We start from the raw sequence: 57,671 nt of genomic DNA on the forward strand, positions 1-57,671 counted from the left end.
AATCACCATTACCTGCGTTGTTGTTGACGATCACTAAGTCTTTAATACCGAGTTCAATTAAGCCATCGATGAGTTCAGCAGGCTGACCTGCAGTACCAAACCCACCAATCATAATGGTTGAACCGTCTTTAATTTGGAATAAAGCTTCAACTAAAGACTGTGACGATTTATCGATCATCCAACAACTCCCTCTGTACAACATATTTTAATATTTGGGGAATCCACGATTAGCGCAATTTCAATCTGGACGGAGATTGAAATATGCAACTAAATCGCTTGGATTCCGTCACTCCATTCTTGATAAATTAAAAAGCTTGAGCTACCTTGAAAAAAGGTTTTTGTACGATTTACAGATTTTTTGTTCGATGATCGAACAATATCTTGAGTATATTGCTCAAGATTCTAAATCAGCATCAATAATTCAATTTTTAAAATAGCAAGGAAAATGCTGTGTCTACAGAATCAGACTCAAGGAACAGACAACTTCAAAATCCAGATAATAAAAAGTGGATTCGTCATGAAGACTTTATTGCAGGTATCAGCAAAGGACTTGCTATCTTGGATTGTTTTGCAAATGACCGTCACCGTTTAAATGTGACCATGGCTGCAGAAAAAACAGGGTTGACTCGAGCCGCTGCAAGGCGACATTTAATGACTTTAGAATATTTAGGTTATTTAGAGTTTGATGGTCATTACTATTATTTAACACCTAAAATTTTAAAATTTTCAGGTGCATATTTAAGTGGTGCACAGCTGCCTAAAATTGCTCAGCCATTGTTGAATTTACTTACTCAGCAAACCTCTCTCATTTATTCCGTGATGGTATTAGATGGCTACGAAGCTATTACGATTGCACGTAGTGCAGCGCATCAACAGACTGATCGTGTTAATCCTTATGGATTACATTTAGGTAACCGACTACCCGCTCATGCGACATCTGCAGGGAAAATTTTATTAAGTTATTTATCCAAGGAAGCACAACAAGAATGGTTGGAAAAATATCCACTCAAAGCACTCACCAAATATACGTATACCGATAATGAGAAATTTATAAAATTATTAGCAGAAGTTAGAGCTGATGAATATTGTTACTCAGCTGAAGAACATGAGTTAGGCGTACATGCTTTGGCTGTACCTATTCACAATCATCGTGCTGATGTTGTCGCAGCATTGAACATTGTGTCACCGACAGGTAAAACCAGTAAGGAATATTTAATTCAGTATATTCTGCCCTTATTACAGCAAACCTCGATTGAATTTAGACAATTTGTTTAATAAAAAAACACACCAAATTGTGGAACAATTTGGTGTGTGCTAAAAATTAGCCAATGGATTAAGCTTAACTTCGAGGATTAACTCGCTTTTTGGAGTGGTAGTCCAACATAGTTTTCAGCAAGCGTAGTTTGCCCTGCTTCTGAACCAAGAATATAACTTAATTCAGCTTGTTTGATTTTATGCTCGAATTCGGTTTCTGTCTCAAAACGATGTAATAAATGAGTCATCCACCAAGAGAAACGCTCTGCTTTCCATACACGTTTTAAGCAATTTTCAGAATACTGCTCAATCCCCTGCTCAGAACCCGTTTGATAATATTCAATGAGAGCTTGAGAAAGATACGCAATATCAGATGCAGCGAGGTTTAAACCTTTAGCTCCTGTTGGCGGTACAATATGAGCAGCATCACCCGCCAAGAACATTTTACCAAAACGCATTGGCTCAGTGACAAAACTACGTAATGGCGCAATACTCTTCTCAATTGATGGACCAGTCACGAGCTTTTCACGGCTTTCAGGATCTAGACGATTTTTTAACTCTTCCCAAAATTGCTCATCTGACCAATTTTCAACTTTATCCGTTAACGGTACTTGTAGATAATAGCGACTTCTCGTGTTAGAACGCATACTGCATAATGCAAATCCACGATCAGATTGCACATAAATTAGTTCCTCCGCAACAGGAGGTACATCTGCCAATACCCCTAACCAGCCAAATGGATAGACTTTCTCAAAAGTTTTAATTTTGTCTTCTGGCACACTGGCACGGCACACACCATGGTACCCATCACAACCTGCGATAAAATCACATTCAACTTTAACTTGCTGACCATTATGCTCAAAAGTAACACTTGGTTGACCGTAGAAATCATGTACTTGAACGTTAGCTGATTCATAGTATGAAGTGAGTTGAGCCGCTGTGCGAGCCTGCATTAAATCTTTGGTGACTTCAGTTTGGCCATATACCGTAACTTGTTTACCACCCGTCAACTGCGTTAAATCAACACGGTGCTTTTCACCATTGGTTAGAATTTCAATACCCTGATGAGGTAACCCTTTTTCACGGAGTTGCTGATCTACACCAGCTTCAGTCAATAAATCTACTGAAACTTGCTCTAAAATCCCAGCACGGATACGACTGGCAACATATTCAGCACTACGCTGTTCAATTAAAATATGATCAATACCCGCTTTATATAGCAGTTGACCGAGTAATAAACCTGCTGGACCTGAACCAATAATCGCGACTTTGGTTTTTAAAATTTCCATATTGCAAACACCCTCAATTTTTTTCCTTTTGTAAAACCTAATGAAATTCCAACTGAGGTACTAGACTTTAGCCCTAAATACGACCGAATTTAGTGACAAATGACCGATCATCGGACAAGATATCAGAATTAAAGGGTGTAAATCAGAGCAATATCATGCGCAATGAATTGATTTCAAATGCTAAAAATAAAGAAGTAATTCAATATGATGATTATATTGCAGGCCTTGCTAAAGGTTTGAATCTATTAGAGTGCTTTGGTGTTGAACGTCAAAAATTAAATGTCACCCAAATTGCTGAACGTACAGGATTGAGTCGAAGCGCAGCACGACGATATTTAAGAACTTTAAAATTTTTAGGTTATTTAGACACAGATGAACATTTTTATTGGCTCACCTACAAAGTTTTACGCTTTTCAAGTGCTTATCTAAGCTCTGCATATTTGCCAAAAGTCGCTCAACCTATGCTGAATTTACTCAGTATCAAAACTGCACTGAGCTATTCAGTCACGGTACTCGATGAACATGAAGTAGTACCTGTTGCGAAAAGTGTTCCTCAACAGAACGAATCATCTAAAATGAGTCCGTTGGGTATTCATCTAGGTAATCGCCTTCCAGCCTACGCCACCTCAACAGGTAAAATACTACTCTCAAGATTGAGCCATGATGAACTTAATCAATGGCTTGCACAATATCCACTCAAGAGATTAACGCCTTTTACCATCATAGATCATCAAAAGTTTATAAACACTATTGCAACTGTTCAAAAACAGGACTATTGCATTTCTACAGAAGAACATGAATTGGGAATTATTGCTTTAGCTGTCCCTATTCTCAACATGCAAGGTGATACTGTAGCCGCACTCAACTGTATCGGATCCAGCCACAGAATTACAGAAACATATTTAATCCAAAATATTTTGCCCCAGCTTAAACAAGTAGCTCATGATTTGCGCGCTATTTTATAAAATTCGGAAGATTCGAATGAACTTTTAAGATTTTTTTCCTTTCTTTAACTGAGGCGTTCATTTTTTTAATCCCTAGTACTTTAGTATATTTTTCAAGTACTTCTTCGCAAATATGGATCCATTTAATCTAAAATATATCTAAGTTAATATTTTTTTGCTTGAATTTGGATCCAATAATGCTAAATTCATGCACATTGCAGACGTGTTGATTATTTCATCAATACCAGAATATGGACGGGTTCTGACTGCGATGAACACCTTAAACATTACTAGGATGACTTCTGAAGTCTGCCTACGTTTATGACATGTAATCACATGCCACACGTAGTGCTTTTCAATGAGGTCTTATTCCATGGAGAAAGTAAATGGTTCAGAACCCGCGTGAGGAAATGAATAACAAGACCATGAATGGGTTTCAGTGGTTTGTTATCGGTATCTGTATTTTATTAAATGTTATTGATGGCTTTGACGTTCTTGTCATGGCCTTTACTGCTGCATCTGTTTCTGCCGAGTGGGGACTGACTGGCGCTGAACTTGGTGCACTATTGAGTGCTGGCCTATTTGGTATGGGTGCTGGCTCACTATTTCTTGCACCTTGGGCTGACAAAATCGGTCGCCGCCCACTCATCTTACTTTGCCTACTTATCTCTGGAGTAAGTATGGTTGCAGCATCATTTGCTCAGACTGCAATGCAACTTGGCATGATGCGTTTTGTGACTGGTTTAGGCATCGGCGGTATTCTCGCAAGTAGTAATGTTATTGCAAGTGAGTACGCATCTCTGCGTTGGAGAAGTCTCGCAGTCAGCTTACAATGTACAGGTTACGCGATTGGTGCAACCGTTGGTGGGATTATTGCAATTGCGCTTATCAGCAATTTCGGATGGCGTGCAGTCTTCTTAACAGGTGGTTTAGCGACTTTATTCATGTTGGTCGTGTCTTATTTCACCTTACCAGAATCACTTGATTACCTTTTGGTTAAACAGCCAAAAAATGCTCTAGAACGTATTAATGTTTTAGCAAAGAAAATCAATATTACCCCATTACAGCAACTTCCTACGGTCACTATGACCAGCGAACAAGCAAAGAGTGGTTTGGCACGTTTGTTCAGCCCTAAATTGGCACTTCAAACGATTTGTATCTGGTTTAGCTTCTTCTTCGTTATGTTTGGTTTCTACTTCGTCATGAGTTGGACACCAAAAATCTTATCTGCAAATGGGATGACCACTGAACAAGGTGTAACAGCAGGTGTCCTGATTAGTGCTGGCGGTATGTTTGGTGCTGCGCTGTTAGGTCTGATTAGTTCACGTATCCGTATTTACTATGTTCAAGCGGCTTTCCTTGCCTTAACTGCAATCTTGATCTGGTTATTTGTGAACAGTACTGGTTCACTCATGATCGCATTCATTCTTGCTTTATTCCTTGGCATGATGTCAAACGGATGTGTCGCAGGTCTATATGCGATGTCTCCTGCAATCTATGATGCTGATGTTCGTGCGACTGGTGTAGGTTATGCGATTGGTTTTGGTCGTGTAGGCGGTATTTTGTCTCCACTAGTTGCAGGTGCTTTCCTCGACAGTGGTATCTCATCACTTGTACTTTACGGTTATTATGCGTTGGCATTCGTTGCAGCCATTATCATGGTATTAAGCATTTCAAAACTCAAAAATAAAGAAACTGCACAATTGCATTTCCAACAACCAACATCTGCATAATCATTTTTTAAATACTTTAGAGCTAGACAAGACGTCTAGCTCCACTTTTCATATAGGGACAATAATGAGATTTTCTGCAATCTTTTTAGGGGTAATTGCGTCTGGATTTCTATCAACAACGCAAGCAAATTCATTTATAGATGATTCATCAGTCAATCTAACAGCTCGCAATTTTTATTTTGATCGCGCATATACACAAGATGCATCAGGTAAAGATCAGAAAGACTGGGCTCAAGGTTTTATCTTTAAAGCTAATTCAGGCTATACACCAGGTACCTTAGGACTAGGTTTAGACATTATGGCACTGGCAGGTTTTAATCTTTTAGGCAGTGATGCCGATGATTATGCAGCTTCGGGATTACTGCCAAGCAGTCCATCAGGTAAAGCTGATCAGTATGGAGAAATTCGCTGGACGGCAAAAGCGAAAGTGGGCAAATCGACTTTACATGGGGGTACACTCGCACCAATGTTCCCTGTTTTGTTCTCTTCACCAGCTCGTTTATTCCAGCAAAATTATCGAGGTACACATCTTCAAATCAATGAAGTGGATAATTTGAAAATTCATGCCCTGTATGTGGATCGTGTGAATCAACGTGATTCAACAGATTATGAAAAAATTAAAGTTGGCAATCCTAATAATCGATTTAAGACTGCTGCTGAATCATCTGGCTTACACATGCTTGGTGCTGAATATAAATTTAACGATCAAATTAGTGCGCAACTCTTTCATGCCACCCTTCATGATGTTTATCACCAAAATTTCATTGGTGCAAAAAGCAAACATGATATAGGTATTGGGCATTTATTAGGGGATGTACGCCTGTTTGTGAGTGAAGACTCAGGTGAAGCTCGTGCAGGACATATTGAAAATCAACATTTGAGCGGTATTTTTGGGCTTAACCGTAACAATCATACTTTCAGTTTGGGCTATATGCAGTCTTTTGGTGATACAGCTCTTCCGACCTTAGCGGGTTCAGAGCCAGCAGTGTTCTTAGATAGTATGAGTGCTGATTTCACCAACATTAATGAAAAAGTCTATCACGCACGCTATGACTATGACTTTAAAGACACTTCATTGAAAGGTCTAAAGTTTATGACTCGTTATAGTAAAGGCGATGATATTGAAATTCGTAACACCGACAATCAGACGTTTGAACAAGATGCTCTTGATTTCGAGCTCAGCTATCGTGTTCCAACGGGTAAACTCGAAGGTTTAAATATTCGTACACGTTATAGTCGCTACCGTAACGATATCCCACCAGTAGGTATGGCATTTAAGTCGGATGACGAAATGCGTGTCAACATTGATTACACTTGGAAATTTAAATAAAACAAAGTTAAAGGGAGTTCAACGGAACTCCCTTTAACACAAATACCTTTCATCGAACACAGCTCATATTTTAATTTCACATCCATTTCACAAGATTGCCAGTAGATTAAAAAATAAGAATAAATTAGTGGATTGAGATCATGAAACACGTCAAAAAAATTGTGGCTGCGACATTGAGCCTTCCTCTACTCTTTTTATCAGGCTGTGCAAGCATTCCAAGTTACTCTGATGATTATGCTCAAGCAAGATCGACAGTTCAAGGCATCACCATGACGCCTGCCAAAGCTCAAGATATAGGGGTTCGTTTTACCAGTGCATTCAATACTTTAGGTACACCTGAATTCACTAACCGAGCAAGCAATCTGTATGCTGACAGTTTATATATCAATGACACACTTTCACAATTTAGTAAGCGTGAAAATCTAGTCGAACATTTCAAAGGTATGAATAACCGTGTCAGTAATGTTTCAGTCAAATTGCTCAACACATCACATTTTGACGACTCAGCCTATGTGCATTGGCGTATGGCATATGATTTTAAAATCTTCGGCACGACTCGAAGCATGGAATCACATGGAATTAGTGAAATAAAACTCAATGAGCAAGACAAAATTGTGTTCCAGCAAGACTTTTGGGACCCAGCTGATGGCTTATTTCGCTCACTACCATATGCTGGAGGGTTATACGCATGGTTATTACCTTTCAAAAAATCGCAATAATGGCCCTCTCTGCTTTGAATCTATTCTTCTTACCACTCGCGCATGCACAAAGTGTGCGTGAGTGTGGTCAAGGAGACCTCAAAGTCGGACAAAAAAATGTCGGTAAAGCAACTTATTTCGCTCAAAATTGTCAAAGCACTTGGAAGAATCAAGATATTCGCATGGACTTTGCTTATACTCAAAATATTCCAGAATGGGCTTTTAAAAAGGCTGCAACGCACTTTCTCAAACGAAATGTCAAACAAGCCAATACGTTGAAACAGCTTGACCAGATCACACAATTGTATCAACCCGTTCGATCTGGTGATATTTACAGTCTAAGCTATACCCATACGACCCAGACTTTAACTTTGAGTCTAAATCAAAAAATTTTGGGTAAAATTCAATACATGAATGCCAATGATTATTTTAATATTTGGCTGGGTTCGTCTCCATTTAGTGATACTTTAAAAAAGCAATTATTGGACTAATCGTGTCGACATGACTAAACATTTTATTTTAATGGTCGAAGATCATTACGAACTTGCTTCAACATTATGTGAATTTTTAGAAGAGCATAATTTTGTGGTTGATCATGCGCGTAATTTGGATGTGGCACGTCAACTGCTTAAACAACATCCTTATCATATTCTGCTGTTAGATATTAATTTACCTGACGGTACAGGTTATGACCTGTGTAAATGGCTTCGCAACGAACAGGGACTCGACCTCCCAGTACTGATGCTGACTGCTCGTGATACTTTGGATGATAAATTAAAAGGTTTCCGAGCAGGTACAGATGATTATTTAGTGAAACCATTTGATTTCAATGAATTGGTTTATCGTGTTCGTGCACTGATCAAACGCTCATTAGGAGAAGTATCTAACAGCCAAATCAAAATTCACGATCTCACATTAGACCCTGCTTTACAACAAATCACACGTGCAGGTCAAATGATCGAACTGCCACCTATTCAATTCAAACTTTTAAAATTACTTATGCGAAACTCACCTAAAGTGCTCACTAAACAGGAGATCATGCTTGAGTTATGGGGGGATGAAGAACCAGAAAGCGATGCACTCAGAAGCCATATCTATAATTTAAGAAAAATGGTCGATAAGCCGTTTGAACAAAAATTAATACACACCGTTTCAGGGGTAGGTCTAAAGATCGCAGTTGAATAAAACTAGTTACTACTGAATTCACACTTCAGATCAAATTCCCCCAAATACACTATTTTGGAGGCTGATCATTCAAGTAAACGACCACAATCAGTCCTGAACTGAGTGACAAGTCAACTTTTGGATGAGTCATCAAATAGTATTCACGATCAAATAACTCTACTCTCCAGCCAAGTTGTTTACATAATTTTTGAACCAGTTGTAGCCCGATACCATGACCTTTGATATCGAGTTGCAGCTGCTGATTCGTTAACTCTTGCACCTTAGAGTTATTCGGCAAATCAATCCCGATACCATTATCTGCGACCAACACTTTATTTTTTTCAAGAATGACATTAATACTTGTGCCTTGAGAGTAATTCAATGCATTTCTTAAAATATTGCTGAATACCATTTTCGTCATCGATGGATATAAATGACGTTTGACCTCATCAACTTCGATGTTTAAATCGATACTCATTCCTTTAGCCAAACTGACACTATTCAAGTCGCTTACAACATCTTGAAGCAGTTCTGATAAGCGTGTTTTTTCACTTTGTAAATTACTTGTGGTATTTCGAGCAATCGCCAAAAGTGTATCGACCAATAACTGCATATCTTCAATTGTGTTTTGCAATCGAGTAAAGGATTTGTTATCACCATAACGGGCCTGACAAAGTTGTACATTACCCTTCAATATTGTGAGCGGTGTTCGAAGTTCATGACTAACATCGCCAGTAAACTCTCTTTCACGCTGAATGAATTCGCTTAGAACTTGATGATATTTTTCAAGTGCTTGCTTGAGATATTCAGCCTCCAAATTAGAATCTGTTTTAATTTCTTTAAATGGTGATGCTCGATTATTCTGATGTTCCCAATCGATATGTTCGAGTGCATTGGCTAAGCGTGTGATGGGCGAAAAATAGCGGCGTGCACGGCGATTCCACCACCACAGCACACTGTATAGCAAAAATAAGCTGACCATGAGTGGCGCTAAACCAAACAGCCAAATAAGCTTATTAACATTACTTTCACCAAACACTAAAAAAACGTGTTCACCATTGCGTGTCCCATAAACCGTCATCCGGTCTTTACCATCGATATAGTGTCGATGTACACCCGATTGGAGTTTTAAATTACGAAATTCAGAGGGGGCTAACTCGTCATCGGACCAACGATATCCATATAAATTTTTAGTGTCGGGTAAAGCAGCTTCTGGATTACGCTCCATACGCTGCCAGTAATGCTCCATCTCCTGTTCGAGCGCTGTGGTCAGCAATGTTCCTTTAATGACCCAAGCACTGCAACCAATCCCAATCACAATAGACAAGGCAATAAGACCAATTTGTAGCCAATAATAGCGGTTAAACACCTCACCCAAAGGATGATCGCGTTTATCCCTAAATAGCCTCATCATGGACATGTACCCTCTTCACCTTATCGCTAAAATTAGTTTGAACTTCAAACAGCTCGCTTCTTAAACAAATAATGGCCAATCACCCACTCACGACCTTTGTCATAACCAAACAGTTCTGCACAAGCCATGAAAAAGATTCTCCAACGTTGCCACCAGATTTCCGCATCTTGACCATAAGTTTGCTTAAATAGTGGTTTAAGTAAGTCCTTTTTTTGGTCCATATTATTTAACCATGCATTGGCTGTATGTTCATACTGTTGTCCAGACCATTGCCATTGGTTTTCTAACTGTAAATGATCCTGAAAGTGCAGGAAAGTCGAAACAGCAGGCATTAAACCGCCTGTAAAAAAATATTTAGACATCCAGTCATAATCATTTTTAACTTCAAATGGATAGTGAATAAATCGATGGCAGAAAATATGACACCACAATAAACCATCTGCTTTGAGCCATTGGCTAATATTGGCAAATAATCGCTGATAGTTTCGAACATGCTCAAACATTTCAACGGATACAACACGATCAAAAGAGTTTTGCTCCAACTCGAGTTGATTTACATCACAGGTGATGACTGTCAAATTGTTAAATTGCTTTTCTTTGGCTTGTTGTTGAATGTGAAGACGTTGAGTATTGGAGTTTGATACTACCGTAATGTTGGCATTTGGATAATGCTCTGCCATATACAAACTGAGTGATCCCCAACCACAGCCTATTTCTAAGATGTCCTGACCATCTTGTAACTGCGCACGTTCACAGTAGACCTGCAGGGCATTTTCCTCAGCTTGATCTAAACTGGTTTTAGCATCATGGAATAAACTGGCACTGTACTTTAAACGCTTGCCCAACACGGCCTGAAAGAATGCTGTAGGCAATTCATAATGTTGTTCATTTGCCTTGTCTGTATCAATCGCGATTTCACTTTTTTTCAAGTCTCTTAATACATCCATATAACGCTGTGAAGCGAATACAGGGTCAAAACGACCTTCTTGCTCAAGACGTTTTTTGCAAAGTGCTTGGATACCAAGACGAATAACTTGATCTGGAACTTTGCCACTTTCAATGAGTTTTAACGATTGTTGAACGATTGAATCCATGTAATTACCTACTTTTTCGGTGGCCAAGGAAGAAACATTGATGTTTTTTGTTGGTACATCTTGTAGTTTGCACCACGATTTTTGAGCGCTTGCTGTTCACTAAATGGAATACCCGTGATGTAGTACAAAAAGAGCCACATCAACACTGGATAGATCCACAACCAAGGCGTTCCCGCCGCTATACCTAAGATTGGATAAGCAAACCAATGTATCCATTCAAAAAAGTAATTCGGATGGCGTGAATATTTCCATAACCCTTGATCCATCGTTTTGCCACGATTATTCGGGTTCAATTTAAATTGATACAACTGATGATCTGCGAGTGCCTCACCAATAAATGCAACCAGCATGATTAATCCTGAAATCAGCAGCAGCAGTTCTGTCGAGTTACTCCACTGCATCGCAGGTATACTGAGCAATTTGATCATTGGATATGAGAATAAGGAGATCAACCCAGCCTGAAATAGAAAAAAGAGAAGAAAACCTAAATGTTGAAAGTCTCCCATCGCACGGCGCATATTGGCATAACGCGTGTCCTCAGCATCTTCTCGGATATATCTTCTGAATAAATGCCATGCTAAACGGAGAAACCAAAGACTACTCGCGATCGCTAGAAAAATGCGAACAGATGTAGGGGCTTCATTCATTACATTTGCTGCGATGAGGACATTTAAAGCTATTCCAAAGCTCCAAATGACATCGACCAAACCTGCACGATGATTAAATGTCACCCAAATCCATGCACAAAGCATCAGGAAAACATTCATCACAAATAAATTGAGCAACATCGAGATGTCCTCTCACTGATTTAGTATGGACTTGCTTCAAACAATAAATGCACATCACTAATGACGCCTTCGAGAAAACCTCCTTCGCAATAACATAAATAAAAATCCCACATGCGAATAAAGTTTTCATCAAAACCCAGTGCTAAAACTTGCTCACGCTGTTGTAGAAAACGTTCACGCCAGCAGTGAATCGTTTGTGCATAACTTAAACCAATATCTTCAAGATGCTTTAGACGTAATTTTTGTTCTGATGCAACGTTGGTCATCACGCTGATACAAGGAATAAAACTACCTGGGAAAATGTATCTTTTGATGTAATCGACCGTACTCAATGCCTTTTCATATCGCGCATCTTCAATGGTGATGGCTTGAATAAGCGCCAAACCATTAGGTTTTAACAGCTGTCTACACTTTTCAAAATATGTCGATAGATATTGAGCACCAACGGCTTCAATCATTTCAATTGAAACCAATTTATCGAATTTACCTTCAAGTAAACGATAATCTTTTAATTTAACTTCAACACGATGAGACAGACCCGCAGCGTCAATTCTAGCTTTAGCTTCGTCATATTGAGCTTGAGAAATGGTAATAGTAGTCACTTTACAACCATAGTTTTGCGCAGCATAGATCGCAAAACCACCCCATCCACTGCCAATTTCAACCAAATGATCCATCGGTTGAAGTTTCAATTTTTGGCATATGATTTCTTTTTTATAATCGGATGCTTGTTCCAAAGTCATAGATTGATCTTTGAATACCGCGCTGGAGTACATCATGCTCGGATCAAGAAATAACTTAAAAAAGTCATTACTTAAATCATAATGCTCAGCAATATTTTTGCGACTACCTTCCAATGAGTTTTTACGCGATGCATACCAAGTTTTGAGCAAGAGTTGACTCGCCTTTGCTAAGGCACTTTGGTTCATACGATCTAAAATATCGCGATTTCTCGCAAGAATTCGCACAATCTTCACTAAATCTGGTGTCGTCCAATATCCTTGAATGAAACCTTCAGCTGCACCAAGAACCCCCTGACGAAAAAGTAGATCCATCAACTTTGCATCATGGACCTCAATCACTGCGTCTAGATCACTCACCTCACCGACTGAACCCTCCCAAATCCCTTTAAAATGAATTTGGCCGTGTTTTAATTTCAGTAAATGACGTAATACCAACGGTAGTGAAGATTGCTCTCCCATTAACAATGATTTCATATCACAGCTTATCCTTCGTTTTATTGGGATGCCGATAAAATGGAACTCTATTTATCCAAAGCTTAAAGGCATGATAATAAATACCTGCAACCATCTTGATCGGCTCAAATAGTTTAAAAACAGCATAGCGATGAAGTTGTGAAGGAAGTGTGATGGGAGTTAACTCAAAACGCATTGATGCATCGAATTGTAATTTTTCCTCTTTAAACAATTGCATAAGCACATAATTTTGTTTTTCAGCCAAACTAAACGTCCATTGATACTTCAGATCCATTGGCATGAAGGGTGACACGTGAAAAGCTTTGTCAAACTGGAAGTGGAAGCTCGTATATTCGGAATGCTGCTCCCCCCCGGTGCGACAATCGTGAACATATACCTGTCTTTCTAACCAGGGTGTATTGGTGATTTCACTGAGAATGAACTGTAATTTTTGCTGGGCATTAAATAGAAAATAAAAAACCACCGAATTAAATCTGAAGCCAAGCGTGCGCGGCAAAGCCAACACCCGAATTTCAGCGAGCTCCGTCGGCTCTTCTAAAGTATGCTCTTCCAACACATGCAGAACCTTCTCTCGAATCGTGCCTTGATAGTTTGCCAAGAAGTCATCAGGATTGAGGCTCAGAAAGTTCCATTTTTTCGTTGACCAAAGTATCGAAGTTTGCGCGAAGTGTTTGAGCTGTTCTGGATCAAACCACAAATACGTCAGCTGACTCTGAAAAGCATAAGGCTTAGGCAAGTAACGGCGATGACGAATGTCAGCAACTGCAATTGCAAGTGGATACAGCTGCATAAGTACTCCTAAGTGGCTTGATTCGATGAATTTAATAAGGCTTCAACCACCCATGACGCACTTCTTGCACCATCTTCATGGAAGCCCCATCCCCAATAAGCACCACAAAAATAGGTCCGATTTAAACCGTTTATTTCAGACCATCTTGACTGAGCTGCAATGGATTCCGCATTAAATACAGGATGACGATAGTGACGCTGAACCCAGACTTTGTTTGGATCTAAATCAAAATTCGGATTTAATGTCGCAAAAATCTGAGTTTCACATTTCAAATTTTGTAGCTGATTCATCCAATAACTAAATCCATAATGGACACTACTTTGCTGAAATGGAGTGACTTGACCCGCTCTATTCGGTGTGACATGCACATGCCAACTTGCCCACTGACGTTTTGATTTTGGCATAATGCTGGTATCTGAATGCAACACCATATGATTGTCTTGATACTGAAATTTTTCTAATATTTCTGATTCTTTAAACGTTGGTTCAGCGAGCAACTTCAATGTGTCATCTGCATGACTTGCAAATACTACCCAATCAAACCGTTCAACTCCCTCCCCCGTTTCAATACTCACGTCATTTGCTGAGCGCTTAACTGACTTCACTTCTACTTTTTTAAACTGAATATGCTTTGCTTGAGTTTGAATTGCACGGATATATTTAGAAGACCCGCCTTTTACGGTTAACCATTGTGGTCGATCTTTGAGTTGCAACATACGATGATGTTGAAAAAAACTGACTACAAATTTATATGGAATCTGACCTGCTTGCTCCACTGGGCATGACCATAATGCACCGCACATCGGATAGAGATGCTCTTGCCTAAACGCATCCGAGTATCCATGCTCGTTAAGATATTGCTCAATAGTGTAATGCGGGTCGGTCTCATCCACATCAAGATCTTTATTTGCTGCATAAAATCTGAATAAATCTGACAGCATCGCTCTAAAGCGGGTCTTTAAAAAATTCTGTGGTTTGAACAATAATGAGAATTTCTTGGAAGGGTTATATTGCAGTCCTGTGACCTGATTATTAACTGAAAACCCCATATCGCTGCTTTGAGCTTGTACACCAAGCTCCTTCAACATCTCACAAAATAAAGGATAGTTGTGTTCATTAAAAACAATGAATCCGCTATCCACTGCAACTTGCTCACCATCGATCTTTAATTGATGAGTATCAGTATGTCCCCCAAAATAATTATTCTTTTCAAATACGGTCACCTCATGCAACTTACTCAACTTCCAAGCAGCATAAAGTCCTGAAATACCCGATCCAATAATTGCAATTTTCATCTTGATTCCTTTGACTGAACTTGAGAATGTTGGAGTTTTGCCTTTTTCGAACGCGTAATTTTACTTGCTTCATAAACTCGAGCTGGTATGGGTTTCATTCCCCAAACCAAGCCAAACCATGACATAAATTTTAAGATGTAATAGGTCACATCGATCTGCCACCAATAGAACCCTTGGCGCGTACTTCCTGCATAAAAATGATGATTGTTGTGCCAGCCTTCACCAAGTGTAATTAGAGATAAAAATAAGTTGTTGCGACTATGATCATTCGTCTCAAAATCTCGGCTTCCATAATGGTGAGCCAGTGAGTTAATGCACAATGTGGCATGAATAAGCAGAACAGTTGAAATTGCGCCTCCCCATACCAATAACTGTAAACCACTGGTTCCCCAATGCGGCCACATCCAAGCAGCCCATTCCCCAAGACCATAAATTCCGATAGCCGTTATTAAGACGATCATCAAACTAAAACGATCTAACCAAATCAGCTCCGGAAACTTCAGCCAATCTTTAATGACTCTTTTACGTGTTGAAAAATTATATTCATTTAAAAACCAACCGACATGGCTATACCAAAATCCATGCGTTGATGAATGTGGATCTTGAGGAGTATCTGTATAACGATGATGATAACGATGATGTGCTGCCCACCATAATGGTCCACGCTGCGCACTCATTGTGCCAATTAAAATAAAGATAAATTGCAGCCATCTCGAAGTTTGAAAAGTTTTGTGTGACAAATAACGATGAAAAAAAGCCGTGATTGCGAACATGCGAATAAAATAAAAAAACAACATAAATGCAAAAGCAAACCAAGAAAACCCGACCCAAAATACTGCCAGACAAGCAAGATGCAGTAGGATAAAAGGAATTATTCTGAGCCATTGAATCTGTTTACTCTCAGAGGTCAATGCATCATGTGGTACGCTTACGGACCAACTATCCAGCCATTGCATGAGGCTTTTCAACATACAGTCATCCCAAACTAAGCAATCGATCTTTATCATTTAAATAAAGTCTAGTTCTTGATATATGAAGTTTATGTGAAGCACACGCTACATCTTGAATTTCATGCTGAATCATTGAATTTAATATTAATTTAATTTCATCATATAAACTTGACTCACTCTCATTTTGACTAGACAAATGCTGATCAATTAGCATTTCAATCCCTTTTATACCCTCGTTGAGTTACATGACTGCACACTGATAAGCCAAACCAAAAAGGTATGTATCTCGATTCAACAAAATAATCATAGGCAAACCTTTTGAATCTCGATATAAACTATAAGGAGAAATAAAAAACCAAGAATATTGATGAAAAAGTTGAGACAACGATGTCTGAAACGAATGTAGAAACTGTATCGGATTCTAAACTCGCTCCTGATGTAAGAATGGTGCAAATCAATCAAAATTATGTTGCTTGTGAAGAGTGCGATACGCTCTTTCGTAAATCCGATTTATATAAGAATGAACGTGCCTATTGTTCGGCTTGCGGTTCCGAGCTCTATCGTAAAATTCCAACATTTAACACACTGTTGGCCTTAGTCTGTACTGCGTTAATTATCTTTGCGATTGCCAATAGTTTTTCAATTGTTAAAGTTGAACTCCAAGGCATTTATTCAGAAACCACATTATTGGGTGCGGCTTGGGCAATGTTCGAGGCAGATCGTGCTTTTGTAGGCTTTCTTATTCTGATGACCACTTTTATTGTCCCCTTGGCCTACTTACTTCTGATGGGATATATTCTTTTGATGGCCATGTTCAATAAAAATATTATTGCAACCCAACAGTATGCATCACTTAAACTCGCATTACGGTCACTTTTTCAATTGAGAGCTTGGGGAATGGTTGAAGTCTTTCTGATCGGCGTTTTAGTCACCTTAGTGAAATTAGTGGGGATGGTGGTTGTGATTCCTGGAATTGCCTTATGGGCATTTGCCATTTTAAGTGTTTTGTTGGTCTATTTAGTATCAATCAAAATCAAGGATCTATGGAATGTAATTGATGGAAATCAAATCTCATGACCATTACTTCCACTCATACGAATCAACCCGATCAGATGAAGCATTCGCCACACCCTGTGCAGAAACCCGCCTCATTAGAAACGCTTGCACCGCGTGCAATTGATCTTGAGCTCACACTTTGTCATTGCTGTGGAACACTCAACCGCATGACGTCCTTGTCGGCCATGGAACAAGCACGAAAATCCCGCTGTACTCGTTGTGATAGCCCCTTACATACCCGAAAAACCCGAAGTTTAGAACGAACTTTAGCTTATTTAATTGCAGCGAGTATTCTTTATATACCAGCTAATGTTTTACCGATGACAATTACAGAATCTATTCTTGGTCGTCAACAAGACACGATTATGAGTGGAGTCATCTATTTCTGGAAAAGTGGTGACTATTTCGTTTCGTCCGTTATTTTTATTGCCAGTATATTTATTCCACTACTGAAATTGGTCATCCTTGCTCTCCTGCTCAGTGCTGTACATTTACAAGCCTCAAAAAAAATTCACCTCTCACCGAAGCATTGCTCGATCATGTATAGAGTCGTGGAGTTTATTGGCCGTTGGTCAATGATTGATGTTTTCGTTGTCGCCATGCTCGCAGCACTAATCCAAATTCAATCATTGGCAACTATTTTAGCAGGCACAGGTGCAGTCGCTTTTGGTGCAGTGGTGGTTTTGACCATGTTAGCCTCACTGAGTTTTGATCCTAGAATCATTTGGGACAACTATTACGTTTCAATTCTGAGTCAGCATGAAAAAAAAAATGACGCTTCAGAACATTGAGATTTACATAAAACCCTTTCACTTCTTGCTTGATATTCATATGATGAAGCGTACAAACAACAACCACATTACGATTTAATAAGATCAATAACTATGTCAGAAAACCAATCGAGTAATGGTCATCCTCATGATGAACAAGTTCTGAGTCAGGTCGGTGTACCTGATAAGAAACGTAGCAAATGGAAACCTTCTCTCATTTGGATTATTCCAATTGTGGCATTACTCATTGCATTTTCATTAGCTCTCAAGGCGTATTTGAATACTGGTCCTGTTATTGAGGTTTCTTTTAGGACTGCAGAAGGCATTGAAGCTGGCAAAACTACAGTTCGTTATCGTCAAGTCAATGTGGGTCTAGTGCGTGAAATTGACCTTTCGGAAGATCGGTCTCATATCATTGCTAAAATTGAACTTCGGAAAGATGCCAGTAATTTTGCCACGGAAGATTCACGTTTTTGGGTAGTGAGACCACGTATTGGTGCAAGTGGGGTTTCAGGTATCGATACTTTACTTTCTGGCGCATATATTGAAGTAGATGGCGGTAAATCAGATGTCAAAACCACTTCATTTAAAGGGCTAGAAACTCCACCAGTTGTAACTTCCGATGTTCCTGGAAAAATCTTTTTCTTAAAGGCACAAGATTTAGGTTCGCTCGATTTCGGCTCACCTATTTATTATCGAAGAATCAACGTTGGACAAGTGACCTCTTACCAACTGGCTGATGATGGAAAAAGCGTTGAACTTCAAACTTTCATTAAGTCACCTTATGACAAATTTGTCACCACAGATGCGCGTTTCTGGCAAGCCAGTGGTGTAGATGTCAATTTGAATGCTTCGGGCTTTAGTTTAAACACACAATCTTTGGCAAGCATCATTTCGGGAGGGATCGCATTCGGTTATCCTGAAAATTCTGATGCAGCTCCTGCTCCGAATAAAATGAAATTTGAATTATTTGACTCTGAAAAGCTTGCGCTTAAAGAGCCTGATCTTAATCCAAGACGGATCGTAATGTATTTCAATGAGTCATTGCGAGGTTTATCAGTAGGAGCTCCAATTGATTTCATGGGTGTCGAAGTCGGTACTGTGAAAAAAATCAACACTGAGTTCTACAATAATCACTCGCAAATTCGAATGCGTGTTGATGCTGAAGTTTATCCTTCACGTATTGCTGGAGGTCATGAGTTGGACCCGCAAGGTACAGTATTCAAGCAATTTGTTGAGCGTGGTTGGCGAGCTCAAATGCGGACTGGCAATTTACTTACAGGTCAAAACTACATTAGCTTTGATCTTTTCCCTAAAGCTAAATATGCCACTGCAATCCGTCGAAATGATGGTGTAGTTGAAGTTCCAACAACTCCTACAGAATTAAAAGGCCTTCAAGCACAAGTGTCCCAAATCGCCGATAATGTATCTAAATTTCCATTGGTTGAAATTGGTCAGGACGTTCGTCAAACCTTGGCAAACTTAGATAAAACTATACAATCTTCAAAAAGTTTGGTCGATCAACTGGATGGCAAAGTTGCGCCTAATTTACAAGCCACTTTGGATGATGTTCGTAAAACAGTTCAGTCTTCTGAAACCATCTTGGCAAGTGATGCACCATTACAACAAGATCTACGTCGTGCTTTACAACAAATTACCCGTGCCGCAGCTTCATTGCAGTTAATGGCAGATCAAATAGAACAAAATCCTGAGTCATTGATTCGTGGAAAAACAGCGGAGCCGAAGAAAGATGACAGAGAATAAATTATTGAAAACTCAGCAACGCTGCTACCTAAAAGTCCTTTCAAGCTTGAGTGTTGGTTTGTTTGCACTCATCGTCAGTGGGTGCTCTTCATCCCCTACGCCTAAGTTCTATTCATTGAGTACTCAAACGCTAACATCATCTTCGTCAAATCAAAAAGTGAGGATGATTGAGGTGCTTCCTGTTGGATTATCTGATCGTTTAAACCGAATTCCCTTGGTGATTCAACAAGAAAATGGGCAGGCTAAAGTATTGTTCGATGATCGTTGGACTTCTACTTTGTCGGCTGAATTGAGAGATGCTGTTTCTGCGCGTTTACAGCAAACATTAGGTGCAGTGGATCGTTATAATAGTGGTATGACTGGTGGACAAGCAGCTTATCGAATTGCCTTAGATTTTTCTAACTTTGATTTCATCGAAAAATCAAATCAGCAACGCTTTATACTCATGAATACGACTTGGACTTTAAGATATGATGATCCCAATCGCCCCTTATCTACACCCAAAAACGCTCAAACATTACCTCAACGTCATCAACTCAGTTGTCGGATGAGTTTTTATGAAGAAATTCCACAAAAATCTAAAGACTTAAATACTTTAGTCACTGTTTCGCAAAAAGCCATTGATCAACTTTCAATCAGTATTGCAAGTTCAGTTAAGCACTTCGAAAATAGGAATCAGCCGATTACTGGTGCGGTATGTAGTTAAGCATATATCGATCACAAACTGATTTTTTATTTTAAAAAAATCATGTCTTTTTAGATCTAAAGGATTAAGCAAGATCTATGACTTATTGAGATGGATCCTTTAAATAGTCAATGACTTATAGATTTGATTCAACTAAGTGTTCCCCAAAATGGGCCTCATGATGTTGAAGATCTCTCCCCACCTTAGGATTGAATCGTATCACCTCCTACTAAATGATGGGAGAATGTTTTGTTAAGTACTGAATCACGTATGATTTCTTTTTCATTGCCGATCTCAGAATTTCAGCACTCGTCTGATCAATATACCGAATCGCTAAGCCTTCATCTTTAAGGCTTCCAAACAAATGAGGGTAGTGCGCTGATGTACATATTTGAGTAGGTCGCCACAGTTTGAAACTGTCATTAAACACATGGCTTCATTTTGATATTGTGCTTATTTTAAAGCTGGAGGATTATTTTTGATAGTTTCAAGACATATTTCCCCATCTTGGTTTTGAATGAGTTTTAAAAATCATCAATCTCTTTTGACTCTATACACACTATCTGCATAAGAAATTCTTTCGTAGACACTAATATTCATACGCACTCCGGCAATTAAATCTCACCATATTTAAAAAAATAATTTTTGACTTAAACGATAGAAAAAACGTGTTGTGAGGATGACAAATATCAAGCGTGATAATTGAAATGCCACAATAATCGGAACAGACAAGCCCAAAACTTTTGCCATCAAAGACATTTCAGCAATGCCACCTGGAGAAAGCCCGAGCAGTAAAACTTTTTCATCTACAGAAATAAGTTGAATCAGTCCAAGTACAAATAAAATTGAAAGGATCAGTGCCAGCACATTAAATAAAATGGTCAAAACGAGAAATCGCTGACTGTCTTTTAAAAAGCTAAATGGAAATTTACTGCCCAAAGACCAACCAATACACAGCTGCCCCAAAGCAATCAGCCAATGCGGTAAGCTATGCTCAAGTACACCGAGATAAGACAGCAAACCAATAATTAAAATCGGACCTAAAATCCAAGCATTCAGGACATTGAAATAATCAAATAACTTGGCAACCAATAAAGCTATAACAAAAATTAAAAGTGTAGAAACCACATCAAAATATTGCACAGTCACAGAAGACGTTTTCCAATCAACCCCCAAATAAAGGCTCATAAAAATGGGGACTAACACCACCAAAATCACAATTCTTAAGCTATGTGTCGCTGCAACTTTATCGACCTGCGCTTGATACTTTTCTGCAATATTGACCATTTCACTGGCACTACCAATCGCTGATGCAAACCATGCCGTTGACCAATCCAAGTGGTTAAAACGATACTGCAACGTGGCTAAAAGCAGATTCAGCACTATGGACCATAAAATTCCAATGAAAATAAATACCCAATAAATTGATAAGGCATTCATAAGTGCAGGGGTAAAATAAAGTCCCAAAGCCATACCAATAATCACTTGCCCAGTTTGACGCCAACGAACATGACATGGATTCGAAATACCAAAACTACCAATGATGAGCGTGATGAGAAGTGGACCTAATAGCCAGGGCAATGGGAGACCAACGAGTATTCCAAGCCATGCACCTAATAATGCAATTGCCAATCCTTTGGCATTCGATTTTATGTTTTCCATATTCTTCACCAATGAAGGTCAACATAGCGTTGACCTTCATGTTTGGATTAGATTGTTTTTTGCTTTTTGATGAATAAGTACTTACGTACAAAAGGAAGGATTAAAAGCAATGCCGACATGATCCACAGACCGATGCTAATACCACTACTCCACAGGATGCTGAGTTCACCTTGAGAAATCGATAATGCACGACGCAAATTCGATTCCATCAATTCACCCAATACAAAACCTAAAATGAGTGGTGCAAGTGGGAAATCAAACTTACGTAAGATATAGCCAATGATCCCCAAACCCATACACAGCAATAAGTCAAATATCGTGCTATGAATTGCGTAAACACCAACGAAACTTACAGTTGCAATAATAGGAATTAAGATATAACTCGGAATACTGAGTAATCGTGCAAAGAAGCCTACCAATGGTAAGTTCAATACCAGTAGAATGATGTTACCAACCATCAAAGATGCAATGAGTGCCCAAACGAGTGTTGGCTGTTCAGCAAACAGTTGAGGGCCAGGTGTGATGTTATACATGGTTAATGCACCCATCATCACAGCAGTCGTACCCGAACCTGGCACACCCAGCGTTAACATTGGCACAAAAGAGCCACACGCTGCTGCATTATTGGCACTTTCAGGTGCAGCCAGACCACGTAGATCCCCTTTACCAAATTTACTGCCATCACTCGCCATTTTACGTTCAGTAGTATACGCCATTGCACTGGCAACACTCGCACCCGCACCTGGTAAAATTCCTGAGAAGAAGCCCAACAATGAACCACGAATCATGGTCGCTAATGTACTCATGAATTCTTTAAAGTTAAATAAAGAACGCTTACCCTGTTCTAAAACAACTTTTCCTAGCGTAGTACGCTCAAGTAAAAGTAAGATTTCACTGATACTAAACAGACCAATAACAACTGTGGTAAACGCAATACCATCACTCAGACCAACACTATCAAAGGTAAAACGATAAACACCTGTAATCGCATCCATCCCAACAGTTGAAAGTGCTAAACCCATTAAAGCCATAATGAGGGTTTTAAACGGTTGTGTACTGACTAGACCTGTCAAACACACAATCGCAAATACCATGAGTGCAAAGTATTCTGCAGGACCGAAAGACACCGCCCAACGTGCTAAAATTGGAGCAAATAATACGATCCCGACAAATGCTATCGTACTACCAATAAAAGAACTAATAGAGGACAAAGAAAGTGCAATACCCGCTTTACCTTGCTGTGCTAGCGGGTAACCATCTAAAGTGGTCATAATCGCACCAGCATCTCCAGGTACATTCAGCAAAATTGCGGAGATACGACCGCCGTACTCACAGCCTAAATATACTGCTGCTAATAAAATCAGTGCGCTATCTACAGGTAAACCTAAGGCATAAGCAAACGGTAACAGGATCGCGACGCCATTAATTGGACCTAAACCCGGTAAAAGACCGACCACCGTTCCAATAAACGCACCAATAAAGGCAATTAATAGATTCTGAGGCTGAAGTGCAACCTCAAAACCCATCATGAGAAAATTTAATACATCCATGGGGTGTTATCCTTAACCAAAGAATCCAAGTGGTAATGGAACATCAAGTACGCGATCAAAGAGATAATAGGTACTTAAACTCAGCACAATCCCTGTGATCACAGTCGTAATGGTTTTCCCGCTAAATAATTTACCCAGTGCAATCGTCATGAGCAGTGTTGCAATGACAAAACCAAAGAATTCGAAAATCATCGCGTAAATGGTGAGTGCGACAGCACACAGTACTAATTTACCGAGCAAATGTTTGGTCCAGCCCAGCTCTACAGGCTCAAACATAATGGCTGGACGAACAGTTAGATAAACAGCACTAAAAGTGATCAACCCCATCAAAAGAATTGGAAAGGCTTTCGGCCCAACAGGATCATAAGAAATCGGTGCTTCAAAATTGCACGCATAGATCAATAATCCCAATCCAATAACTGAAATGATGGCTGTAAGAATGCGTTCAGATTTCATCATCTTCCCTCTAAACAAAAACTGAGTTAGAACATGCGCCCCAACTCAGTTTGTTTGTTATTTTGATAATTTGTATTCTTCCGATAATTGACGCATTTCATCCGTTTGTTTATAGACGTATGCTTGGATTTCCTCGCCTGTCATTTCAAATGGGAGTAAATCTTGGTTTTCACGTACTGCATCAAATTTCTGATCTACCATCATCTTGTCAAAGGCATTTTTCCACCAACTATATGCTTCATCACTGACTTTAGGTCCCATATAGAAACCACGTATCACAGGCCATTCCAGGTCATAGCCTTGTTCAAGTGCTGTCGGCAAACTTGCAAATTTGCCTTCCAAACGATTTTTAGAAAATACAGCCAGTACACGGATTGAACCTGACTGTAAATGTGAGCCAATTTCACTGACGTTCCCTACACCGATTTGAATGTGCTGACCTAAAAGTGAAGTGAGAACTTCACCCCCACCCTCTAGAGCAACAAAACTCATATCAGCAGGATTGATACCTGCCTTTTTCGCCAAAATTGCGGTTTGCATCCAGTCCTGACCACCGACACTCCCAGCACCACCAAAACTGATTTTCTTTGGATTGTCCCGCAACGCTTTCATTAGATCATCAAGGTTTTTAAGAGGTGAATCCTTGTGAACAGCGACAAGACCATAATCAACCGCAACGCCTGAAAGCCACTTCACATCTTTCTCTGTGAAATTACCGAATTTGCCTTGAGCTAAGTTCAATAGCGATCCCGTTGAAAATGCTACAACAGCGTTGTTATTTGCAGGATCGTTGTTGACGATTTTGTTATAAGCCACTGCACCTACACCGCCTGGCATATAAGTCACACGCATTGGGTCAGTCATCACGCCAGTTTCTTTAAAACCAGATTGTATTAATTTACAGGTCATATCGAATCCGCCACCTGGCTTAGCAGGTGCAATACATTCTGCACGCTTAGGTTGACCAGGTTCTTTGGAGGCATTTCCTGTACCACAGCCCATTAACACAGCGCCAGTACATGCCAATGCTAACCATTTCATTTTTTTCATAGCAAACTATCCTTATTGCTGAATTATTAATTGATGTATGTCCATGTTTTACCTATTTCCAATCTAACCTCTGGCCTAGATTGGTTTGGGTCTTTACTTCGCTTTCGCTCGATTTTTTGCAATACGCTCTTCGACAGCAAACTTTAATAAAGCTGCACTGCGGTAGAAACCGTGGGCAAACTTGCCAAAAGGAATCGTTAGGAAGAAAGTCATGACAGTCGCTAGATGAATAATCAGCAATAACGCCATGGCTGAAGTATCGCGGAATGCCAACAATAATAGGCCTGTGACACTGATCAGCAGAAGCAAGAAAATAAATCCACGGTCCATTGGCTTTTGCTTCACATCACCATGTAAAGGATGACGTTTAATATTGAGATATAACAATCCTACTGGGCCAATGATTAAGCCAATTCCACCCAACGTACCTAAAATTACGGGTAAACTGCTGTAGGCATATGGTGCTTGAAGACCAAGAAAATAGTGATAGAACGTTGCAACGCTTGTTGCTGCAAAACAGAGTAAAAAGCCATACATCGTGAAGTGATGATAAACACGACGGATTTGTGTATATCGATCATCTTCTTCATTACACCCTTTGCCATGCCCACCATCTAAATATTTGAGCGTCAGAACATTTTTAGATGCTTGTAGAATATCTGGCTGCGCCACGCCTTCAGGAATAATTTTAGAGGTTTGCTTCCAGAATTTTGCAATGCCTAAACCCAATAGCACAAACGCTAAAATAAACACTAAACCAAACAGCACTGCTAAGAAATTGTGAGGAAAAATGGCGTAGAAATCACCTTGGTAGCGACCAAATAGATCGGTGCCATTAATCCAAACCCCTGCCAACATCAGTAAGAAAAATAGTACTGACATTGCAGAAACCAGTGGAATGCCTGTTTTTTGATAGATTGATCCAAATGCAGCAGGGACTGCAAATTCTTGATAAGTCTCTAATCGAACTTGTGCCATGGCTTGCGGAATATTGACGCCAAATTCATGCGGTGGCGCATATTGGCAAGCATGTAAACACGCGCCACAGTTATGACAAAGATTAGCCATATAGTGGATATCCGCCTGCGTAAACTCAAGACGTTTGGTCATGGCAGGGAAAACCGCACAAAATGTTTCACAGTAACGACAAGCATTACAAATCTGTAAGGCTTGTTTGACTTGATCTTCGTTCTGACTCAACTGCACGATAGGAATTAAATTTTTTGCATTGGCATTCATAATTAAACTCCCAACATCAGTGCAGCATTCGCCGCATTTTTTCCTGCAATACGACCAAATGTCGTTCCAATTGACATCCCCACACCTGCGGTATAACCCTGACCTAACACATTGCCAGCCATCATTTCACCTGCAACGAACAAATTTGGGCTTGGCCGATTATTGAAACGAACGGCCGCATCATCCTCTACTTTTAAGCCGAGATAAGTAAAAGTGATCCCCGGACGAAGTGCATAAGCATAGAAAGGGGGTTGATTCAGCGGAACAGCCCAATGGGTTTTCGCTGGGCTTAAATTTTCAGTATGACAATTATCAAGCACAGTATGATTAAACTCACCAACAACACAGGCTTGGTTAAACTCATCCACCGTTTTCGAGAGGGTCGCCACATCTAAATTTAGCTTTGCTGCTAACTCTTCAATGCTATCTGCTTTCGTGCCTTCAAATACGGGGGGCATGAAACGTCCAACGGATTTTGAATCAATTATTGAATAGGCAATTTGATTCGGCTGCTTCGCAACTAAACGCCCCCAAATCGCATAACGTTTTGGCCAGAAGTCTTCACCTTCATCGTAGAAACGCTCTGCATTTTTGTTGACGACAATCCCTAAAGATACACAGTCTATACGGGTACAAATTCCACCATCATATAAAGGAGCACGTGCATCGACAGCGACACAATGCGATTGAGATGGATCGCCAATGATATCGGCTCCTTGATCCATCATAAATTTGAGTAAGTTGCCTTGGTTGAAACGTGTACCACGAATAATAAAATTATCCGCTGGCCACTCACCATTTTCGTTTTGTCCCCAAGCTTCTTTAAGCCATGCGATGTTCGATTCAAAACCACCTGCAGCAAGAACACAAGCCGCTCCTTCAAAACGTGTACCATCTTCAGCAATAGCAGCTTTGAAAGTATTGTCTTCTATGTCCAAGTCAACAATTTTGGTGCTATAGCGAACCTCAACACCTAAATCTTGTGCGCTTCTAAAATAGGCATTAACTAAAGCTTTTCCACCGCCCATAAAAAATGCATTAGTACGTGCGACATGCAGTGCCCCTGACAGCGGTGGTTGGAAATTCACCCCATGCTTACGCATCCAATCTCGACAAGTTGCTGTACTTCGAATCACCAAGCGTGCCAAATGTTCATTGGTCTTGCCCGCGGTAACTTTTAACAAATCCTGCCAGTACTCTTCCTCAGGATAAGCGTCCACCAAAACATCTTGTGGTGCGTCATGCATACAACGTAAATTACGAGTGTGCTGAGAGTTCCCCCCACGCCATTCTTTGGGTGCAGCTTCCAATAATAAGACAGATGCGCCTTGTTCTCTTGCTGTCAGTGCAGCACACAATGCGGCATTCCCACCGCCAATCACAATTACATCATGCATTCGATGTCTTCCCTCTCGAATTTGATGTAATTTAAGACTAAAAGTATGAATTAACGTGATAGGCAGAATTTAAATAGGTGTTTAATAAAATTAAATAGGTTAAAAGTCTAATAATTCAGCACTTGGCCATAGTCCTTTCTGAATCAAGCTTTTAACTGTGCTTTTAATCGCCACTTTAGTTGCTAAGCTCGCGGGTGAAAGCTCTTCTTCAGCCAAACTAATTAAATAATTAATTCGATCAAGTTCTGGTTCAACCACTTTTAATAAACAAATATCCGACTTTAGATAATCAAAATGTGCACTGACAGGTTGAATGGTTGCCATGTTTAAATTGCTAACACAATTCATCAGAAGATGTAGACCATCTACTTCATAGTCAACATCTAATAATTCAACTTTTTGATCAAGAAATTTACGCAAACCATGTCTCTGACTTGGCAATACAAGTGGTAAGCGATTCACTTTTTCTAAATCAATTTTTCCTTCTAAAATACACTGTTCATAACCCTGCTCTTTTAACAAAGCACAATTGGCCATCATGAACATTTGCTCTTTCAATAAAGGTTGAACAGCCCAGTTACTATCGACATCTTTAGTAAAAATGATCGCAATATCTAGTTGCCTTGCATTGACTAAATTGGTGAGATTACCAGATAGGCTCTCGACTAAATGAATTTTTATATCGGGATAACGCTCCGACATTAGTTGCATGAAGGGAATGCCGAGTACTGATGCAATACTGGGTGAAAATCCCACACTCACATGACCTGTCAAGCGTGATGAATGCGCCGCTTCTATTGCATATTGCGCATGACGAAGTGAAAGTTGTGCCTGTTTGAAAAACGCTAAACCTGCAGGCGTTGGAGTCACACCTGTTGAGTTACGTTGCAATAACCGTGTACACAGCTCATCTTCTAACTTTGCAATTTGCTGGCTAAGTGCTGATGTGCCCACATCTAACTTCTGCGCAGCTTTACCTAAACTTCCTGACTCAACAATCGTAATAAAGTATCTAAGTTGCTTCAGTTCCATATGCCTCCCCCTACCCATACGAATATTAAATAAGCATCGTACTTTTTCGTTTTATCAGTTTTAATTAGCAATAAAAAAGCCACTTAAAATAAGTGGCTTAATTATTACAAGAATTTTGGTGGAGATGGCGGGAGTCGAACCCGCGTCCGCAAGCACTACACTCGAGATTACTACATGCTTAGATATCGTCTATTGTTTTAACCCTCAAAGACCCGACGAACAGGGTTAAGAGAGCGATCCTTTAAGTTTAGTACAACACCCCAAGGCTTGATGTTATACGGACTTGTGTGCGTGCGCTTCAGTCGGGATCTCTAACCACAAGTATTCAGAGATGCGGACAAGCTGCCCTTAGGCAGCTAGAGCGTAAGATTCGTCGTTTGCGACTATTTAAAATGCAAATTTTATTTACGAGAGAAAATGCGCTCTCGGCATGCATCTATGAGTTTCATCACCAGCGTCGAAGCCAGGAACATCCCCAAAGTACAACGCAATCATAGCATAAAAGTTTGAAAATACGACCTCTAATTTCACAACAATTACACATACACATGCGCTTATTTCAATAATTGAGATAAAATCCCTTTTTTCAAGTTCAAAATTGCATATTTTATGAGTTATTTACTTGCACTGGATCAAGGGACGACCTCAAGTCGTGCGATCATTTTTGATGAACATGGAAACGTTCATGCAACAGCTCAAAGAGAAACTAAAATACGAACCCCAAAGTCAGGCTGGGTAGAGCAAAATGCACAAGAGATTTGGAGCTCACAAATCGCAGTGGTACAGCAAGCAATTGCTGATGCGCGATTACTGCCTAAAGATATCAAAGCTTTAGGCCTAACCAATCAACGCGAAACGACAGTGATTTGGGATAAAAAAACTGGTGAACCTCTAGCCCCTGCGATTATTTGGCAAGATCGCAGAGCAAGTGATTGGTGTAATTCCCTCATTCAACAAGACTTACAAACCAAGATAAATTTCACCACAGGACTCCGCATTGATCCTTATTTCAGTGCTGGAAAATTAGTGTGGTTACTTGAAAATATTAATGGTTTAAGAGCTCGTACGGAACAAGGCGAAGTGGCTTTTGGCACCATTGATAGTTGGTTAGTTTGGAATCTCACTCAAGGTGCTGAACACGTAATTGAGGTTTCTAATGCTTCAAGAACCATGTTAATGAATTTGCATACCCAGCAATGGGACGATGAGTTGCTCGCACTATTTAACATCCCAAAAGCAATACTACCCAAAATCGTGGCTTCTGATTGCCATATTGCCAATACAGCCAAAGGTCTCTTAGGTGCAGAAATTCCAATTACAGGGATTCTAGGTGATCAACAATCAGCCTTATTTGGTCAATCATGTTTTGATATAGGCTCAGCAAAAAACACCTATGGTACTGGCTGCTTTATGTTATTCAATACAGGTGATCAAATTCAACTGAGTCAGAATCAGCTTCTCTCCACTTTAGCTTGGCAATGTAAAGAACACACCTCGTATGCGCTTGAAGGTAGTGTTTTTATGGCTGGTGCAATTGTACAATGGTTACGTGATGGACTTGGAATTATTCAAAGTAGCCAAGAAGTTGAACAATTGGCGTGTCAAGTTAACAGTACCGATGGTGTCGTACTTGTTCCTGCCTTTACAGGCTTAGGAGCACCTCATTGGGATACGGATGCCCGCGCATTATTATGCGGTATGTCTAGAGGGACAAATAAAGCACATATTGCGCGAGCAGCTCTCGAATCAATCGCATTTCAAGTCGCTGACGTTTTGAATGCCATGCAATCTGATATTCGAAACCCTTTAAAAGAATTACGTGTAGATGGTGGTGCGAGTCAAAATGATATGTTGATGCAGTTTCAAGCCGACTTACTGAATGTTCCTGTATTAAGACCGCAACTTTTGGAGTCAACGGCTTGGGGAGCTGCGGCAATGGCAGGTTTAACTGCAGGTGTATTTAAAAATCCGTCTGATATTGCGGCATCATGGAAATTGGAAAAAGCCTTTGAGCCAACAATGTCTGAAGATCAACGTCAATTTCATTTACATCAATGGAATAGTGCGTTAAAACGTTCAAGATCAGATGTTTAGTATAAAAAACCGCCTACAAGGGCGGTTTTTTTATAAGAGATACATAGATTTTTCAATATGCGTATGAAGCAATACCTGTTGCAATTGCTTTACCTTCATCATTCACCATATTCATGCGCATCGTACAACCTTTGCGACCCATGCGTAGGACTTCAGCAGTGGCAATAAAATACTTTCCGCGCCCTGGTGATAAATAATCCACTCGCATATCCACTGTTGCTAAACGTGAAACTTTCTTTAAAGTTTCAGGCAACATATCAGGCTCTGCACGCTTGTAAAGCTCGCCCATTGCAACAATCCCGCCAATACTATCGAGTAATGTTGCTGCTACACCGCCATGCAAAATTTGGAAAGAAATATTACCAATGAGATTAGGTTTCATCTCAATATAACCTTGGATTTCACCTTCTACGACACGCATTTGCATTTCGTTGTAAGCGAAATAAGGAGAGGTATTAAATACTTGAGTGAGTTGATTTAATACCACTTCAAGATCTGGTTTAGCACCTAAATGGAGGTTACCCATCCATTTTTTTTGGGAATCGTTCATACAAAACTCAAATTAACATCATGAGAAAAAACCATCAGCATTTTCCCAAAAACCGCCTTAAGGGGGCTACAATTAGACCCAAGTAAAATACCAAACATCGAGATTGTGATGACTTATACGTTTAATCGCCCTGCTTTTCCTGCAACACGCATGCGCCGTATTCGAAAAAATGACAAACTCAGAGCGATGGTGAGAGAAACACATCTTTCTGCTGAACATCTCATTTATCCGGTATTTGTTCTACCAGGTCAAAATCAAACCCAAGAAATACCTAGTATGCCAAATATTCACCGTCTTTCAGCTGATTTGTTGTTAAACAAAGCTGAAAAACTTTTAGAATTAGGTGTATCTAAATTAGCTTTATTCCCAGTTACCCCACAAGAAGACAAAAGTTTAACTGCTGAAGCAGCATGGAGAGATGATGGTTTAGTTCAAAGCACTGTCCGTCTTCTAAAAAAAGAATTACCAGAAATGGTACTCATCACTGATGGCGCTTTAGACCCTTATACAACACACGGTCAGGATGGCATCATCGATGAAACAGGTTATGTCCTGAATGATGAAACTGTTGAGTGTCTGATTAAACAAGGTTTAAGCCATGCAGAAGCAGGAGCCGATGTTTTCGCACCGAGTGATATGATGGATGGTCGTATTGCTGCGATTCGTCAAGCATTTGAAGCAAATGGTCATATTTATACCAATATCATGGCTTATTCTGCCAAATATGCATCAAGCTTCTATGGTCCTTTCCGTGATGCAGTGGGTTCAGCATCTAATTTAAAAGGTGGTAATAAGTATAACTACCAAATGGACGTTGGCAACCGAGCTGAAGCTCTTCACGAAATTGCACTAGATATTCAAGAAGGTGCAGACATGGTGATCGTAAAACCAGGGATGCCATATCTAGATATTGTACGTGAAGTTAAAGACACATTTGGCATTCCAACATTTGTTTATCAAGTGAGTGGTGAATATGCCATGTTGGCAGCAGCAATCCAAAACGGCTGGCTTTCTGAAAGTGTGATTTTAGAATCATTGATGAGCTGTCGTCGTGCTGGTGCAGATGGAATTTGGACCTATTTTGCTGAAGATGCTGCAAAAATGCTTAAAGATCTGTAATACACTATTGAATCAAAAGCGCTTTTCCATAAAGCGCTTTTTTTCTACTAAAATCATCATCATTGTATTCGAGACCCAACTTTTAACTCACTCATTTAACATCTTACATCTCATCGATCTCTTTACATCATTGAGATTATTTGCACGATTAGAGCTTGAATATGGTCTAATACACCCCGTCATTTTGAAGGTGGATAAAAATGCACGTTGCCATCATTGGATGTGGAATTAGCGGCTTACTAACAGCGCTTGAATTACTCGACCAAGGTTGTGAAATTACCCTCATTGATCAAAAACAAGCAGCTAAAGCTGCATCTTGGGCAGGTGGTGGTATTTTGTCACCTATGTATCCTTGGCGTTATCCCAAAGCAGTCAATCAATTGGCACAACATGGTAAATCGTTATATCAATCTTGGAATCAAAAAATTCAACCATTGAGTGGCATTGATTTCGAAATTCACGATTCAGGCATGTTAATTTTTGATGAAGATGATTTTGAGATTGGACTCAGTTATAAGGCGCAATATAACGAGCCGATGCAGCATTGCGATTTACTCGACGAGACTCAATTAAGAAATCTGAATCCACGAGTTTCTAATACTTTCAAGCAGGCTTTGCATTTTCCACAATTGTCTAATGTTCGTAATCCTCGTCTTTTAAAGTCTATTCTGACTTATCTTAAATCACATTCAAAAGTAAAGATTATCGAGCATAAGTGGGTAGAAAAATTACTGATTCAAAATCAGCAAGTGCAATCCATTGTTCTGCATGATCAACATCAAATTAAAGCTGATCAGTATGTTATCGCTACTGGAGCTTGGTCGGCACATTGGGCATCACAACTCGATTTCAATATCCCTGTTCAACCTGTTCAGGGGCAGATGATCCTATTCAAAACCCCTGAAAACTGGCTACCCACGATGTGTATGTACAATGTCATGTATATGATTCCACGTCGAGATGGCCATATCGTCTGTGGTTCCAGTATGGCGGAATTAGGTTTTGAACATCGCCCAAATTTGAAAACACAACAATCCATTTACCAAGCATGCATTCAACTCATACCTGAACTTAAAAATTTCCCGATTGTGCGTCAATGGGCAGGCTTGAGACCTAGCTCACCTGATGGAATTCCGTATATCGGTTTAATGCCTGAAATGAAAAACTTATGGGCGAATTTTGGTCATTTTAGAAATGGTTTATGCATGGGGCCAGCTGCAGCGCAGTTACTACGACAACTCATGCTGAATCAGACCACCCTCGTTGATCCTAGACCCTATGACCCATCTTTGAAGTTTCAAGTTTAATGTGATGGAAGTAGTTGCTCCAACGCCATTTTGAGTTCTGGATACTGAAATGTATAACCTGCTTGAATAAGTGCTTCTGGTATAACGTATTGTCCATTTAAAACCAATTGAGACTGCTCACCTAACATGATTTTAAACAATGAATCAGGCAGACTTAAAAGCGGTTTCTTGTTTAAAATTTTTGCTGCGGTGCGAACAAAATACACCTGATTCGTTTGTTCAGGAGCAACGAAATTAAAAACTTCTTTTGGAGTGTCATTCAACATCAGAAATTCAATCGCCTGAATCACGTCCTGAATATGAATCCATGCTAAGGGCTGCTGACCTGAACCAATTTTACCTACCAGATTAAATCGAATCGGTAAGAGTAATTGTTGTAAAATTCCTCCGCCATGCCCAATCACCACGCCTAAACGAATGACCTTAATATCAAACTGATTTTTGTGTTGGAGAGCCGACCTCTCCCACTCTTGGCAAAGTTCGGACATAAAGATCGGTTGAGATGATCCCTGCTCATTGTTTTTTTCTGACCATTCTTGATCAGGATCAATACCATAATATCCTACAGCAGAACCAGAAATAATTCGCTTGGGATGTTGCTGATGGGTCAGCAGATAATGTAATAATGCATCGGTCGTATTCACTCGGCTGTCGATGAGTTTTTGTTTTCGCCTTTGCGTCCAGCGACCATCACCAATACTTTCACCCGCTAAGTTAATAACATAGTCAATTTGAGCGTGTTGGATATCATCGAAAGATTGAACCCATGTCAAACGTGGATGCTTCATTTTGGGATTGGACTGTCGGCTTAAACCAATCACCTGATAATCTTGATCTAGCAGATATGCAACCAAATAAGATCCAATAAAACCTGTTGCACCAGTAACCAAAACGCAAGGATGATACATAGAAATACTCTTATGATCTGATCTCTCTATCATGGTGAAAGATGCCTTTGAGCTCAATTCATGATTACTTATTTACCACCAATTTATTCGCCATGCGCTTCGCTTGTGGACCATAAAACCAAAAGGTAATTAAATATAATGGTATCGCTAGCATCAAAATCATAATTACACTGAGACTTAAGAAACTGGAATTTTGGACATAGAGTAAAAAGTTCTGCCAAATTTCAGGGTCTTTTCTCGAAAAAAATAAAATACTTAAAAAAACACCAAGAAAGTTATAGCCCCAAAAGATCAACGTAAAACCTAATGTGAATTTTTTTCGTTCTTGATCCGAAGGTGCACGTTGTTGTTGATCAATAAATTTATATAAAACAACAATCATCGCTATTAAATATGGAAGTGCAGTGACTATTCCTGCAATTGCCGAAGGCAATAACGCTGCCAAAATACCTGCAACCAGCGTTAATCCTAAGCAAAGTAAAAAGAACCATAAAAAATATTTTCTTAAAGAAACCATAACTCTCAGACGCAATAAATTCCTGTCACAAAGCATAACCGAAAATAAATCAAATATTTTTAATTTTCTTGTCAACCGAATCACAACCTTATGCGTTATATAAGGTACAAGGTCAGTAGCAACCGCGTAGTCATTGCACCGGCATCCGCAATGATACACGGTGACCTTATACCCCAATGAGACCTATAAATCATGCTTCTTGCAGAAAAATTTAGTTTAGCAGCCTAAATTTGAATGACTGAAGTATTTTGGCCGACGATTTCACATCACTCGAATCGTCGGCTTTATTTTTGAACTTAATAAATTTTCTAAATATACTTTTATCCATAAAGATGAGATAACAATCAGAATAAATCCTAGTCGCAATGTATAAAGAAAAAATTAAACATAAAATTAGTCTAAAAAAACGTCTAAATTTTAAATCAGACTTTTGGGATGTATTGAATTATCCCTTCACTCGCTTTCTTATCAGTATCGTATTAGTTTGCTATTGCTTTGTTTTTCTTAAAGCTTTTCTTAATCATCAATTTCACATACCGCTTACAATCATCAGTTTACTCTGTGGTGTTTTTTATCAAAGTTATCAAATCATTAGAAACAAAGAAAAAATCTTAATTTATTCAATTTTAAGCCTATTTTTGAGTGCACTTTCATTTATTTCTATACAGAGTAATAGCTCGAATCCATTAATAATTTGGGTCTATTTCTATCTTGGTGCTTACTTAATAGTTTTTTCTCTAGAGCATCATCAGAGTTTAACCACACCTTTTGGTGAAGGGCTTAGTTTTTTATTCGCACTTGGAATTTGCTATTGGTTTTTCGAAAAACAGATGCTTGGTGTTGATACAGTATTATCGACATTCATCACAATAATCTTGTTAATATTTTTACTCTATTCGATTTTACATGCCTTTTTTGAAATTGAGCATCATCATTTAAGCCGTTTTCTACTGAGTTTCTTTACTTGTTGTTCAATTTTAATTTTGTCTATTGATCAAATTATAGAACTTTATTCACAGGGCGATATTACATCTGAGCATCGTTGGGTTGAGCGTTTAATTTTATTATTTCGATATTTTTTACTCGGTTTATCGTCTTTATATCTTTTTCAAAACTTAATGCTGCTTCTCAGCTATTTTCCCAATAAATACACGCGCTCTTATTTTTCAGATGTCAAACAAAATACGCTGATCCATATCAAACGTTTTTCAGAAGATCAAATTTCTAAAACAGAAGCTTGGTTTGCACTCATTTTTACGGTTTCAGTCTATTCTTTAAATTATATCTATCAAATAATTCCCATCAATATGAGTATTTGGCTAAGCATTCTATTGGTACCCTTAGTCATCCAATCTTTTTTTCATCATAAAGTAGATCAATCGTTAACAGCAGCTAAACTGCATGCATCCTCTTCTCATAAGCAAATCTCGATCAACTCGAGAATCAAAAATAGAAACAAGAGAAAAAGACGAAAAAAGAGTAAATCGAATAAAAAATAGCGATTAAAAGCTGTCTTATAGAGATGTTAAAAATTTCGATGTTTTAAAGTCCGATATTGGATAAGATGACAATTGAGATGTTTTGGGGTTCGGTAATGGCAGTGCGTTTTTTTCATACTTCAGATTGGCATTTGGGGCAATTTTTTCACAATCATGATCGTGACTATGAACACACACAATTTTTAAACTGGCTACTTGCGCAAATTCAACAAAAACAACCGAATGCCCTGCTGATTGCCGGTGATATTTTTGATGTGGTCAATCCTGCATCATCTGCTCAAAAACAGTTATACCAGTTTCTCACCGATGCCCATGCCATTGCCCCGCATATGCAAACCTTAATGATCGCAGGTAATCATGATTCCGGTTACCGTATTGAACAGGTTGAACCTTTTCTAGCGAAATTCAATGCCAAAGCGATCGGTATTATTGGCAAACAGGATGGTGAATTTGATCTCGATCGTTTGTTGGTACCTATTTATGATGCTGATAAAAATATCGTTGCTTGGTGCTTAACCCTGCCTTATTTACGCAGTGCCGAAATTACAGGCTTAAATGAAAACACCACCAACAGCCAAAATGCGATTGCCTATTTACACCAACAAATTATTGCGGAAGCTAAAGCGCGTAAACAACCCAATCAAGCCTTAATTTTGATGTCACATGCCCATATGCAAGGCGGTGAAACCTCAGATTCCGAACGTCCAATTGTGATTGGTAACGAAGAGGCTTTATCCACTGCATTATTTGATGATGTGATTGATTATGTGGCACTCGGTCATTTGCATAAACCGCAAAAAGTTGGACAGGAACATATTCGCTACAGTGGCTCACCTATTCCACTGTCTTTTAGTGAACGCAACTATAAACATCAAGTGGTTGAAGTCACCATTGACCCCGAAGCTGATGAAAAAAATCATTTTCAATATCAAGCGCACATTATTCCACGTACCGTGGATTTGATTCGAATTCGTGAACCCTTGTCTGAATTAATCACTACGGTACATGCCCTGCCAAAAGGCGAAATTGACAATCTCAATGCACGACATTTTCTAGAGATTGAATATACGACAGATGCCCCACCGCCTGTAGACTTACGTCAGCAGATTGAACTGGCACTGCCACCAAATCGTTATCGTTTACTGCGTATAGCTCGAATTTATCAAAAAGCAACGGAGCAAAACGATGAAAGTCACAAAGTCGATTTAGCGCCCCCCACCCCTGAAAAATTATTTTTAAGCTTGTGGGGAAAAATGGGCTATGAGCAGGATGAATCGGTGAAGCGCGATTTCTTAACTTTGCTTGAAGCGGCACAACACGATTTGGATCAAAAAGCGCACTAAGGACAGGTCATGAAAATTATTCGACTCAGTTTAAACAACTTGGCCTCTTTAGCCGGTGAACAACTTATCCATTTTGAACAAGCGCCATTGGCTCAGGCAGGTCTGATTGCCATTACTGGTAAAACAGGTGCAGGAAAATCGACGCTGCTCGATGCCATGTGTTTAGCTTTGTACGATGAAATCCCACGTTTACGTGGCGCAGCTGGCAGCATGAAAGATGTAGGCGGTAAAGACATTTCAATTAAAGATTCGAAGAATATTCTGCGTCGTGGTACCACCGCTGGTTTTGCTGAACTTGAATTTCTTGCCCTTGATGGTAAACGCTATTTGGCGCGGTGGGACATTAGCCGTGCGCGTAAAAAAGTTGATGGCAATTTAAAAGTCGAGCGCTTTGTTCAATGTTTAGATGATGGCGCGACCTTAACGCAAAAAATCTCGGAAGTGACGCCACTGATTGAAAAGCTGATTGGTCTCAGTTTTGAGCAATTTACCCGTGCAGTCCTGTTAGCACAGTCTGAAGTGGGGGCATTTTTAAAAGCCAAAGACCATGAACGTGCAGATTTACTCGAATATTTAACCAATTCGCAAATTTTTAGTGAAGTCAGTAAAAAAGCCGCTGATAAATTTAGTGAAATTAAACAGCAACGTACTGATTTAGAAAAGCAACTCGGTCATATTGATATTCTGAGTGAAGAACAACTTGCAGCCTTAAATCAACGACATCAGCATTTAAAACAACAACTCGTACATTTGGCACAATCAGAAAAGCTGCTTGAAAATGAACGTAAATGGTATCTTGAGCGTGATCAATTGTATGCTGAAGTCCATGGCAAAAAAGAGATTTATGAAGTTCAGCTTGATGCCGTAAATAAATCCGCAGCACAACAACAATTGCTACAACAGCTTGATGCATTTCAAGCCATTCGTGAACAATATGTACAGCGTGCACGTTTAGAACCACAAAAACTTGAGGTGCAACAAAAACAACTGGCCTTTCAAGCTGAGTTTGTCTCTTTACAACAACAAGCTACTACTGAACAACAGCGCTTAAAAGCCTATGAACATGCCCAAGCGCAATTTGAGCAGCAACGTTTGGATATTAAGCCTCATCTTGAACAAGGCTTAAAGTTGGATCATGACATTCACAGTATTTCTGAACAGTATAAAAAACTCAGTGTAGATAAAGATCAGCTTGTACGCAATGAATTAGAACCGTCAAAACATGCTGTTGAACAACAACAGACCAGCGTATTGGCTTGGCAAAACAAACAGCAACAAATCAACTTTGAGTTAACCCAAAGCCAATTTTTACAATGCTTTGACCAAGAACCACAAAGTACTTTGCAGGCGCTACAACATTATGTCGAGCAATATCAGTTGCTTCATCAACAAGAGCCAGAACTATTACAACAATCCTTTGCAACGTTAGAACAGCAACAGCAAACCATTGTACAACGTCTGCAAAGCTATGTGGCTCAACATGAAAGTCTTGACGCTTTGACACAATCGCTAAAAAACATCCAACAACAGCGTGAACATCAGCAAAGTACGGTATTACGACTGCAACATCAACAGCAGCAGCTTGATCAAGTCATTACCCATATCAGCGAAATACACGACCTGACAGGCTCAATCGCTGAACAACAAAAGCAACTGCAGATTATTCAACAGACCCTTGAAAAACGCCTGAGCGAAAAAGCCACACAAGAAGCTGCTTATACTCAACTACAACGCATCTTGGAGGCACAGCGTCTATTACATAGCGAAAACGTGCAGCATTTACGTGAACAGCTAAAAGCCAATCAACCTTGTATGGTCTGTGGTAGCCATGAACATCCGTTTTTAGACCATCATCAACGCTTAGAACAAGGTTTATTGCAACTACACGAGCACCAATTGCAAGAGGCTCGTCAACAATTGGAACAGGTCAATCATGAGGTACAGCAAGCACAGATTGAGCAATCCAAAGTACAGACCTTACTTGAACAGCAACAACAGCGTATGGAACAGCTCACGCAATTCACTCAGCAACAGCTCGAGCACATTCAAGCAGCATTACAACAACTGGGTTCAAATCTCTACACGGCAGACCCGATTCAGTTGCAGCAGCGCATAATGCAGCAGATCCAAACACTGCAATCGCATATCGAACAACAACAGGTGCAAGAACAAAAACTTAGTCAATTGCTTGAGCAATGGCGTAAAGATCAGCAGCAACAACAGCAATTACTATTGAATATTCAACGTCGTGTACAGCTTGAACAAGGTATTCAACCTATTGTGCAGTTACTGCCTGCTCGCTATCAGCAAGACACACCAATACATTGGATTGCCGAATTGCAACAACAGCTGCAGCAGCGTGTTGCATTGCTCACGACGCAAAAACAAGTAGACACATCACTGCTGCAGGCACAGCAGGAACTTGAAAAAATGACGCTGCGCTTTGAAGCAGCGCAAAAGCACGAACAACACCTGACTCACCAGATTGAACAACTGATTGAGCAAGGCAAAATGTTACGCTCGAAACTTGCGGAACTGACCCAAGACTATGCCGGTCAAAGCTACCGTTATGCTGCGGATTGGCAAAAACATTTAGAGGAAACTGCTGTCGCCCATGCCAATGAGGTGCATGCACAACGCAGTAAAACTGCACATGCTGAACAACAGCTGAATGCAGCCAATTTACAACAGCAGCAGTTGCTCAGTGATTTACATCATATTGAACAGGCATTACAGCAAGTACAACAGGCTATTCAGCAATGGCAACTGAGCCATCCGACCGTGACCACAGATCAAATCACAACATGGTTAAGCATTGATTTAGCCCAACATCAACAAATACGCCATGAGTTAAATACGCAGCGACAACTTTTAGAGAATGCCAAAACCGCTTGGCAAGTTTTAGAAGAACGTTATCAAGCCCATTTAAAACATCAGCCTGAACATGATCTCAGCATGCTCGAGCAGCGACTTGCGAACTTGCAAACGGAAAAGCTCGCTCAACAAGAAGCGCTCACCGATACAGAAACTCAGTTACGTATGAATGCTGCCAATCAAGCCAACTATGCTAAGTATCAAAGCCAAATAGAACAAATCAAGGCGGAAGAATATCGTTGGGGACGTATCTACGATTTGATTGGGCATAAGGAAGGCACCAAGTTTAAAAAGATTGCTCAAGAGCATCATTTAGATATTTTGGTGGAATATGCCAATCAGCAATTACAGCCGCTTGCGCCACGTTATCAGTTGCATCGTATTCCTGACAGTTTAAGTTTGGCCATTATTGACCTAGATATGAACAGCGAAGTTCGACCTGTGTTGTCCTTATCAGGTGGTGAAACTTTCTTAGTGTCTTTAGCCCTTGCTTTAGCGATTGCTAACATGGCATCAGGTTCAATGAAACTTGAATCACTGTTTATTGATGAAGGCTTTGGCACGCTCGATCCTGCATCACTACATATGGTGATGAATGCCTTAGATCATTTACAAAGTCAGGGACGTAAAGTGGTGTTGATCTCGCATGTACAGGAAATGCATGAACGCATTCCAGTACAGATTCAGGTCAAACCTGTAGGTGCAGGTGCCAGTACCATTAATATTGTCGGTTAATGATTAATGATAAAAAGTTGAAGCCGTCAAATGACGGCTTTAATCTAAGCCAGTTTTCTTAAAGTTAAAATTTGCTCAGCTCGTCCAAAAGGTCCGTTCAGATCATGAAGAATAGATGAAGTTAACCCGATACCGTCATCACCATATTGTTGCACTGTTTCCAGACCTAGCCACTTACCTATTGGCATACGATAGAGATGTATCTGTAAATCTAAATTTGGAAAAGTATAGTTAAACGGCCAACCTTGTCGTGTGACAATTCCATTCGCTGTATCGACCATTCCCATCAACTTCACAAAGTCTGAATGTATTTGTCCTTCAACCATGTCATAAGGATTGGTTAGCCATACAATGCCCTTGCCTGCCCGTCGATCTAAACGGCGTGCCTCAAGTGATTGAATATAGCCTCCAGGCCAGTTTCTAATTTCTTCCCATAAGATCCCCTCGTCAGGATCAGCAACTTTTTGATCTTCTAATCCTGCGACTGCCTGAGTATCACTCATCATCATTCGCCAAGTACGTGCCTGAATACAGCTTTTACCATGTGCAGACATGGTCGACTCGATCAATTCAATGGTTTTTCCAGGTCGAATAATTCGAGTTTCAATTTGAAACTCCCCAGCGGGTATCAGGCCCAAAATATCTAAACTTATACGTCCAATCCGTAGGTCAGACCGAGCAGAAAAGTGATCCAACTCTGCACAAATAATCCCTGTTGCGGGCGCCATATGCTGTTCGTGCGCATTCCATGCACCTTGAGCATGTATAGTCGACTTATACTTAGCCAGTACTGATCCATCATCACACACTTTTCGTTCTAAAAGCTGATAATACGAACTCATCCAATTCTTCCCTGTTTTATGATTATGTGAAATATATTGGTTTATTTTTATACATAAAAAGTTGTATTTACAATGACAGCGACTGAACCCGAAAGTTCAGTGCAGACTGAATCCAATCATTTTGAGTAATCTCGCGCCCCAAATAAGGCCGTCCCTATGCGAACCATAGTCGATCCAGCGCTAATCGCATCTTGTAAATCACCCGACATTCCCATACTCAAGGTATCCCAATCAGAAGGATGTGCATGATGCTCTTTCATCTGATCAAAAAGTGTCTTGGCATCATAGAGTGCATCTACATTGCCAGGTGCTGGAATGACCATTAACCCTCGTAATCGAAGTCGAGGTAATATGCTCATTTGAGCAACCAGATCTTCGACCTCTGAAACTGCACAACCATCTTTGCTTTCTTGAGCATCAATATTCACTTGAAGACAAATATTGATAGGCTCCTGTTCGATTGTGCGTTGATTAGAGAGTCGCTCTGCGATAATAAAGCGATCAACCCCATGCACCCATGCAAATTGTTCAGCCAACTGTTTGGTTTTATTGCGTTGTACATGACCTATAAAATGCCATTCGATGTCTAAATCATTCAGCGCTTTGATTTTATCTAATGCTTCTTGCAGGTAATTCTCACCAAATGCTCGTTGACCAGTCTGATACATTTCTCTCAAAATATCCGCTGGATGCGTTTTGGAAACAGCAAGGAGTTTAACCTCGTTAAATTGTCGTTGAGCAACTTCACAGGCTTGTTCAATTTGTTGAATGACACTATTTCTCGCTTGCTCTAGACTCATCATGTATAGCTATCTCAGTTAATTTATCTTTTTTTACTTTCTTGCACGCTAACTGTTGGTTAAGCTGTAGGAAAGCCTTATTATTCTATCAAAATAATTACGATTTTAATGCGTTCGGGGAATTTATGGATATTACAGAATTACTGGCATTTTCAGTGAAAAACGGGGCGTCTGACTTGCACCTTTCTGCAGGAATGCCACCGATGATTCGTGTTGATGGTGAAGTTCGTCGTATTAACTTACCAGCCTTAGAACACAAAGAAGTACACCGCTTAATCTACGACATCATGAATGATAAACAACGTCGCGATTATGAAGAAAAATTAGAAACCGATTTCTCATTTGAAGTACCCGGTGTAGCACGCTTCCGTGTCAACGCATTCAACCAAAATCGTGGCGCTGGCGCGGTATTCCGTACCATTCCTTCTCAAGTGATTTCTATGGAAGACTTGGGCATGGGGCAAATTTTCAAAGACATTTGCGCCTATCCACGAGGAATTGTTTTAGTCACAGGACCAACGGGTTCAGGTAAATCGACTACGCTTGCGGCGATGATGGATTACATTAACGACAACCGTTACGACCATATTTTAACCGTCGAAGATCCAATTGAATTCGTGCACCAATCCAAAAAGTGTTTGATTAACCAGCGTGAAGTGCATCGTGACACACACGGTTTTAATGAGGCGCTACGCTCTGCACTGCGTGAAGATCCAGATATTATTCTCGTCGGTGAAATGCGTGACCTCGAAACCATTCGACTTGCACTTACTGCTGCGGAAACTGGTCACTTGGTGTTTGGAACACTGCATACCACATCTGCCGCAAAAACAATTGACCGTATTATCGACGTGTTTCCTGCCGATGAGAAAGACATGGTTCGTGCCATGCTTTCTGAATCGCTTCAAGCCGTCATCTCTCAAACACTTTTAAAGAAAACAGGTGGCGGTCGGGTAGCTGCTCACGAAATTATGATTGGAATTCCAGCGATTCGAAATCTCATCCGTGAGAACAAAGTTGCACAAATGTATTCTGCAATACAAACCGGTGCAAATTATGGCATGACCACTCTCGATCAAAGTCTCAAAAATCTTGTCGCGAAAGGCATTATTACCCCGCAAGTTGCACGTACTGCGGCTAAACAACCAGAATCATTTTTATAAAAATGGACGTCATTTGATTTAGGGGAATCAAAATGGATTTTAATGACCTGCTCGACATGATGATTGCGCGCAAGGCTTCAGATTTATTTATCAGTGCAGATATTGAACCATCAATGAAAATTAATGGTGAAATTGTGCCTGTAGTTAAAACAAAACTCACTGGTGAAATCATAGGTCAATTGATTCACTCGATTATGAGTGAAAGACAACGAATTGAATTTGCTGCAACACACGAATGTAATTTTGCTATTGCCAATCGTGATAAAACTGCACGTTTTCGTGTAAGTGCTTTTCAGCAACGTGATCAACCTGGCATGGTTTTACGTCGGATTGAAACTGTCATTCCAAGTATTGATGAGCTGAAACTACCGCCCGTCCTTAAAGATCTAGCAATGACTAAGCGCGGGATCATCTTATTTGTAGGTGCTACTGGTACAGGTAAATCGACTTCGCTTGCAGCAATGATCGGTCATCGTAATCAAAATTCTAAAGGTCATATCATTACCATTGAAGACCCAATCGAATTTATTCATCAACATCAAGGCTGTATCATAACTCAACGTGAAGTTGGAATTGATACAGACTCATTTGAAATTGCACTGAAAAACACACTCCGCCAAGCACCTGATGTCATTCTTATTGGTGAAATTCGCTCACGTGAAACCATGAACTATGCGATTAGTTTTGCTGAAACAGGACATTTAGTATTTGCGACCTTACATGCCAATAATGCCAACCAAGCCTTAGATCGTATTATTCATTTCTTTGAGACAGATCGTCACAGCCAACTGTTTATGGACCTCTCACTGAACTTGAAGGCGATCATTGCACAACAGTTAATTGCGACTCCTGATAAAAAATCACGTCATCCTGCAATTGAAATCTTAATCAATTCTCCACTGATTTCAGACTTAGTGCGTAAAGGCGAAGTTCATGAAATTAAGGAAGTCATGAAGCGTTCCCGTGAAATTGGAATGCAGACGTTTGATCAAGCTCTATTTGACTTATATAAAGCTGAGAAAATCACTTATGACGAAGCATTACGTCATGCTGACTCTGCCAACGATTTACGCTTACAAATCAAACTCTCTGAAGAAGATCCAAACTATCTGTTGAATTCTGGCCCCCGCCTCACTTTTGATGGTCAAGATGATTAATCAATAGTGAATAAAAAAGGAGCAATCATTGCTCCTTTTTTAATGCAATCAAGATTTATTTTTTACGGTATGCTTCTTGGCATTCAGGCGCATCGCAATAACCATATAAATTCAAAGAGTGACCTGTTAAAACAAAACCAAGTTGTTCAGCAACATTATGTTGTTCTTGTTCAATCAAATCATTGTGGAATTCAACAACTTTGTTGCAGTTCTGGCAGACCATATGATCGTGGTGATCATCTTGCATGATTTCGAATACAGAGTGATTATTCTCGAAATGATGACGTTGGATAATACCAGCAGCTTCAAACTGAGTTAACACACGATATACAGTTGCTAGACCGACATCTTCGCCCTGCTCAAGTAAGGTCTTATAGATATCTTCCGCGCTCAAATGATGCTGTCTTGAATTTTCTAATAATTCCAAAATCTTGATTCGTGGAAGGGTAACTTTAAGTCCAGCTTTGCGTAAATCTTGATTTGAAATAGGCATATAAAAAGGTCTCTCAACAAATTTTAAGTTGGAATATGCAACAGAGTTGAGATGCAGTATGATCTATCCTTGGATCAATTGCATCATAATTAATTTGGGATAGTGTAGCAAAATGCAAAAAATCATGCTGACGTTATTCGTCGCTTCTTTACTGGGTGGTTGTTCTGTCTTTGGTGTATACAAAGTTGATATTCCTCAAGGAACACCATTAACCCAAGCGCAAGCTTCAAAAATTCAAGTCGGGATGACTTACCAACAAGTTCGTTTTTTACTTGGTAGCCCAACCATTTCAGATCCTTTGAATCCTTTACGTTGGGATTACATCTACAATTATACCCCAGGTACATATGCTAAAAAAGCAAATATTCCTGCAACTCAAGGTCAGCATCTAAAAGTATATTTCGATGGTTCTGGCGTCGTGAATAAAATCGAAGGTTTAGAAACTATCCCAGAAACTCAACCTGGTTTACCAGGTTCGAAAGATGCGATTTTGAACGCGCCACCACTATAAAGAATTAGACATAAAAGAAAACCCCTCAAAGAGGGGTTTTTCATATCATTTCAATTGTTTAAAGCGATTGCCACGACAATAGCGCCCAACTGGATTCGCTGCCGCTCGCTTACGGCGAATATCTTTTGGATTAATCGTTAATGCCCGATAGATTTCCACCCGATCACCTGCTTGCAGAACATGCGATTGATCTTGTACTTTCGTCCCAAAAATTCCAACAGCATACTCGTCTGGCAACTGCGTACACGACGCGATACCACTTTGTGTAATAGCATCCGCAACAGACATGCCTTCCACAAATTCAAGTTCAATGTGAAACTGCTGGTCTACAGCAGCATAAGCAACCCAAACTTTTGCATTTTGGATCATGGTAACAATTGACCTAAGTAAGAAATCATTGCAGCCACAATTGCTAAAGGTGTCACAATACGTACAGCCACACGCCAGATATTATAAAAAGCTTCATTACTAAAATTCAGCGCTTTACGTAAATGACTAATTTTCATGATCCAACCCACGAAAATTGCATAGATTAAACAAATGCTTAATCCCCAAAGCATTAAAATCGGAGTTAAAAATAGATCGGCTGCAGGGAATACCCAAATTAAAAGTGGTGCAAGCAATAAAAAATATTGCACCGCTTGTGCTAATCCACGATGTGCGAGTTGTTCCTTCCCAAGTTGCAGGAGTAAAGCTACTGCAAATATTGTCGCGATTAAAACGATATATGCTGGAATTGCAGCACTAATTGCAAAATATCCAAATCCAGCCACAGCCACCAGTTGCGCTAGCCAAATCGGTAAAGTTTTTGGCGTTGCAGCATCTTGTTTCTCTTGATTGAGATTTGTCTGCCAATATAATCCAAGCCCGAGACCTGAAGCTACTAAAGCGAGAATAGTTGCATTACCCCACTCTTTAAACTCAACAGGAGTCAGCTGCCAATCATTGACTTGGACACCAAAAACCTGAGCCGCGATTAAACTTGCAATCGTTGCAATCGCAGTAAGTACAACCAATACAGAACGTTGAAGAAATGATAAACCAAATGCAATGAATGCTGCGATACCCATCAAAATATTTGAACCAATACCAAAATCATTTTGTTGTGCTACAGCATTAGAAGTATTAAGTAATATACCGCCTGCTAAGAATGGAATAAAAATAACAGCAAGCCAGCCCACTACTCTCCAACGTTGGTTTGCATCGGCTTCACGGGTCAATTTTGATAATGCGTTCAGCGCTGAAGTTTGAGCTCGTTTCGCCAATCCAATTTCTAAATAAATAATTGGCAACGCTAAAAACAACATCGTTGCAAACCAAAGTAACCAAAAATCGAGTTGTCGATCAATTTGCAAGCCTAAGCTTGGTGCCAGACCCACAATAATGATAAATGATAAACAAAATGCCATCAGCGGCGATAACCATCGTGACATAGCGGTGTCCTGCATGAGGTATTCCATTAAAAAGTTTTACGCTATTTTGCCTAGCTCAATCATTAAAATCAAAGTCTGGCGTTAAAAAAGTAAGTGTAGATCTTAGCCACTTCAAATTAAATTTTTAATATTGATCCGCGCGAGTAACACGCTTCAAGCTTGGGTCACGGGCTTCTCTGACCAATCGCTCAACGTGAGTTATTGTACGTAATGTTGGCTTACCATCCTGAAATAAAATCATTTCGCCGGGCGTATATGCAAACCAAGCTTCATTATCTGTTAATGGTTCTGTCGTAATTACAGCCACACGATCTTCAGGTGTCGTGACCTGACTAAAATCGACTTCAACATCAATATCAATTAATCGTGCAGGTTGAAATGGATATTCGCGAACAATCCAGTGTAATTTTGTGGTCGCATAACTATACAAAGCCTGTCCATTTGATAAACAAAAATTGAATGTCCCATGCTCTGCTATTGTTGGTGAAATTTCTTCTAATGCATGAAATACATCGTGGACACTTGGCTCTACATAACCAAACTTTTGTACGAGATGTTCTAATAAATAGCAAAATGCAAGCTCACTATCTGTATTACCTACTGGTGTGAACTGTCCCGACAACCTTGGATGAAAATTATGCAGATCACCATTATGCGCGAAAATCCATTGTCTCCCCCACAATTCACGAATAAATGGATGAGAATTTTCTAAAGTAATTTTTCCCTGTGTTGCTTTACGAATATGGGCAATGACATTACGCGATTTAATCGGGTAATTACGAACGAATTCTGCAATTGGAGACTCGACTGCAGATTGGTTATCAACAAATAAGCGACATGCCTTATCCTCAAAGAAAGCGATGCCAAAACCATCTGAGTGATCTGACGTTATTCCAGCGCGCTGAGAAAAACCACGAAAAGAAAACGTAATATCCGTAGGGGTGGCACAATTCATTCCAAGTAGTTGGCACATAATCTTTCATTTTGCTTTAATTATCAGTTTTATTGTGCATCAGCCTTATAGATCTTGCAAATATGAATATAGCAATTGAATATGTTTTATGCTGGATATATGGGACATAAAACGATTATTCTTATCAAACAAAAAAAGCCACCGAAGTGACTTTTTATTATGTGATTATGAATTAGTGCGCCGACTTAGAACGATTGGTAATCAATGTTCCAACACCGTGATCCGTAAAAATTTCCAACAAAGTCGCATGTGGAACACGACCATCCACAATATGCGCGCTCACTACACCCCCTTTCACCGCATCAAGCGCACATCCCACTTTCGGAATCATACCGCCGTAGATCACACCTGTATCTATCAAGCGATCGACTTCTTGTGTTGTTAGTCCAGTGAGTAGGTTTTTATTCTCATCCAATACACCACTGATATTCGTAAGAAGAATTAACTTTTCTGCACCCAAAGCTTCAGCAACTTTACCAGCAACTAAATCTGCATTGATATTGTAAGTATTACCCTCCTCATCAACACCAAGTGGCGCAATCACTGGAATAAAATCACTTTGAGTGAACATTTCCAGAACGTCAGTTTTTACACCGACCACTTCACCCACTAACCCAAGATCAATTTGTTGAACAGATCCATCCTCTTGGGTTTTTTCCATCAACAACTTTTGAGCACGAATTAAGTTACCGTCTTTACCCGTTAATCCAATTGCACGACCACCATGTTGATTGATCAAATTCACAATAGACTTATTTACACTTCCGCCCAACACCATTTCTACAACTTCCATAGTTGCAGGATCAGTTACACGCATTCCATCAATACGGTCTGATTCACGCCCAAGTTGTTTCAAAAATGAATCGACTTGAGGACCACCACCATGAACCACAACCGGATTAAGACCAACTGTTTTCAGAAGCACGATATCACGGGCAAACGAACTTTCTAATGCAGGATCAGTCATTGCATTGCCGCCATATTTCACTACAAGTGTTTTACCTGTAAATCTTTGGATGTATGGCAAAGCTTCTGTCAAAATTTGAGCTTTGTCGATGCCAGTTTGTTGGTGTGGCATTCGCCTCTCCTTCATTCCTACATTAGTGTGCATTCAAAATACTTTGAGCAAGCACAGGATATTTTTCATTTAAAATTCTTACAAAATGCTGGCGAATTTCATAAAGTTTTGATGGACTATCTGCATCAAACCGTACCGTGAAGTATTCACCAGTATTTGATGCTCGCATAATGCCAAATCCGTAGTCAAAATCAAGGCGAATACCATCGATTTTACTCATTTTAGCCCCAGTACTTTTACAATTCTGCTCTATCAAGGCTAGGACGTCTTGCGGAGTTGCATCTTGAGTTTCAATATAGGTATCTTCAGTACCAAAGCGATCTGGGAATTGAGCGAGATATTCAGATAGCGTGATATTAAGTTGACTCAATGCCTCCATGACCCGTAATGCTGCATAGATACCATCATCGTAACCAAAACCACGACCATCATTGAAGACATAATGACCCGCATATTCTCCCCCAAAAACAGCTCGACCTTTGGATTGGGAAATATAACGGCGCATGAAACTGCTGCCAGTACGAATCATTTTTGCGATGCCTTGTAATTGTTCAATGGTTTTTGACACCATCGTTGAACATTTTACGTCATAAACAATTTCATGATGTGGATGCTGAGTTAAACACAATGATGCGAATAATGCCAACAAGCGATCAGCAGACACAATGTGAGCATTCTCATCCAGAATGACGGCACGATCACCATCACCATCGAGAGCAATCCCTAAATCCGCCTGATGCAACAAAATTTTTTCTTTTAACTGCGTCAAATGCTTCGCTTGTGAAGGGTCTGGAGGATGATCTGGAAACTCTCCATTTTCACAACAACGTATTGAAATGACTTCGCATCCCATTTTTTGTAGTACTAAATCAGCACAACGCCCAGCGGCACCATGCATACCATCTAATACAACCTTGAGTGGACGCTTTAATTGAATATCCTTGAGCAAAGCATGCTGATAAGCCAAGCAATACTCTGATTTAATCTGATGTGTCAGTTGAGGTGGCGTTGGAAAGTGATCATGTTGAAAATAGAAACCTTCCGCATATTCCCCAACATTTTGAATCATGTCTGGACAAGGCGGTTCGTATTCAATAATCCATTTAATCCCATTATCATGTTTAGGATTATGACTCGCGGTCACCATGATGCCATTTCCATTTTTATGTCGAGCAGCAAAATACATTTGTGGGGTTGAACAACATCCAATGTTTTCGACATTCATCCCTTGGTTTTTGAAGACTGATTCAATAATCCAAGCAAAAGTAGGACCAGTCAATCGAGCATCGTAACCTAGCACAATACTTTTCTGGCCACGTGATTGATACTGAGCAGCGAGCCCATGCGCAATCGCATAAATTGTTCTTGTATCCAATTGACTGACTTTTCCGCGAATATCATAAGCGCGGAAAATTTGTCTTGGAAAAATAAGTGGTTGGGTATTCATTCTTAATTAACACCGTTGACTGCTGAGACAGAACAGCGTGATGAGAGTTGATCCAAATAAATTTTGAATATATTGAGTAATAGAAAATATCGTTATTCTTTATATAACGTGTACCAATTTCAATTTATATAATCTTTGTTAATATTTTGCAACATATAAATAAAAGCCTGATTTTACAGGCTTTTATCCAAAATACTATTGTTTTCCAGTGTGTCCGAATCCACCAGCTCCTCGCTCACTTGCCTTGAATTCGTCAACTAAATCAAATTCAGCTTGTAAAACAGGAACCAATACGTATTGAGCCAATCGCTCACCCGGCTCTAATGTAAATGCATTTTGACTGCGGTTCCAAACTGAAACCATTAATTCACCTTGATAATCTGAATCAATTAGACCGACGAGATTTCCTAATACAATCCCGTGTTTATGACCTAAGCCAGAACGAGGCAAAATCAAACCCGCATAACTTGGGTCTTCGATATAAATTGCCATACCTGTTTTAACTAAAACAGTCTGACCAGGCTCAATAGTGATCGCTTCATCTACACATGCACGTAAATCTAAACCTGCCGATCCTGTTGTTGCATAAGTAGGTAATGGCCATTCTTGACCAAGTCGTTGGTCGAGTACTTTCACTTGAACTTTCATATTCAATCCTGTTTTAAAATGTAATTAACGTTTGAGTAAAGCTTTCAGATTTTGCAGATAATGCTGTGCCTGTAATTTTGGATCGATATTTTCAGCCAATTTCTTTTTTCGACCTAGCCAATCGACTTCATCTTGTGGCAATTCATCCAAGAAGCGACTTGGTGTCATTTGTTTCATCTGACCGCCATTTTTACGCTGTTCTGCAAGCGTCAAAGTCAGACCTTGTTTGGCACGGGTAATACCAACGTACATCAGTCGACGTTCTTCTTCGATGGTATCAGCCACAATTGAATTCTTGTGCGGAAGCAACTCTTCCTCAAGCCCCATAATATAAACGAATGGGAATTCCAGGCCTTTAGAAGCATGCAAAGTCAGTAAGTTTACTTTATCGATATCTTCATCTTCTTGCTGTTGCTCCAACATATCCAGCAACACCATCTTACGAATGACACTTTCGATATTTTTTTCATCGACATCTTCAGCACGATTGATCAAACTTTGAATACTGCTATAAAGCACTTCAATATTGTCAATTTTAGTTTTTTCTTGTGCTGGCGTCGCTGCCGTTTCTTTGATGTAGTCGATATATCCTGCCTCAACCATCATTTGGCGGACTTTAGGCACAGGTTCATCATCATCTAACAGTTCACGCGTAAAACCTTCGATAAAATCAGCAAACTCAGCCAATTGAGATGTCGCCTTCTTCGGTAATACCATACTTAGGCGCTGATCATTCGCGGCACCTAGTAGAGAAAGATTATTCTCTTGCGCAAATAAACCTAGTTTTTCTAAAGTCACAGGTCCTATGGCGCGTTTAGGTGTGTTGATAATCCGTAAGAAAGCACTGTCATCTTCAGGATTAATAATGAGACGTAGATAGCTCATAATATCCTTGATTTCAGCACGACCAAAGAACGACTGACCACCAGAAAGTTTGTAAGGAATCTGCATCTGACGAAGTTGTGTTTCTAAAACACGTGCTTGGAAGTTTCCACGGTATAACACGGCGTAATCTTTCCAATTTTTGCCATTCATCAATTTATGAGTCAGCAAATCTTTAACAACACGTTCCGCTTCATCATCATCATTACGACAAGTAATAATACGGATCACCTCACCATGTCCTTTATCACTCCACAATTTTTTATCAAAAATATGTGGGTTATTCTCAATCACATGGTTTGCAGCTTTTAAAATACGACTGGTTGAACGATAGTTTTGCTCAAGCTTAATGACTTTTAAATTGGGGAAATCTTCCTTCAATAAGGCCATATTTTCTGGCTTTGCCCCCCGCCAAGCATAAATTGATTGGTCATCATCCCCTACAGCCGTAAATTGTCCCATGACACCAACAAGCAGTTTGACCAAGATATATTGGGCGGTATTGGTATCTTGATATTCATCAACCAATAAATAACGTACACGGTTTTGCCATTTATCACGGACTTCAGCATTTTCTTGAAGAAGGCGTGTCGGCATTACGATTAAATCGTCAAAATCGACCGCATTATAGGCACGTAAATTACGCTCATAAAGTTGATAGAGATGCGCAAATTGAACATCTTCAGCCGTTTCACAAGTCGTATGTGCTTGCTCAGGCAAAATTAGATCGTTTTTCCAATCTGAGATCATCTTCATCGCTTTTGCGATCAGCTCTTTACTTTCTGCACCAGACAAATTATCTCGGTGCATTAAATCCATTAAAATACGCTTACAGTCATCAGCATCTAAAATGGAAAAGTTTGCTTTAAGTGGCGTATGTTTTAATTCTAGTCTTAATAAATTCAAACCAAAGGTGTGAAAGGTAGAAACAGATAAACCCTTTCCATCCTCTTTACCAAGCAATTTACCGACACGCTCTTTCATCTCTCGTGCAGCTTTGTTGGTAAAAGTCATCGCAGTAATACGATGTGCTGGTATACCGCATTTTTTGACTAAATATGCAATTTTCTGTGTGATTACAGAGGTCTTACCTGAGCCTGCCCCAGCAAGTACTAACAAGGGTCCTTGAGTGTATTTCATGGCTTCAAGTTGCTTGTCGTTCAAATGACTGGCTGATGACATATTCTTTCCTCTTTTCCTTCAGCGCTCGATTATAGTCATCTGCTTCGAATATGACTAACGTTAAATTTAATGAAGGTATATTTGAATAAATTTCAGACATAAAAAAACCACCCGAAGGTGGCTTTTTTCAGATCATGTATTATTGAACTGCGTAAACAGCAATCTCTACACGACGGTTTTGTTCTTTACCTGCTGCAGTTGTGTTATCAGCAATTGGGTTTGAAGAACCTAAACCTTGAGCATTAATACGTGCTGTAGAAACACCCTTAGATGCTAAATAGCTAGCGACAGATTGAGCACGTGCTTGTGACAATGGGATGTTAATCGCATCATTACCTGAACTATCAGTATAACCAGTTACAAGGATACCGCTCTTGTTGTCTTCAGTTAAAACTTGTGCAACACGGTTTAAAGTGTCATAGAAGTTTGGCTTGATATTTGATTTATTTGTATCAAACGTGATAGCACCTGGCATTACTAAGTTAATAGAGCCATCTGGATTACGGTTTACATCAATACCTGTACCAGCAGTTGCTTGGCGTAATTTTTTCTCTTTATTGTCGAGATATACGCCTGCAGCACCACCTAATACAGCACCAATCGCTGCTGCACGGTTATTTTGACGGCTAGTGTTCGCATTACCTTTAGAAACACCGTAACCAGCTGCTGCACCAATTAAAGCACCCAATGCAGTTTTGTCATACTCGACGCCACCAATATTGTTACCAGTTGTTTGACAACCAGAAAGTACCATTGCCCCAACCACTGCAGCTGAAATAGCTAATGCACGCATGGGATGACTCCTTTTATATGTTTTTGTATGTGATGAATAATGATTTGTTAGAAACAATTTAACCATTACTATTTTGTTAATAATAAACAGTTTATTAACAATATGTAATCTTTTGTAGCATCTTTCGTTAATGCTTCATCATATTTTATACATAGTTAAGAAAACGGGCTTTGTGATTTGAGCGACTCGATTTATAGTGTTTTAAAAATTTCAATCACATGCAATCACTTTTTAGGACTGTGCAATGGCAGCAGAGAAGCAGAAACAACCTATTTTAAAAAAAATTTCTAAGGGTTTAACCGTAGGTTCTGTGATCACAGGAAGTACATTTTTTCGTGGCCCACCTATTCTTGCATTAGGTTTGACTAAACTCGTAAAAAAATCATCAAAAATCGATGAAACCAATATCAATATCGCCAATGGTTGGATTGGTACGAATAACTGGCTCATTGAAAAAGTTCTCCCTGAGCTTAAATGGCACATCACGATTGATGAAGATCTAGATCTCAATCTACAAGGTCGTTACATCATGACCTGTAATCACCAAAGCTGGGTGGATACAACTGTTACTCAATATTTTGGTCTTAAACGTATGCCGCTCACACGTTTTTTTACGAAATGGGAACTCATTTTTATTCCTTTTGTTGGGCAAGCATTCAAGATCCTTGGTTTTCCTATGATGAAACGTCATACCAAAGCGCAAATCGAAAAAAATCCTGCGCTGAAATATCGTGATATGGAAGAAGCGCGTAAATCGTGTGAACAACTGCTCAGCCAACCTTTTACCTTATTAAATTATTTAGAAGGTACACGCTATACCCCTGAAAAACACGCCCAACAAAAATCTCCGTATAAAAATTTACTTAGGCCCAAAGCAGGTGGTTTAGCACTTGCCCTAAACATTCTAGGAAGTGAAATTGATGCGCTAGTCGATATGACCATTGTCTATCCAGATGGTGTGCCAGGTTATGGAGATTTTTGGTTAGGAGAAGTTTCTCAAATCGCCGTGAATTTAAGAAAAATTGAAATTCCTGCTTGGGTGCATGGCGGCAATTATGAGGATGATGCCGACTATCGCGCTCGTTTCCAAAAATGGGTTGATGAGCTTTGGACAGAAAAAGATCAGTTAATTACACAGTTAAAACAACAGCTTCAAACTGAATCTGTAAATTAAGCTGTCCTCAGAATGTATTGCATATGACAGAACGCATGACTAATTCTCGAAAAACTTTCCGTCCACAGCGTCACGATACGTTATTTTGGAAGATGTTCCTGATTTATGACATCTTTATGATGCTCATTATTTTAGTCAATTTGTTTTGTCTATGTGCCAATGCATTTTTAATGAGTAATTTTGGCTCATGGGTATTTGACACGGTTCAATTACCTCAAATTCTGGAGTTTTATAAATCCGAGCTTCACCCATGGGTCATCATTACTGAAAGTTGGTTTATCACATTTTTAATTGTTGAACTCGCTGTAAGATGGCTGATTGCAATCGTCAATAAACATCATCAGCGTTGGTTTTTCTTTCCCTTCATTCATTGGTATGAAATATTAGCTATTATCCCTTACCTTCGCTTTTTACGTTTAATTCGCGTCGGAGTGATTGCCTATAGACTGCATGAGCTAGGCTATAAAGTCATACCTAATAAATGGTTCAGACGTCTTAATTTTTACTATAACGTGATCATGGAAGAGCTCTCTGATCGTGTGGTGATTACTGTCATTGATAGTGTAAAAAAAGAGTTAGACACTAGCTCAACCCATAAAAAAATCATTCATGATCTGGTGAATCACCATCGAGACATGTTTGCCACGACATTAGCGCAAGTCTTACAAGAATCTTTAGCAACCGAATTAAAACTTCAAAAAGATAATATCTCGCAAGGCGTTGGTCACATTGTCATTAAAGCAATTGAAGACACACCAGAGCTAACACAGCTCTTAAAGCTGATTCCATTGGTGGGTGGTCGTATAGAACAGCAAATCCACAACATTGGTCAACGATTAGGTGAAAATATTACCGACGGTTTAGTTGAACCTTTTATTTCTGGAACCATTGATAAACCGAATGCGCATTATCAACTCATTGCTGAAAAAATTAGCCAGCTCAATATTGATAATCATGCATTAGAACAACTCGTTGAATCTGTCGTTTATGAAAGTCTTGAGTCTTTAAGAAAACAGGTGGCAGTAAAACAATGGCAAATAGAGTTATCAAAAAACAATCAAGTCAAGGAATGATCATTTCTCTATTAATTTAATATATCCGCTAGAGAATTCTTGAGAATTGAACTAGCATTTGCACAATTAACAATTTTTACTTCGATTATAAAGCGCGAAGCAAGCAAGGAATGAATATGGCAGATATTCGGATTACCGGTAGAATGGTGAATTTTACCCGAATTACCTTTGACACCAATGATCATAATGTTATCCGCCAACAATTAAGTGCCATGATGAGTGAAACCTCTTATGAAGGTGCGCTTGTCATTCTAGACACAACCGTTGAACAAGAACTCATTGGACTCATTCAATTGGTCATCAGTTTAGGGTTACAGCCAATGGCTGTCGTTGATGGTTTAATGGGTGATGAAGCACGTGCGATCCAATTCCCAGTTCTTGCGGCTGATCGTCCTTTGCAGCGCATCAAAGCAACAAAAGAACAAGTGGTAGAAGCTCCAGCAAATACCCCTGAA

53 protein-coding genes and 1 other RNA gene (1 of these 54 running past the window's edge) are annotated in these 57,671 nt (G+C 39.7%); 23 read left to right on the forward strand and 31 right to left on the reverse strand.

Features of this window, described 5'->3' with window-relative positions:
* Positions 1 to 178 (reverse strand): CoA-transferase (locus AC1M9M_RS12990; protein ID WP_481596568.1); only part of this gene is annotated, 178 nt, incomplete at its 3' end.
* Between the two features lie 272 nt (positions 179 to 450).
* On the opposite strand from AC1M9M_RS12990, the gene pcaU reads away from it, so the two are divergent.
* Positions 451 to 1,275, forward strand: a complete 825-nt coding sequence (pcaU, locus tag AC1M9M_RS12995) for an IclR family transcriptional regulator PcaU (protein WP_180028016.1) — start codon at positions 451 to 453, stop codon at positions 1,273 to 1,275.
* A gap of 77 nt (positions 1,276 to 1,352) precedes the next feature.
* On the opposite strand, the gene pobA is transcribed toward pcaU, so the two are convergent.
* The gene (gene pobA / locus AC1M9M_RS13000) at positions 1,353 to 2,543 is read right to left on the reverse strand and encodes a 4-hydroxybenzoate 3-monooxygenase (protein WP_481590765.1); all 1,191 of its coding nucleotides are present in this window, start codon (positions 2,541 to 2,543) and stop codon (positions 1,353 to 1,355) included.
* A gap of 155 nt (positions 2,544 to 2,698) precedes the next feature.
* Between pobA and AC1M9M_RS13005 the strand changes: the two genes are divergently transcribed.
* From AC1M9M_RS13005 to AC1M9M_RS13030, 6 genes are all read left to right on the forward strand, one after another.
* Complete coding sequence (locus AC1M9M_RS13005) at positions 2,699 to 3,508, forward strand: IclR family transcriptional regulator domain-containing protein (protein ID WP_180000496.1); 810 nt, start codon at positions 2,699 to 2,701, stop codon at positions 3,506 to 3,508.
* A 365-nt stretch (positions 3,509 to 3,873) separates the two neighbouring features.
* Positions 3,874 to 5,220, forward strand: coding sequence for an MFS transporter (locus AC1M9M_RS13010; RefSeq protein ID WP_481594067.1), 1,347 nt, complete (start codon positions 3,874 to 3,876; stop codon positions 5,218 to 5,220).
* 64 nt (positions 5,221 to 5,284) lie between these two features.
* The gene (locus tag AC1M9M_RS13015) at positions 5,285 to 6,550 is read left to right on the forward strand and encodes an OprD family outer membrane porin (protein ID WP_481596542.1); all 1,266 of its coding nucleotides are present in this window, start codon (positions 5,285 to 5,287) and stop codon (positions 6,548 to 6,550) included.
* 140 nt (positions 6,551 to 6,690) lie between these two features.
* Positions 6,691 to 7,269 carry a nuclear transport factor 2 family protein gene (locus tag AC1M9M_RS13020; protein ID WP_171260728.1) on the forward strand — a complete coding sequence of 193 codons (579 nt, stop codon included), beginning with the start codon at positions 6,691 to 6,693 and terminating at the stop codon, positions 7,267 to 7,269.
* Positions 7,239 to 7,739, forward strand: coding sequence for a chalcone isomerase family protein (locus AC1M9M_RS13025; RefSeq protein WP_481596543.1), 501 nt, complete (start codon positions 7,239 to 7,241; stop codon positions 7,737 to 7,739). Before AC1M9M_RS13020 ends, AC1M9M_RS13025 begins: the two co-directional genes overlap by 31 nt.
* 10 nt (positions 7,740 to 7,749) lie before the next feature.
* Positions 7,750 to 8,433 (forward strand): response regulator transcription factor, encoded by a 684-nt coding sequence (locus tag AC1M9M_RS13030; RefSeq protein WP_481596544.1) that lies wholly within the window; start codon positions 7,750 to 7,752, stop codon positions 8,431 to 8,433.
* Positions 8,434 to 8,482: 49 nt separating this feature from the next.
* Here the strand turns inward: AC1M9M_RS13030 and AC1M9M_RS13035 are convergent, their stop codons facing one another.
* Genes AC1M9M_RS13035 through AC1M9M_RS13065 form a run of 7 tightly spaced genes read right to left on the reverse strand, consistent with a single transcriptional unit; the run spans position 8,483 to position 15,981 of the window.
* Positions 8,483 to 9,826 (reverse strand): sensor histidine kinase, encoded by a 1,344-nt coding sequence (locus AC1M9M_RS13035; protein ID WP_481591954.1) that lies wholly within the window; start codon positions 9,824 to 9,826, stop codon positions 8,483 to 8,485.
* A 44-nt stretch (positions 9,827 to 9,870) separates the two neighbouring features.
* A complete protein-coding gene (locus AC1M9M_RS13040) occupies positions 9,871 to 10,920 on the reverse strand; it encodes an SAM-dependent methyltransferase (RefSeq protein WP_180028022.1) in 1,050 nt (349 codons plus the stop codon).
* An 8-nt stretch (positions 10,921 to 10,928) separates the two neighbouring features.
* Positions 10,929 to 11,708 carry a DUF1295 domain-containing protein gene (locus AC1M9M_RS13045; protein ID WP_481596545.1) on the reverse strand — a complete coding sequence of 260 codons (780 nt, stop codon included), beginning with the start codon at positions 11,706 to 11,708 and terminating at the stop codon, positions 10,929 to 10,931.
* Positions 11,709 to 11,728: 20 nt separating this feature from the next.
* On the reverse strand, positions 11,729 to 12,925 hold the full coding sequence (locus AC1M9M_RS13050; RefSeq protein ID WP_035269391.1) for an SAM-dependent methyltransferase: 1,197 nt from the start codon (positions 12,923 to 12,925) through the stop codon (positions 11,729 to 11,731).
* 1 nt (position 12,926) lies between these two features.
* On the reverse strand, positions 12,927 to 13,715 hold the full coding sequence (locus AC1M9M_RS13055) for a DUF1365 domain-containing protein (RefSeq protein WP_481596546.1): 789 nt from the start codon (positions 13,713 to 13,715) through the stop codon (positions 12,927 to 12,929).
* Between the two features lie 8 nt (positions 13,716 to 13,723).
* The gene (locus tag AC1M9M_RS13060; RefSeq protein WP_481596547.1) at positions 13,724 to 15,010 is read right to left on the reverse strand and encodes an NAD(P)/FAD-dependent oxidoreductase; all 1,287 of its coding nucleotides are present in this window, start codon (positions 15,008 to 15,010) and stop codon (positions 13,724 to 13,726) included.
* Complete coding sequence (locus AC1M9M_RS13065; RefSeq protein WP_481596548.1) at positions 15,007 to 15,981, reverse strand: acyl-CoA desaturase; 975 nt, start codon at positions 15,979 to 15,981, stop codon at positions 15,007 to 15,009. Before AC1M9M_RS13065 ends, AC1M9M_RS13060 begins: the two co-directional genes overlap by 4 nt.
* Before the next feature lie 423 nt (positions 15,982 to 16,404).
* Here AC1M9M_RS13065 and AC1M9M_RS13070 point away from each other — a divergent pair, with 423 nt between their 5' ends.
* The 4 genes from AC1M9M_RS13070 to AC1M9M_RS13085 all read left to right on the forward strand — a co-directional run bounded on the left by AC1M9M_RS13070 (position 16,405) and on the right by AC1M9M_RS13085 (position 20,256).
* A complete protein-coding gene (locus tag AC1M9M_RS13070; RefSeq protein WP_481596569.1) occupies positions 16,405 to 17,037 on the forward strand; it encodes a paraquat-inducible protein A in 633 nt (210 codons plus the stop codon).
* A 35-nt stretch (positions 17,038 to 17,072) separates the two neighbouring features.
* Complete coding sequence (locus tag AC1M9M_RS13075; RefSeq protein ID WP_481596570.1) at positions 17,073 to 17,807, forward strand: paraquat-inducible protein A; 735 nt, start codon at positions 17,073 to 17,075, stop codon at positions 17,805 to 17,807.
* A gap of 93 nt (positions 17,808 to 17,900) precedes the next feature.
* On the forward strand, positions 17,901 to 19,550 hold the full coding sequence (locus tag AC1M9M_RS13080) for a PqiB family protein (protein ID WP_481591909.1): 1,650 nt from the start codon (positions 17,901 to 17,903) through the stop codon (positions 19,548 to 19,550).
* Positions 19,537 to 20,256 carry a PqiC family protein gene (locus tag AC1M9M_RS13085; protein ID WP_481596549.1) on the forward strand — a complete coding sequence of 240 codons (720 nt, stop codon included), beginning with the start codon at positions 19,537 to 19,539 and terminating at the stop codon, positions 20,254 to 20,256. Before AC1M9M_RS13080 ends, AC1M9M_RS13085 begins: the two co-directional genes overlap by 14 nt.
* 609 nt (positions 20,257 to 20,865) lie before the next feature.
* On the opposite strand, the gene AC1M9M_RS13090 is transcribed toward AC1M9M_RS13085, so the two are convergent.
* The 8 genes from AC1M9M_RS13090 to ssrA form a co-directional block, all read right to left on the reverse strand.
* Entirely contained in the window at positions 20,866 to 21,897 is a 1,032-nt protein-coding gene (locus AC1M9M_RS13090; protein WP_481596550.1) for an AbrB family transcriptional regulator, read from the reverse strand.
* A 47-nt stretch (positions 21,898 to 21,944) separates the two neighbouring features.
* On the reverse strand, positions 21,945 to 23,447 hold the full coding sequence (locus tag AC1M9M_RS13095) for a tripartite tricarboxylate transporter permease (RefSeq protein WP_481593877.1): 1,503 nt from the start codon (positions 23,445 to 23,447) through the stop codon (positions 21,945 to 21,947).
* Between the two features lie 12 nt (positions 23,448 to 23,459).
* The gene (locus AC1M9M_RS13100) at positions 23,460 to 23,906 is read right to left on the reverse strand and encodes a tripartite tricarboxylate transporter TctB family protein (protein ID WP_481596551.1); all 447 of its coding nucleotides are present in this window, start codon (positions 23,904 to 23,906) and stop codon (positions 23,460 to 23,462) included.
* A 54-nt stretch (positions 23,907 to 23,960) separates the two neighbouring features.
* Positions 23,961 to 24,953, reverse strand: coding sequence for a Bug family tripartite tricarboxylate transporter substrate binding protein (locus AC1M9M_RS13105; protein WP_481596552.1), 993 nt, complete (start codon positions 24,951 to 24,953; stop codon positions 23,961 to 23,963).
* A 93-nt stretch (positions 24,954 to 25,046) separates the two neighbouring features.
* Positions 25,047 to 26,192 (reverse strand): tricarballylate utilization 4Fe-4S protein TcuB, encoded by a 1,146-nt coding sequence (gene tcuB, locus AC1M9M_RS13110; RefSeq protein ID WP_481596553.1) that lies wholly within the window; start codon positions 26,190 to 26,192, stop codon positions 25,047 to 25,049.
* A 2-nt stretch (positions 26,193 to 26,194) separates the two neighbouring features.
* Positions 26,195 to 27,589 (reverse strand): FAD-dependent tricarballylate dehydrogenase TcuA, encoded by a 1,395-nt coding sequence (gene tcuA, locus AC1M9M_RS13115; protein WP_481587848.1) that lies wholly within the window; start codon positions 27,587 to 27,589, stop codon positions 26,195 to 26,197.
* Between the two features lie 99 nt (positions 27,590 to 27,688).
* Positions 27,689 to 28,621 (reverse strand): LysR family transcriptional regulator, encoded by a 933-nt coding sequence (locus tag AC1M9M_RS13120; protein WP_481596554.1) that lies wholly within the window; start codon positions 28,619 to 28,621, stop codon positions 27,689 to 27,691.
* A 116-nt stretch (positions 28,622 to 28,737) separates the two neighbouring features.
* Positions 28,738 to 29,098, reverse strand: a transfer-messenger RNA (tmRNA) gene (gene ssrA, locus AC1M9M_RS13125).
* A gap of 132 nt (positions 29,099 to 29,230) precedes the next feature.
* On the opposite strand from ssrA, the gene glpK reads away from it, so the two are divergent.
* Complete coding sequence (gene glpK, locus AC1M9M_RS13130; protein WP_481596555.1) at positions 29,231 to 30,715, forward strand: glycerol kinase GlpK; 1,485 nt, start codon at positions 29,231 to 29,233, stop codon at positions 30,713 to 30,715.
* A 52-nt stretch (positions 30,716 to 30,767) separates the two neighbouring features.
* Here glpK and AC1M9M_RS13135 read toward each other — a convergent pair whose 3' ends face one another.
* Positions 30,768 to 31,265, reverse strand: coding sequence for a thioesterase family protein (locus AC1M9M_RS13135; RefSeq protein ID WP_035266285.1), 498 nt, complete (start codon positions 31,263 to 31,265; stop codon positions 30,768 to 30,770).
* A gap of 108 nt (positions 31,266 to 31,373) precedes the next feature.
* Between AC1M9M_RS13135 and hemB the strand changes: the two genes are divergently transcribed.
* Together hemB and thiO are read left to right on the forward strand one after the other, a co-directional pair.
* Positions 31,374 to 32,384 carry a porphobilinogen synthase gene (gene hemB / locus AC1M9M_RS13140; protein WP_180000234.1) on the forward strand — a complete coding sequence of 337 codons (1,011 nt, stop codon included), beginning with the start codon at positions 31,374 to 31,376 and terminating at the stop codon, positions 32,382 to 32,384.
* Positions 32,385 to 32,584: 200 nt separating this feature from the next.
* A complete protein-coding gene (thiO, locus tag AC1M9M_RS13145; protein ID WP_481596556.1) occupies positions 32,585 to 33,691 on the forward strand; it encodes a glycine oxidase ThiO in 1,107 nt (368 codons plus the stop codon).
* Here the strand turns inward: thiO and AC1M9M_RS13150 are convergent.
* Positions 33,688 to 34,599 carry a TIGR01777 family oxidoreductase gene (locus tag AC1M9M_RS13150; RefSeq protein WP_481596557.1) on the reverse strand — a complete coding sequence of 304 codons (912 nt, stop codon included), beginning with the start codon at positions 34,597 to 34,599 and terminating at the stop codon, positions 33,688 to 33,690. The two genes, thiO and AC1M9M_RS13150, sit on opposite strands and share 4 nt — an antisense overlap.
* Before the next feature lie 64 nt (positions 34,600 to 34,663).
* Positions 34,664 to 35,116, reverse strand: coding sequence for an ABZJ_00895 family protein (locus AC1M9M_RS13155; RefSeq protein WP_180028763.1), 453 nt, complete (start codon positions 35,114 to 35,116; stop codon positions 34,664 to 34,666).
* A gap of 365 nt (positions 35,117 to 35,481) precedes the next feature.
* On the opposite strand from AC1M9M_RS13155, the gene AC1M9M_RS13160 reads away from it, so the two are divergent.
* The 3 genes from AC1M9M_RS13160 (at position 35,482) to AC1M9M_RS13170 (ending at position 41,567) form a co-directional block, all read left to right on the forward strand.
* The gene (locus tag AC1M9M_RS13160; RefSeq protein WP_481596558.1) at positions 35,482 to 36,615 is read left to right on the forward strand and encodes a hypothetical protein; all 1,134 of its coding nucleotides are present in this window, start codon (positions 35,482 to 35,484) and stop codon (positions 36,613 to 36,615) included.
* A gap of 95 nt (positions 36,616 to 36,710) precedes the next feature.
* Entirely contained in the window at positions 36,711 to 37,958 is a 1,248-nt protein-coding gene (locus tag AC1M9M_RS13165; protein ID WP_481596559.1) for an exonuclease SbcCD subunit D, read from the forward strand.
* Between the two features lie 9 nt (positions 37,959 to 37,967).
* Complete coding sequence (locus AC1M9M_RS13170; protein ID WP_481596560.1) at positions 37,968 to 41,567, forward strand: AAA family ATPase; 3,600 nt, start codon at positions 37,968 to 37,970, stop codon at positions 41,565 to 41,567.
* Positions 41,568 to 41,611: 44 nt separating this feature from the next.
* Here AC1M9M_RS13170 and AC1M9M_RS13175 read toward each other — a convergent pair whose 3' ends face one another.
* On the reverse strand, positions 41,612 to 42,409 hold the full coding sequence (locus tag AC1M9M_RS13175) for a thioesterase family protein (RefSeq protein WP_180028750.1): 798 nt from the start codon (positions 42,407 to 42,409) through the stop codon (positions 41,612 to 41,614).
* 116 nt (positions 42,410 to 42,525) lie between these two features.
* Entirely contained in the window at positions 42,526 to 43,212 is a 687-nt protein-coding gene (locus tag AC1M9M_RS13180; RefSeq protein ID WP_481596561.1) for a YggS family pyridoxal phosphate-dependent enzyme, read from the reverse strand.
* Positions 43,213 to 43,334: 122 nt separating this feature from the next.
* Here AC1M9M_RS13180 and AC1M9M_RS13185 point away from each other — a divergent pair, with 122 nt between their 5' ends.
* Both AC1M9M_RS13185 and AC1M9M_RS13190 read left to right on the forward strand, forming a co-directional pair.
* Positions 43,335 to 44,372 carry a type IV pilus twitching motility protein PilT gene (locus tag AC1M9M_RS13185; protein WP_092768204.1) on the forward strand — a complete coding sequence of 346 codons (1,038 nt, stop codon included), beginning with the start codon at positions 43,335 to 43,337 and terminating at the stop codon, positions 44,370 to 44,372.
* 32 nt (positions 44,373 to 44,404) lie between these two features.
* On the forward strand, positions 44,405 to 45,529 hold the full coding sequence (locus AC1M9M_RS13190; RefSeq protein WP_481587875.1) for a PilT/PilU family type 4a pilus ATPase: 1,125 nt from the start codon (positions 44,405 to 44,407) through the stop codon (positions 45,527 to 45,529).
* 55 nt (positions 45,530 to 45,584) lie between these two features.
* On the opposite strand, the gene fur is transcribed toward AC1M9M_RS13190, so the two are convergent.
* Positions 45,585 to 46,022 carry a ferric iron uptake transcriptional regulator gene (gene fur / locus AC1M9M_RS13195; protein ID WP_035267453.1) on the reverse strand — a complete coding sequence of 146 codons (438 nt, stop codon included), beginning with the start codon at positions 46,020 to 46,022 and terminating at the stop codon, positions 45,585 to 45,587.
* A 112-nt stretch (positions 46,023 to 46,134) separates the two neighbouring features.
* Between fur and AC1M9M_RS13200 the strand changes: the two genes are divergently transcribed.
* Positions 46,135 to 46,533, forward strand: a complete 399-nt coding sequence (locus AC1M9M_RS13200; protein ID WP_092768200.1) for an outer membrane protein assembly factor BamE — start codon at positions 46,135 to 46,137, stop codon at positions 46,531 to 46,533.
* Between the two features lie 45 nt (positions 46,534 to 46,578).
* Here AC1M9M_RS13200 and AC1M9M_RS13205 read toward each other — a convergent pair whose 3' ends face one another.
* The 8 genes from AC1M9M_RS13205 to AC1M9M_RS13240 form a co-directional block, all read right to left on the reverse strand.
* Positions 46,579 to 46,902 carry an RnfH family protein gene (locus AC1M9M_RS13205; RefSeq protein ID WP_092768198.1) on the reverse strand — a complete coding sequence of 108 codons (324 nt, stop codon included), beginning with the start codon at positions 46,900 to 46,902 and terminating at the stop codon, positions 46,579 to 46,581.
* Positions 46,899 to 47,981, reverse strand: a complete 1,083-nt coding sequence (locus AC1M9M_RS13210; RefSeq protein WP_481596562.1) for a hypothetical protein — start codon at positions 47,979 to 47,981, stop codon at positions 46,899 to 46,901. The genes AC1M9M_RS13205 and AC1M9M_RS13210 overlap by 4 nt, the downstream gene beginning before the upstream one ends.
* Before the next feature lie 109 nt (positions 47,982 to 48,090).
* Entirely contained in the window at positions 48,091 to 48,939 is an 849-nt protein-coding gene (locus AC1M9M_RS13215; protein WP_035267429.1) for a class II glutamine amidotransferase, read from the reverse strand.
* A gap of 172 nt (positions 48,940 to 49,111) precedes the next feature.
* Positions 49,112 to 50,017: an acetylglutamate kinase gene (gene argB / locus AC1M9M_RS13220; RefSeq protein WP_481587878.1), complete on the reverse strand. Its 906-nt coding sequence runs from the start codon at positions 50,015 to 50,017 to the stop codon at positions 49,112 to 49,114.
* Between the two features lie 22 nt (positions 50,018 to 50,039).
* Positions 50,040 to 51,464, reverse strand: a complete 1,425-nt coding sequence (locus tag AC1M9M_RS13225) for a phosphomannomutase/phosphoglucomutase (protein ID WP_481596563.1) — start codon at positions 51,462 to 51,464, stop codon at positions 50,040 to 50,042.
* Positions 51,465 to 51,659: 195 nt separating this feature from the next.
* A complete protein-coding gene (dut, locus tag AC1M9M_RS13230; protein ID WP_035267418.1) occupies positions 51,660 to 52,112 on the reverse strand; it encodes a dUTP diphosphatase in 453 nt (150 codons plus the stop codon).
* Positions 52,113 to 52,136: 24 nt separating this feature from the next.
* On the reverse strand, positions 52,137 to 54,176 hold the full coding sequence (locus tag AC1M9M_RS13235) for a UvrD-helicase domain-containing protein (protein WP_035267404.1): 2,040 nt from the start codon (positions 54,174 to 54,176) through the stop codon (positions 52,137 to 52,139).
* Positions 54,177 to 54,315: 139 nt separating this feature from the next.
* The gene (locus AC1M9M_RS13240) at positions 54,316 to 54,969 is read right to left on the reverse strand and encodes a YiaD family glycine zipper/OmpA-like lipoprotein (protein ID WP_092768184.1); all 654 of its coding nucleotides are present in this window, start codon (positions 54,967 to 54,969) and stop codon (positions 54,316 to 54,318) included.
* A 244-nt stretch (positions 54,970 to 55,213) separates the two neighbouring features.
* On the opposite strand from AC1M9M_RS13240, the gene AC1M9M_RS13245 reads away from it, so the two are divergent.
* The 3 genes from AC1M9M_RS13245 to minC form a co-directional block, all read left to right on the forward strand.
* Positions 55,214 to 56,143, forward strand: coding sequence for an acyltransferase (locus AC1M9M_RS13245; protein ID WP_481591899.1), 930 nt, complete (start codon positions 55,214 to 55,216; stop codon positions 56,141 to 56,143).
* Between the two features lie 35 nt (positions 56,144 to 56,178).
* Complete coding sequence (locus AC1M9M_RS13250) at positions 56,179 to 57,216, forward strand: preprotein translocase subunit SecA (RefSeq protein ID WP_416202018.1); 1,038 nt, start codon at positions 56,179 to 56,181, stop codon at positions 57,214 to 57,216.
* Positions 57,217 to 57,332: 116 nt separating this feature from the next.
* On the forward strand, positions 57,333 to 57,671 hold the start of the coding sequence (minC, locus tag AC1M9M_RS13255; protein ID WP_481587882.1) for a septum site-determining protein MinC. 375 nt of this gene lie beyond the right edge of the window; 339 of the gene's 714 nt are visible here — the first part of the coding sequence; the start codon lies at positions 57,333 to 57,335; its stop codon lies beyond the right edge, outside the window.

The organism is Acinetobacter sp. ANC_7503 (assembly GCF_056780035.1).

What these genes read in the sequence shown, in the direction of transcription:
- pobA (WP_481590765.1), bottom strand. Translation starts at nt 2,543, where the DNA reads ATGGAAATTTTAAAAACCAAAGTCGCGATTATTGGTTCAGGTCCAGCA.
- AC1M9M_RS13005 (WP_180000496.1), top strand. Translation starts at nt 2,699, where the DNA reads ATGCGCAATGAATTGATTTCAAATGCTAAAAATAAAGAAGTAATTCAA.
- AC1M9M_RS13010 (WP_481594067.1), top strand. Translation starts at nt 3,874, where the DNA reads ATGGTTCAGAACCCGCGTGAGGAAATGAATAACAAGACCATGAATGGG.
- AC1M9M_RS13015 (WP_481596542.1), top strand. Translation starts at nt 5,285, where the DNA reads ATGAGATTTTCTGCAATCTTTTTAGGGGTAATTGCGTCTGGATTTCTA.
- AC1M9M_RS13020 (WP_171260728.1), top strand. Translation starts at nt 6,691, where the DNA reads ATGAAACACGTCAAAAAAATTGTGGCTGCGACATTGAGCCTTCCTCTA.
- AC1M9M_RS13025 (WP_481596543.1), top strand. Translation starts at nt 7,239, where the DNA reads ATGGTTATTACCTTTCAAAAAATCGCAATAATGGCCCTCTCTGCTTTG.
- AC1M9M_RS13030 (WP_481596544.1), top strand. Translation starts at nt 7,750, where the DNA reads ATGACTAAACATTTTATTTTAATGGTCGAAGATCATTACGAACTTGCT.
- AC1M9M_RS13035 (WP_481591954.1), bottom strand. Translation starts at nt 9,826, where the DNA reads ATGATGAGGCTATTTAGGGATAAACGCGATCATCCTTTGGGTGAGGTG.
- AC1M9M_RS13040 (WP_180028022.1), bottom strand. Translation starts at nt 10,920, where the DNA reads ATGGATTCAATCGTTCAACAATCGTTAAAACTCATTGAAAGTGGCAAA.
- AC1M9M_RS13045 (WP_481596545.1), bottom strand. Translation starts at nt 11,708, where the DNA reads ATGTTGCTCAATTTATTTGTGATGAATGTTTTCCTGATGCTTTGTGCA.
- AC1M9M_RS13050 (WP_035269391.1), bottom strand. Translation starts at nt 12,925, where the DNA reads ATGAAATCATTGTTAATGGGAGAGCAATCTTCACTACCGTTGGTATTA.
- AC1M9M_RS13055 (WP_481596546.1), bottom strand. Translation starts at nt 13,715, where the DNA reads ATGCAGCTGTATCCACTTGCAATTGCAGTTGCTGACATTCGTCATCGC.
- AC1M9M_RS13060 (WP_481596547.1), bottom strand. Translation starts at nt 15,010, where the DNA reads ATGAAAATTGCAATTATTGGATCGGGTATTTCAGGACTTTATGCTGCT.
- AC1M9M_RS13065 (WP_481596548.1), bottom strand. Translation starts at nt 15,981, where the DNA reads ATGTTGAAAAGCCTCATGCAATGGCTGGATAGTTGGTCCGTAAGCGTA.
- AC1M9M_RS13070 (WP_481596569.1), top strand. Translation starts at nt 16,405, where the DNA reads ATGGTGCAAATCAATCAAAATTATGTTGCTTGTGAAGAGTGCGATACG.
- AC1M9M_RS13075 (WP_481596570.1), top strand. Translation starts at nt 17,073, where the DNA reads ATGAAGCATTCGCCACACCCTGTGCAGAAACCCGCCTCATTAGAAACG.
- AC1M9M_RS13080 (WP_481591909.1), top strand. Translation starts at nt 17,901, where the DNA reads ATGTCAGAAAACCAATCGAGTAATGGTCATCCTCATGATGAACAAGTT.
- AC1M9M_RS13085 (WP_481596549.1), top strand. Translation starts at nt 19,537, where the DNA reads ATGACAGAGAATAAATTATTGAAAACTCAGCAACGCTGCTACCTAAAA.
- AC1M9M_RS13090 (WP_481596550.1), bottom strand. Translation starts at nt 21,897, where the DNA reads ATGGAAAACATAAAATCGAATGCCAAAGGATTGGCAATTGCATTATTA.
- AC1M9M_RS13095 (WP_481593877.1), bottom strand. Translation starts at nt 23,447, where the DNA reads ATGGATGTATTAAATTTTCTCATGATGGGTTTTGAGGTTGCACTTCAG.
- AC1M9M_RS13100 (WP_481596551.1), bottom strand. Translation starts at nt 23,906, where the DNA reads ATGATGAAATCTGAACGCATTCTTACAGCCATCATTTCAGTTATTGGA.
- AC1M9M_RS13105 (WP_481596552.1), bottom strand. Translation starts at nt 24,953, where the DNA reads ATGAAAAAAATGAAATGGTTAGCATTGGCATGTACTGGCGCTGTGTTA.
- tcuB (WP_481596553.1), bottom strand. Translation starts at nt 26,192, where the DNA reads ATGAATGCCAATGCAAAAAATTTAATTCCTATCGTGCAGTTGAGTCAG.
- tcuA (WP_481587848.1), bottom strand. Translation starts at nt 27,589, where the DNA reads ATGCATGATGTAATTGTGATTGGCGGTGGGAATGCCGCATTGTGTGCT.
- AC1M9M_RS13120 (WP_481596554.1), bottom strand. Translation starts at nt 28,621, where the DNA reads ATGGAACTGAAGCAACTTAGATACTTTATTACGATTGTTGAGTCAGGA.
- glpK (WP_481596555.1), top strand. Translation starts at nt 29,231, where the DNA reads ATGAGTTATTTACTTGCACTGGATCAAGGGACGACCTCAAGTCGTGCG.
- AC1M9M_RS13135 (WP_035266285.1), bottom strand. Translation starts at nt 31,265, where the DNA reads ATGAACGATTCCCAAAAAAAATGGATGGGTAACCTCCATTTAGGTGCT.
- hemB (WP_180000234.1), top strand. Translation starts at nt 31,374, where the DNA reads ATGACTTATACGTTTAATCGCCCTGCTTTTCCTGCAACACGCATGCGC.
- thiO (WP_481596556.1), top strand. Translation starts at nt 32,585, where the DNA reads ATGCACGTTGCCATCATTGGATGTGGAATTAGCGGCTTACTAACAGCG.
- AC1M9M_RS13150 (WP_481596557.1), bottom strand. Translation starts at nt 34,599, where the DNA reads ATGTATCATCCTTGCGTTTTGGTTACTGGTGCAACAGGTTTTATTGGA.
- AC1M9M_RS13155 (WP_180028763.1), bottom strand. Translation starts at nt 35,116, where the DNA reads ATGGTTTCTTTAAGAAAATATTTTTTATGGTTCTTTTTACTTTGCTTA.
- AC1M9M_RS13160 (WP_481596558.1), top strand. Translation starts at nt 35,482, where the DNA reads ATGTATAAAGAAAAAATTAAACATAAAATTAGTCTAAAAAAACGTCTA.
- AC1M9M_RS13165 (WP_481596559.1), top strand. Translation starts at nt 36,711, where the DNA reads ATGGCAGTGCGTTTTTTTCATACTTCAGATTGGCATTTGGGGCAATTT.
- AC1M9M_RS13170 (WP_481596560.1), top strand. Translation starts at nt 37,968, where the DNA reads ATGAAAATTATTCGACTCAGTTTAAACAACTTGGCCTCTTTAGCCGGT.
- AC1M9M_RS13175 (WP_180028750.1), bottom strand. Translation starts at nt 42,409, where the DNA reads ATGAGTTCGTATTATCAGCTTTTAGAACGAAAAGTGTGTGATGATGGA.
- AC1M9M_RS13180 (WP_481596561.1), bottom strand. Translation starts at nt 43,212, where the DNA reads ATGATGAGTCTAGAGCAAGCGAGAAATAGTGTCATTCAACAAATTGAA.
- AC1M9M_RS13185 (WP_092768204.1), top strand. Translation starts at nt 43,335, where the DNA reads ATGGATATTACAGAATTACTGGCATTTTCAGTGAAAAACGGGGCGTCT.
- AC1M9M_RS13190 (WP_481587875.1), top strand. Translation starts at nt 44,405, where the DNA reads ATGGATTTTAATGACCTGCTCGACATGATGATTGCGCGCAAGGCTTCA.
- fur (WP_035267453.1), bottom strand. Translation starts at nt 46,022, where the DNA reads ATGCCTATTTCAAATCAAGATTTACGCAAAGCTGGACTTAAAGTTACC.
- AC1M9M_RS13200 (WP_092768200.1), top strand. Translation starts at nt 46,135, where the DNA reads ATGCAAAAAATCATGCTGACGTTATTCGTCGCTTCTTTACTGGGTGGT.
- AC1M9M_RS13205 (WP_092768198.1), bottom strand. Translation starts at nt 46,902, where the DNA reads ATGATCCAAAATGCAAAAGTTTGGGTTGCTTATGCTGCTGTAGACCAG.
- AC1M9M_RS13210 (WP_481596562.1), bottom strand. Translation starts at nt 47,981, where the DNA reads ATGCAGGACACCGCTATGTCACGATGGTTATCGCCGCTGATGGCATTT.
- AC1M9M_RS13215 (WP_035267429.1), bottom strand. Translation starts at nt 48,939, where the DNA reads ATGTGCCAACTACTTGGAATGAATTGTGCCACCCCTACGGATATTACG.
- argB (WP_481587878.1), bottom strand. Translation starts at nt 50,017, where the DNA reads ATGCCACACCAACAAACTGGCATCGACAAAGCTCAAATTTTGACAGAA.
- AC1M9M_RS13225 (WP_481596563.1), bottom strand. Translation starts at nt 51,464, where the DNA reads ATGAATACCCAACCACTTATTTTTCCAAGACAAATTTTCCGCGCTTAT.
- dut (WP_035267418.1), bottom strand. Translation starts at nt 52,112, where the DNA reads ATGAAAGTTCAAGTGAAAGTACTCGACCAACGACTTGGTCAAGAATGG.
- AC1M9M_RS13235 (WP_035267404.1), bottom strand. Translation starts at nt 54,176, where the DNA reads ATGTCATCAGCCAGTCATTTGAACGACAAGCAACTTGAAGCCATGAAA.
- AC1M9M_RS13240 (WP_092768184.1), bottom strand. Translation starts at nt 54,969, where the DNA reads ATGCGTGCATTAGCTATTTCAGCTGCAGTGGTTGGGGCAATGGTACTT.
- AC1M9M_RS13245 (WP_481591899.1), top strand. Translation starts at nt 55,214, where the DNA reads ATGGCAGCAGAGAAGCAGAAACAACCTATTTTAAAAAAAATTTCTAAG.
- AC1M9M_RS13250 (WP_416202018.1), top strand. Translation starts at nt 56,179, where the DNA reads ATGACTAATTCTCGAAAAACTTTCCGTCCACAGCGTCACGATACGTTA.